The following is a 54,761-nucleotide window of genomic DNA, read 5'->3' as shown; positions in this document are numbered from 1 at the left end:
ACCGGGACATCGACGCGCTCATGGAGCGCACGTCGCAGCGTCCGCTGGTCACCGGCATGGTCAGCCCGCGCGAGTGCCTGGTCTTCGGCATCTCGCTCGCGGTCGTCTCCACGCTGCTTTTCGGACTGACCGTCAACTGGCTCTCGGCCTGGCTCTCGCTCGGCGCACTGCTGTTCTACGTGGTCGTCTACACGATGATCCTCAAGCGCCGCACCTCCCAGAACATCGTCTGGGGCGGCATCGCCGGCTGCCTGCCGGTCCTCATCGGCTGGTCCTCGGTGACCAACTCGATGTCGTGGGCGCCGGTCATCCTCTTCATGGTGATGTTCTTCTGGACGCCGCCGCACTACTGGCCGCTGTCCATGAAGGTGAAGGACGACTACGCGCGCGTGGGCGTGCCGATGCTCCCCGTGCTCGCCTCCAACAAGGTGGTCGCGCGGCAGATCGTGGCGTACAGCTGGGTGATGGTCGCCGTGTCGCTGCTGCTGCAGCCGCTGGGCTACACGGGCTGGTTCTACACGATCGTGGCCGTCCTGTGCGGCGCCTTCTGGCTGAAGGAGGCGCACGGCCTGCAGGCCCGCGCCAAGGCCGAGGTCACCGGCGCCAAGCTCAAGGAGATGCGGCTCTTCCACTGGTCGATCACCTACGTGTCGCTGCTCTTCGTGGCGGTCGCGGTGGATCCCTTCCTGCGCTTCTGACCCTCGCACTCCCGTGGAGGCCGTGCGCCGGTGGCCGTGAGGCCGTTCGGCGGCGGCCTCTTCCACGTTCTATTACCGACGGGTAGCATGCGGCTCATGGCAGACACCACGCAGGCGGACGAGCAGCCGGACACGCGCGACGAGCGGCTGGACAAGCGCTCCGAGAAGCAGGCGGCCAGGCTCGCCCGGGAGATGCAGGCCTTCGCCAAGAGCCACGGCGGCAGCGCCGAGGGCCAGCTGGCGCACATCGGCCGCGGCCGTACCCGCGTCGCCCTGGTCGGCGCCAACGGCGAGTGGGGCAACCTCGTGGCGCGCTCGCACGCGGCCGCCCAGAAGGCCGCGGAGCAGGCCGGCATCACCCTCCACGACGACTTCGACGGCGACCTGGCCGCCAAGGTGCGCACCGGCCGCTACGAGTGGTCGCGGATGGCGGGCATCCAGCTGGGCGGACCGTCGAACGACTGACGCCCGGCGCGCTCACGCACGGCAAAGCCCGCCGGCCACGGTCATCGGACCGTGGCCGGCGGGCTTTGCCGTGCGTGCGGGACGGGGCCTCAGGCCGCCGTGGTGGCCTTGGCGGCCTCGACCGGCTCCTGGTCCCCGGCGGGGGCCGGAACGGCCGGCAGCGGGCCGCGCTCGCGCAGCGAGAGGAAGACCCGCAGGACGCAGATCCACACCAGCGTGGAGCCGAACATGTGGATGCCGACGACCAGCTCCGGCAGGTGCAGGAAGTACTGGACGTAGCCGATGACGCCCTGGAAGGCGAGGCAGACGAAGAGCTCCAGGACCATCCGGCGCGGCGCCGCGGGCGCCTTGACCGCACGGAGCGTGAACCACAGGGCGACGCTCAGGCCGACCACGATGTACACGAAGTCCACGTGCAGCTGGGTGATCTCCTGCCAGTCCAGCGGGATGCGGTGCACCTTGCGCGCGTCGCCCGCGTGCGGGCCGGCGCCGGTGACGACCGTGCCGATCAGGGTGAGCGCCGCGGTGGCCAGCACCAGCAGCCAGGAGAGCTGGCGGACCGGCCGAGCGACCAGGTCGCGCGGCTCCGCGTCACCCTCGGAGGCCCGCCGCCACGAGATCACCGCCACCGTGAGCAGCGCCGTCGACACCAGGAAGTGCGCGCTGACGATGTACGGGTTCAGGCCGGTCAGCACGGTGATGCCGCCGACCACGGCGTTGCCCATGACGACCCAGAACTGGGCCCAGCCCAGGCGGGTGAGCGAGCGGCGCCGGGGGTGGCGGGCGCGGGCGGCGATGATGAAGAGGCCGACGACCGCGCACAGTACGTAGGTGAGCAGCCGGTTCCCGAACTCGATCAGGCCGTTGATGCCCATCTCGTGGGTCGGCGTCAGGCTGCCGGGAGTGCACTGGGGCCACGTGGAGCAGCCCAGACCGGACTGGGTCAGCCGGACCGCGCCGCCGGTCACGACGATGACGACGGCCATGACGACCGTGGCCAGCGCGGCGCGTCGCACGAAGGCCGCGGACGGCTGCCAGCGGCGGGCGATCTGCTCTAGGGGGTTCAGCGAATTCGGCACGGCCTCATCGTATGCGGCGGCTTGTGCGGATTTTCACGAGGGGGCCGGGGAGTCGGCTCCCCGGGGGACGCAGCCACGAGGGGGCCGGGGAGTCGGCTCCCCGGGGGGACACAGCCACGAGGGGTGCGAAACGGTGCGCACCTCGTACTCCGCGTGGCCCACTGGTCACTCCCAGCGGAAGAGCTTCGCCGCCGCGCCCAGCCCGAGCACCGTCCACACGGCGAGGATGCCGAGGTCGGCCAGGGGGAGCCCCGCGCCGTGCTGGAGGACGTCGCGCAGCCCGTCCGAGAGCGCCGAGATCGGCAGCAGCTGGAGTACGGACTGCACCGCGCCGGGGAACTTCTCCAGCGGCACGATGACGCCGCCGCCGACCAGCAGGAGCAGGAAGACCAGGTTGGCCGCCGCGAGCGTGGCCTCGGCCTTGAGCGTGCCGGCCATGAGCAGGCCGAGGCCGGAGAACGCCGCCGTACCGAGGACCAGCAGCAGCACGACCCATACGGGGTTGCCGTGCGGGGACCAGCCGAGCGCGAAGGCGACCACGGTGAGCAGCACGATCTGGAGGACCTCCGTGACCAGCACGGAGCAGGTCTTGGCGGTCATCAGCCCCCAGCGGGGCAGCGGGGAGGCGCCGAGCCGCTTGAGCACGCCGTAGCGCCGCTCGAAGCCGGTGGCGATGGCCTGCCCGGTGAAGGCGGTGGACATCACGGCCAGCGCGAGGATGCCGGGCGCCAGGAAGTCCACGGACTTCCCCGATCCGGTGTCGACGATGTCGACGGCGGAGAACAGCACCAGGAGGAGCGTCGGAATGATGACGGTGAGCAGCAGCTGCTCCCCGTTGCGCAGCAGCATCTTCGTTTCGAGGAGGGCCTGCGCGCGGATCATCCGGGGGAGGGGCGCGGCGCCCGGCTTCGGGGTGAAGACACCCTCGGCGGCGGTCGTGCTCATGCGCGCAGCTCCTTGCCGGTCAATTCCAGGAAGACGTCCTCCAGGGTGTGCCGCTCCACCGCTATGCGGTCCGGCATGACGCCGTTCTGTGCGCACCAGGAGGTGACGGTGGCGAGCAGCTGCGGGTCGATCGTGCCGGTGACCCGGTACGCGCCGGGCGTCAGCTCGGCCGCGGCGGACTCCGCCGGCAGCGCCTTGAGGAGCGAGGCGAGGTCCAGGCCGGGGCGGCCGGTGAAGCGCAGCGTGTTCTCCGCGCCGCCCTTGCACAGCGTCTCGGGGCTGCCCTGGGCGATGACCTTGCCCCCGTCGATGATCGCGACGTCGTCGGCGAGCTGCTCGGCCTCGTCCATGAAGTGGGTGGTCAGCACCACGCTGACGCCGTCCGAGCGCAGCTCGCGCACGAGGTCCCACGTGGCGTGCCGGGCCTGCGGGTCCAGGCCCGCGGTCGGCTCGTCGAGGAAGACCAGCTCGGGGCGGCCGACGACGGCCATGGCGAGCGCCAGGCGCTGCTGCTGGCCGCCGGAGAGCCGCCGGTAGTTCGTACGGCCGCAGGAGCCCAGGCCCAGCCGCTCGATCAGGAGGTCGACGTCGACGGGATGGGCGTGCAGCGAGGCGGTGTGCCGCAGCATTTCCTCGGCGTGGGCCCCCGGGTACACGCCCCCGGACTGGAGCATCACGCCGATACGGGGGCGCAGTGCGGCGGCGTCGGCGACGGGGTCCAGGCCCAGGACGCGGACGGTGCCGGCGTCGGCCCGGCGGTAGCCCTCGCAGGTCTCGACGGTGGTGGTCTTTCCGGCGCCGTTCGGGCCGAGGACGGCGGTGATGCCGCCGCGGGCGACGGTGAGGTCGAGGCCGTCCACGGCGGTCTTGGCGCCGTACCGCTTGACCAGGCCCGTGACCTCGACGGCAGGCTCTCGCCCGTGGGTCCGGGGGGCGTCCCCCGGGGAGGTGCTGCGCATGACCGGCAGTCTACGAAGGGGCGCCCCGCCGCTCCCACGGGGGCTCCCGCGTCCCGTCGCGATGCGGCCTTGCACTTAGGCATGCCTAAGTGATAGAGGCCACCACGCGAAGCCTTGGGTGAGGCTTGTCCTGGTCTGAAGAATTACGCAACAATGTCGTTGTGAAATACGCGAGCGAGGATCGACAGGTACCCGCGGCCGGCCCGGCCGCCGGGCCGGTGACCTCAGCCTCTGCGCAGGTCACCCCCCAGGAGGAAGCGCACGGCACGCGCAACCGCGTCGCCCGCTCCATCCTGGACCACGGCCCCTCCACCGCCGCCGAGCTGGCGGTCCGGCTGGAGCTGACCCAGGCCGCCGTACGCCGCCATCTCGACACCCTCGCGGCAGAGGGCGTCGTCGAACCCCGCGAGCAGCGGGTGTACGGCACACGCTCCCGGGGCCGCCCCGCCAAGGCCTTCGCGCTGACGGACTGCGGCCGGGACGCCTTCGACCAGGCGTACGACAGCCTGGCCTCCGACGCCCTGCGCTGGATCGCGCAGGCCGCGGGCGGCGGCGAGCGCGGCGAGGCCGCGGTCGCGGAATTCGCCCGCGCCCGGCTGGAGGCGCAGGCGGAGGAGTACCGCACGGCGGTCGAGGCCGCGCCCCCCGAGGAGCGCACGACGGCCCTGGCGAAGGCGTTGACCGCGGACGGGTACGCTGCTACGGCGCGCAGCGCCCCCCATCTGCAGCAAGGTGAGCAGCTCTGCCAGCACCACTGTCCGGTCGCCCATGTGGCCGAGCAGTTCCCTCAGCTGTGCGAGGCGGAGACCGAGGTCTTCTCGCGCCTGCTCGGGACCCATGTGCAGCGTCTTGCCACCATCGCCCACGGCGACGGGGTCTGCACGACCTTCGTACCGAAGGCGACCGCCCAGGGCGCCCCCAAGGCCCAGGGCCCGCCGCGCACGCCGAAGGCCACCGGCAAGGCCGACCACCGCATCACAAAGACCACCACCGCATCTGCAAGTACGGCCGGGAGGAACCCCGCATGACGCTCCCTACGGAGACTGCTCACCCTGAGCTCGAGGGTCTGGGCAACTACGAATACGGCTGGGCCGACTCCGACGTCGCCGGCGCGTCCGCCAAGCGCGGCCTCTCCGAGGAGGTCGTCCGCGACATCTCGGCGAAGAAGAACGAGCCGGAGTGGATGCTCAAGCTTCGCCTCAAGGGCCTGAAGCTGTTCGACAAGAAGCCCATGCCGAACTGGGGCTCGGACCTCTCGGGCATCGACTTCGACAACATCAAGTACTTCGTCCGCTCCACGGAGCAGCAGGCCGCCAGCTGGGAGGACCTGCCCGAGGACATCAAGAACACGTACGACAAGCTCGGCATCCCGGAGGCGGAGAAGCAGCGCCTCGTCGCCGGTGTCGCCGCGCAGTACGAGTCCGAGGTCGTCTACCACCAGATCCGGGAGGACCTGGAGGAGCAGGGCGTCCTGTTCCTGGACACCGACACCGCGCTCAAGGAGCACCCGGAGCTCTTCAAGGAGTACTTCGGCACGGTGATCCCCGCGGGCGACAACAAGTTCGCCTCGCTGAACACCGCGGTGTGGTCCGGCGGCTCGTTCATCTACGTGCCCCCGGGCGTGCACGTCGACATCCCGCTGCAGGCCTACTTCCGGATCAACACCGAGAACATGGGCCAGTTCGAGCGGACGCTGATCATCGTCGACGAGGACGCCTACGTCCACTACGTCGAGGGCTGCACGGCTCCGATCTACAAGTCGGACTCGCTGCACTCCGCGGTCGTGGAGATCATCGTCAAGAAGGGCGGCCGCTGCCGCTACACGACGATCCAGAACTGGTCGAACAACGTCTACAACCTGGTCACCAAGCGTGCCGTGGCCTACGAGGGCGCGACCATGGAGTGGGTCGACGGCAACCTCGGCTCCAAGGTGACGATGAAGTACCCGGCCGTCTACCTGATGGGCGAGCACGCCAAGGGCGAGACCCTGTCCATCGCCTTCGCGGGCGAGGGCCAGCACCAGGACGCCGGCTCCAAGATGGTCCACATGGCGCCGAACACCTCCTCCAACATCGTCTCCAAGTCGGTGGCGCGAGGCGGCGGCCGGACCTCCTACCGCGGTCTGGTCGAGATCGGCGAGGGCGCCGCGGGCTCCAAGTCCAACGTGCTGTGCGACGCCCTGCTGGTGGACACCATCTCCCGCTCGGACACCTACCCCTACGTGGACGTCCGCGAGGACGACGTGTCCATGGGCCACGAGGCGACCGTCTCCAAGGTCAGCGACGACCAGCTCTTCTACCTGATGGCGCGCGGCCTCTCCGAGGACGAGGCCATGGCGATGATCGTCCGCGGCTTCGTCGAGCCGATCGCCCGCGAGCTGCCCATGGAGTACGCGCTGGAGCTCAACCGGCTGATCGAGCTGCAGATGGAGGGCTCGGTCGGCTGACCGACCGTCCCCGGGGGGCCGGGCTGCCCGGCCCCTTCCGTCCGCAGCAAACTTCTTGACCCAGAAAGTGAGCACTACGACAGCCATGGCTGAGGCTCAGAACATCCCCGCGGGTTACGCCACCACGGGCTCGATCGCGGTGGCCGCCGAGTCCACCGTCGCCACCCGGATGAGCGCCCCGCCGTCCTACGACGTGGCGGACTTCCCCGTGCCGCACGGCCGCGAGGAGGAGTGGCGCTTCACGCCGCTGGAGCGCCTGAAGGGCCTCCACGACGGCACCGCCACCGCCACCGGCGGCGTCTCGGTGGAGATCAACGCGCCGGAGGGCGTGACGGTCGAGACCGCGGACCGGGACGACGCGCGGGTCGGCAAGGCCGGCAAGCCCATCGACCGCGTCGCCGCGCAGGCCTACAGCTCCTTCGAGAAGGCCTCCGTGGTCTCCGTGCCCAAGGAGACCGTGCTCAGCGAGCCCATCCGCATCGCCGTCCACGGCGAGGGCGGGGTCGCCTACGGCCACCAGGTCATCGAGCTGGGAGCCTTCGCCGAGGCCGTCGTCGTCATCGACCACACCGGTGACGCCACCCTCGCCGCCAACGTCGACTACCTCCTCGGCGACGGCGCGAAGCTCACCGTCGTCTCCGTCCAGGACTGGGACGACACCGCGGTCCACGCCGGCCAGCACAACGCCCTGGTCGGCCGGGACGCCTCCTTCAAGTCCGTGGTCGTCACCTTCGGCGGCGACCTGGTCCGGCTGAACCCCCGCGTGACGTACGCCGCCCCCGGCGGCGAGGCCGAGTTCTACGGCCTGTACTTCACCGACAACGGCCAGCACCAGGAGCACCGTCTCTTCGTCGACCACGAGGCGGCCAACTGCCGCTCCAACGTCGTCTACAAGGGCGCCCTCCAGGGCGAGGACGCGCACGCCGTCTGGATCGGTGACGTGCTCATCCGCGCCGCGGCGACCGGCACGGACACCTACGAGCTCAACCGCAACCTCGTCCTCACCGACGGCGCGCGGGTGGACTCGGTGCCGAACCTGGAGATCGAGACCGGCGAGATCGTCGGCGCCGGCCACGCCTCGGCGACCGGCCGCTTCGACGACGAGCAGCTGTTCTACCTGATGGCGCGCGGCATCCCGGCCGAGGAGGCCCGCCGTCTGGTGGTCCGCGGCTTCTTCGCCGAGCTGGTCCAGCAGATCGGCCTGCCGGACGTCGAGGAGCGCCTCATCGCCAAGATCGATGAAGAGCTGGAGGCGTCCGTAGCATGACCGCCACCTTCGTACGAGCCTGTGGGCTGAGCGAGCTCGAAGACGACACGCCCAAGCGGGTCGAGCTCGACGGCACCCCTGTCTCGGTCGTCCGTACCGAGGGCGAGGTGTTCGCGATCAACGACATCTGCTCGCACGCGAACGTCTCCCTCTCGGAGGGCGAGGTGGAGGACTGCTCCATCGAATGCTGGCTGCACGGCTCCAGCTTCGACCTCCGCACCGGCAAGCCGTCCGGCCTTCCCGCGACGCAGCCCGTCCCCGTATACCCCGTAAAGATCGAAGGGGACGACGTGCTCGTCTCCGTCACCCAGGAGTCCTGAGTTCCCCATGGCAACGCTTGAGATTCACGACCTGCACGTCTCCGTCGAGGCCGAGAACGGCCCGCGCGAGATCCTGAAGGGCGTCGACCTGACCGTGAAGCAGGGCGAGACGCACGCCATCATGGGCCCCAACGGCTCCGGCAAGTCCACCCTCGCGTACTCGCTCGCGGGTCACCCCAAGTACACGATCACCGGCGGCACCGTCACCCTCGACGGCGAGGACGTCCTGGAGATGTCCGTCGACGAGCGCGCCCGTGCCGGCGTCTTCCTCGCCATGCAGTACCCGGTCGAGGTCCCCGGTGTCTCCGTCTCCAACTTCCTGCGCACCTCCGCCACCGCGATCCGCGGTGAGGCTCCCAAGCTGCGGACGTGGGTCAAGGAGGTCAAGGAGGCCATGGAGCGCCTCAACATGGACCCGGCGTTCGCCGAGCGCAACGTCAACGAGGGCTTCTCCGGCGGTGAGAAGAAGCGCCACGAGATCCTCCAGCTGGAGCTGCTCAAGCCGAAGATCGCGATCCTCGACGAGACCGACTCCGGCCTGGACGTCGACGCGCTGCGCATCGTCTCCGAGGGCGTCAACCGGGTCCGTGAGGGCGGTGAGGTCGGCACCCTGCTGATCACCCACTACACGCGGATCCTCCGCTACATCAAGCCCGACCACGTCCACGTGTTCGCCAACGGCCGGATCGCCGAGTCCGGTGGCCCGGAGCTGGCGGACAAGCTGGAGGCCGAGGGCTACGAGGCGTACGTGAAGGGTGGCGCAACCGCGTGACACAGCTGCCGGGCCTCCTCGACACAGAGGCGATCCGTAAGGACTTCCCCATCCTGGGGCGCGAGCTCCATGACGGGAAGAAGCTCGTCTACCTGGACAGCGCTGCGACCTCGCAGACGCCCAGCCAGGTCATCGACGTGCTGAGCGAGTACTACGAACGCTACAACGCCAATGTCCACCGCGGCGTGCACGTGCTCGCCGAGGAGGCCACGGCGCTGTACGAAGGCGCTCGCGACAAGGTCGCCGAGTTCATCAACGCACCGAGCCGCGACGAGGTGATCTTCACCAAGAACGCCTCGGAGTCGCTCAACCTCGTCGCGAACATGCTGGGCTGGGCCGACGAGCCCTACCGCGTGGACCACGAGACCGAGATCGTCATCACGGAGATGGAGCACCACTCCAACATCGTGCCGTGGCAGCTGCTCTCGCAGCGCACGGGCGCGAAGCTGAAGTGGTTCGGGCTGACCGAGGACGGCCGGCTGGACCTCTCCAACATCGACGAGATCATCACGGAGAAGACCAAGGTCGTCTCCCTGACCCTGGTCTCCAACCTCATGGGCACGGTCAACCCGGTCGAGACGATCGTCCGGAAGGCCCAGGAGGTCGGCGCGCTGGTCTGCTTCGACGCCTCGCAGGCCGCGCCGCACATGCCGCTGGACGTCCAGGCGCTCCAGGCCGACTTCGTGGCCTTCACCGGCCACAAGATGTGCGGCCCGACCGGCATCGGCGTGCTGTGGGGCCGTCAGGAGCTGCTGGAGGACCTGCCGCCGTTCCTCGGTGGCGGCGAGATGATCGAGACCGTCTCGATGAACTCCTCCACCTACGCCCCGGCGCCGCACAAGTTCGAGGCCGGTACGCCCCCGATCGCCCAGGCCGTCGGCCTCGGCGCGGCGGTGGACTACCTCAACTCCATCGGCATGGAGAACATCGCCGCGCACGAGCACGCGCTGACCGAGTACGCGGTCAAGCGGCTGCTGGAGGTCCCGGACCTGCGGATCATCGGCCCGACCACGGCCGAGGACCGGGGCGCGGCGATCTCCTTCACGCTCGGTGACATCCACCCGCACGACGTGGGGCAGGTGCTGGACGAGCAGGGCATCGCGGTCCGGGTGGGCCACCACTGTGCCCGTCCGGTCTGCCTGCGGTACGGAATTCCTGCGACGACACGAGCGTCGTTCTATCTGTACTCCACCCCGGCCGAGGTCGACGCTCTGGTCGACGGCCTGGAGCACGTCCGTAATTTCTTCGGATGAGGACGAGGACTGACTGACCCGTGAAGCTGGATTCCATGTACCAGGACGTCATCCTGGACCACTACAAGCACCCGCACGGCCGGGGCTTGCGGGACGGCGACGCCGAGGTGCATCACGTCAACCCGACCTGCGGCGACGAGATCACCCTGCGCGTCCGGCTGGACGGCGCGACCATTGAGGACGTGTCCTACGAAGGCCAGGGCTGCTCCATCAGCCAGGCCTCCGCTTCCGTCCTCAATGAACTCCTGGTCGGCAAGGAGCTCGGCGAGGCGCAGAAGATCCAGGAGACCTTCCTGGAGCTGATGCAGTCCAAGGGCCAGCTGGAGCCCGACGACGCCATGGAGGAGGTGCTGGAGGACGCCGTGGCGTTCGCCGGCGTCTCGAAGTACCCCGCCCGCGTCAAGTGCGCCCTCCTGAGCTGGATGGCGTGGAAGGACGCGACTGCCAAGGCCCTCTCCGAGGAGGCGAAGACCGCATGACCGAGAACGCAAGCGCCGCGGAGGCGCCGGCCGGGGCAGCCGCCCTGAAGCCGGCCACCGAGGAAGAGGTCCGCGAGGCCCTGTACGACGTCGTCGACCCCGAGCTGGGCATCGACGTGGTCAACCTCGGCCTGATCTACGGCATCCACATCGACGACGCCAACATCGCCACCATCGACATGACGCTCACCTCGGCGGCCTGCCCGCTGACCGACGTCATCGAGGACCAGGCGAAGTCCGCCACGGACGGCATCGTCAACGAGCTGAAGATCAACTGGGTCTGGATGCCGCCGTGGGGCCCCGACAAGATCACCGACGACGGCCGCGAGCAGCTGCGCGCGCTGGGGTTCAACGTCTGAGAACCACCGCCGTCAGCGTGTGAATTTGCGTGAAGAGGCCATGCCCGCCAGGCACACTGGCGGGCATGGCCTCTTCTCTGTACCAGATCGCCGTCGACGCCCATGACCTTCCGCGGATGGCCCGTTTCTGGGTGGACGTCCTCGACTGGCAGATCGTCTTCGAGGAGCCCGGCGAGGTGATCATCGGGGCGACGGCGGAGGCGCTGCCGGGCATCGTGTTCCTGCCCGTTCCCGAGGCGAAGGCCGGCAAGAACCGTCTCCACCTCGACCTCACCCCGGACGACCAGGAGGCGGAGGTCGCGCGGATCCTCGCGCTCGGCGCCCGCCGGGTGGACGTCGGGCAGGGCGCGAACGTCACCTGGACCGTGCTCGCCGACCCGGAGGGCAACGAGTTCTGCGTCCTGCGGCCGAAGCGGACGCTGCTGGACTGAACCGGTGCGGACACCTCTTTGTGTACGGTCGTACGCATCGTTGTGTACGCTTGTACGTATGGCCTATGTGACGCTCGGCGCGGCGATACTGGTGGAGGTGCTCGCCACCACCGCGATGAAGTACAGCGAGGGGTTCACGAAGCTGTGGCCCTCGCTCGGCACCGCGGTGGGGTACCTCATCGCCTTCGTGCTGCTCGCGCAGACGCTGAAGACGATGAGCGTGGGCACCACGTACGCGATCTGGTCCGGGGCCGGGACCGCCGTGATCGCCGCCATCGGGATGCTGTTCCTCGGGGAGGCGGCCAACGCGGCACGGCTGATCGGCATCGCCCTGATCATCGGCGGCGTGGTCATGCTGAACCTCGGCGGGGCGGCGCACTGATGCCCCGGCGCTACGACCCCGAGCGGCGGCAGCGGATCATCGACGCGGCGATCCGGGTGGCCGAGGAGCAGGGCATCGGGGCCCTCACCCACCGCGTGGTGGCCCGCGCGGCGGACGTGCCGCTGGGCTCGACCACGTACCACTTCGCGTCCCTGGACGACCTGCTGGTGGCCGCGCTGCGGCAGGTCTGCGGCGAAGCGGGCACCACGGTCGAGGGCTGGACGGAGTACCTGGACCGGGACGCGCCGCTCGCGGACCGCATCGCCGACCTGCTCCGGGCGTACATGGACGACGAGCGGCACGGCCGCGTGCGGATGGAGTACGAGCTCTACCTGGCGGCGCTGCGGCGGCCCGCGCTGAGCCCGGTGGCCGCCGAGTGGCTGGACAGCACGCTGGACGTGCTCGGCCGGTACACCGACCCCGGTACGGCGCGCACGCTCAGCGCTCTGATCGACGGCATGCTCCTGCAGCTGCTGCTCACCGGCCGGCCGTTCGACCGGGAGGCGGTCCGCGCCGAAGTGGCCCGGGTGACCGGCGAGCTGCCCGTGGAGCGTCCTCGCACGTCTGACGGCTGAGACCGGTTCGCCAGGCCGGGGGCGCGCCGGTTAGGTTTTCCGCATGACCGAAGCAGCAGCCTCCTCCCGTACCACCGGCGCCGTCGCCGCCGGACTCGCCACCGTCACCACCGACGGCACCGTCCTGGACACCTGGTTCCCGGCGCCCGAGGTCGTCGCCGAGCCCGGCCCGGCCGGCACCGAGCGGCTGACCGCCGAGCGCGCCGCCGAGCTCCTCGGCGACGCCGCGCCCAAGGCGCTCGGCGCCGACGCCCGCCGCGGCGTGGAGATCGTGGCCGTCCGCACGGTCATCTCCTCCCTGGACGACAAGCCGCTGGACGCGCACGACGTCTACCTGCGCCTGCACCTGCTCAGCCACCGCCTGGTCCGGCCGAACGGCCAGAACCTCGACGGCATCTTCGGCCTGATGGCGAACGTCGCGTGGACCTCGCTCGGCCCGGTGGCCGTGGACAGGCTGGAGACCGTGCGGCTGAACGCCCGCGCCGAGGGCCTGCACCTCGCCGTCTTCGGCGTCGACAAGTTCCCGCGGATGACCGACTACGTCGCCCCGTCCGGCGTCCGCATCGCCGACGCCGACCGGGTCCGCCTGGGCGCGCACCTCGCGGCCGGCACCACCGTCATGCACGAGGGCTTCGTCAACTTCAACGCCGGCACGCTCGGCAACTCCATGGTCGAGGGCCGCATCAGCCAGGGCGTCGTGGTCGGCGACGGCTCCGACATCGGCGGCGGCGCGTCCACCATGGGCACCCTCTCCGGCGGCGGCAAGGAGCGCATCCGCATCGGCGAGCGCAGCCTGGTCGGCGCCGAGGCCGGTGTCGGCATCGCGCTGGGCAACGAGTGCGTGGTCGAGGCGGGTCTCTACATCACCGCCGGTACCCGCGTGACGATGCCCGACGGGCAGATCGTCAAGGCCGCCGAGCTGTCCGGCGCCGACAACATCCTCTTCCGCCGCAACTCCACCACCGGCGTGGTGGAGGCCCGCCCGAACAACGCGGAGTGGGGCGGCCTGAACGACGTGCTGCACCACAACTGAGCCGCACGTCCACGGCACCGCGGAACGGCCCGTGCGCCCCGGATTCCGTCCGGGCGCACGGGCCGTCCGCGTACGGCTGGGACGTGCCGCGCTGCCCCGATAGGGTGACCGTATGCGTGATCTTGTGGCGGGGCTGGGTTACTGGGGCAAGGGGCAGCGCTGGGTCGCGCGGCACGGCCGGTGGTGGGGGTTCGGGCTGCTGCCCGCGCTCGTCGCCCTCGTGCTGTACGCGGTCGCGCTGACCGTCTTCTTCTTCTGGGCGGACGACATCGCGGCCTGGGCGACGCCGTTCGCCGACGGTTGGGGCTCGCCCTGGCAGGGGCTGCTGCGGGGGCTGTTCGTCGCGCTGCTCGTCGCGGGCGGCCTGCTGCTGTCCGTCCTCACCTTCACCGCCGTCACGCTGGTGATCGGCGACCCGTTCTACGAGTCGCTCTCGGAGAAGGTGGAGGAGTCCGAGGGGGAGTGCCCGGAGGGCCCGGACCTGTCGCTGTGGCGGGAGGTGTGGATCGCGGTCAAGGACAGTGTGTACGTCCTGCTGCGCGCCGCCGGTTTCGGACTGCTCTTCTTCGTCCTCGGCTTCGTGCCGGTCATCGGCCAGACCGTGATCCCGGCCATCGGCTTCTGCGTCTCCGGCTTCTTCCTCACCGTCGAGCTGACCTCCGTCGCCCTGCAGCGCCGCGGCGTCCCCGTACGGGAGCGGATGCGCCTGCTGCGCGGCCGCAAGGCGCTCGCCGTCGGCTTCGGCACCCCGCTCGTCCTGCTCTTCCTCGTCCCGTTCATCGCCGTCGTCCTGATGCCGGGCGCGGTCGCGGGCGCGACGCTGCTGGTACGGGATCTGGTGTCGGCGGCCGACGACGCACCGGACGACGGGGCCGCGCCCGCGCCCCCGTACCCCGCGGACCCCGGGCAGCACGCGCCGGTGGACGGCAATCCGTACACCACGAAGTGACGCCGTAGCGCCCGGGGGCGGGCACGATGCGCATCATGCTGGACACCAACGTGTGGTCCTACCTGCGGGACCAGGGAGCGGCCGCGGAGTTCGACGCGTTCGTCCGCTCGCGCGGAGCGACCGTCGTGGTGCCGCCGAGCGTGCTGCTCGAAGTGCTCAGGCTGCCGAAGCCCGACAAGCGCGACCCGATCCTGCGCGCGCTGCTCGGCGGGCCGCGCCGACGGCTGACCAGCGAGGCCGACCTGGAGTCCGCCGAGGTCGTCGCCCAGGAGGACAGCACACTCGCGGACTGGGTCGGCGCGCGCGTCGATCTGCGCGCCGCCTGTGCGGACCCCGCCGATTTCACCGCGTTCTGGCTGTACGAGGCGGAGGCTTCCCGGATGCCGCGCAACTGGCTGCGCTGGGCCGCCGACATCGCCCAGGCGGACATGCGCATCGGGCCGGGCAACCCCTACGACGCCCAGCGCAGCGCCTACCTGCCGGACTGCGACGTCTTCCTGACCGCTGACAAGAACTACGTACGGGTGCTGGACCGGCTCGCCGCACATGCCCCGGTGCCGATAGCGCGGGCGCGGAGGGTCGCCCCCGCCGCGCACTCGGGTGTCGTCGACGCCGTGCGGGCGGCCCTGGAGGAAGGGTGAGGCGTGGCACGGGGCCCGTGCCACGCCCGCCCAGGGTTCACGGCCTGACGCGCAGCACCTGCGGGTCGTGGTCGCTGGCCTGGTCGGCGAACTCGGCGTTGAGGTGGACGATGTCGTAGTCGGCGCGGGTCAGGGCCGGGCTGGTGAGCATGTGGTCCAGGGCCTGGGAGTTGCCGTTGTAGACGTAGCCGTAGCGCTCGGCCTTCGGGAGCCGGTTCACCTGGTCGGTGAGGACGCCGCCCGCGGTGAGCTTCTTGAGCGCCGGGGAGAACTGGTAGTCGTTCAGGTCGCCCGCGACGATCACGGCCGCCTTCGGGTCGGCGGCGAGGACGTCCGTCACAAAGCCGTGCACGGCCTCGGCCTGCGCGGTGCGCTGGGTCTCGGAGGTACGGGCCGGCGGCTGGAAGCGGCTGTCCAGGCCCTGGTCGCCGCCCTTGGAGTTGAAGTGGTTGGCGACCACGAAGACCGGCTTGCCACGGAAGGAGAACTGGCCGGCGAGCGGCTTGCGGCTGTCCTTCCACGCCGCGTTGCCCGGGTCGATGCGGCCGGGGGAGGCGGAGAGGGCGGCGCGGCCGTCCTTCTTCTCGACCTTCACCGGGGTCGTCGCGTCGCCGCCGGGCGTGCTGGTGAACGAGACCCGGTCGGGGTTGTAGAGGAAGGCGACGCGGATGTTGCCGCCCGGCTGGCCGCCGTCCTGGTCGTCGGCCGGGTCGATCTGCGCCCACTTGTACGCCGGGCCGCCCGCCTTCGCGATGGCGTCGGTGAGCTTCTTGAGCGTGGCGCCCGCAGACACCACCCCGTCGTTCGTCGCCCCGTTGTCGTCCTGGACCTCCTCCAGGGCGACGACGTCGGGCGAGGCGAGGTTCTCGACCAGCGCCTCGGCCAGCCGGTCGAACTTGGTCTGCGCGGTCTTCGGCGAGAGGTTCTCGACGTTGTAGGTGGCGACCGACAGCTCATCGGCGGACTGCTTGCGGGTGGTCTCGTGACGCGGCCCGCGGTCGGCGAGCGCGCCGAGATCCGTGGCCTCGATCGTGTAGCCGCCGAAGTTGTCGTAGTCCAGCGGCCCGGCGGTGGTGCCGGTCAGCGCGTCACCGACGTCCGCGACGGGGAAGGGCCGCTCGGCGAACGGGATCAGCGAGGTGACCTTCAGCCGGCCCGCGTTCGGATCGGCGTAGGAGCTGTAGAGCGTGCCGCCGCGTGCGGTGCGCTGGTGCTTGGGCTCGGCGGTCACCCACAGCTCGTTGTACGACGTGGTGGGGCCGACGACCGGCGCGTCGGAGACGGCGACCCGCATGCCCTCCAGCGACTCGTAGCGGTCCAGCGCGTAGGAGCCGGGCCGCAGCTTCAGCGGCTCGATGTCCTTGCCGCCGTGGTCCGGGGCGTATCGATTCGGCACGGACGAAGGGGTCAGCCGGAACGCCGCGGGGAGACGATTCTTCGCCGAGGTCACCGTCCACTTCGCGCCAGTGATCTCGGTGACGGACTGGAGCCCCGCGTCCTTGCCGCCGGGGTAGTACTCGCTGACCGTGCCGGCCACCTCCAGCGCGTCGCCCACGGCGACGTCCGGGGTCTCCTTGCCGGTGAAGACGAAGATCGCCTCGCTGGTGGCGGCATCGCGGTCCGGGCGCGGGTCCTGAAGCCAGAAACCGCGCGCGGAGCCGAAGGACCGTACGGCGGTGACCACGCCCGGCACGCCCGTGACCTGCTTCCCGGCCAGCGGGGATATCCGGGTGGTGCCCTGGATGTCGCGGATCCTGGCGTCGGCGGCCGATGCGGACTGCGGGACCGCGAGCAGCCCTGCGGCGAGGGCGGCGGCGGCCGCCGCGGTGAGCGTGAGCGGCCTGCGGAGCGTATGGCGGGACGGCATGGTGGCCTCCGGGAGCGTGGGGAAACGAGGGAGGAACGACGTATCGGAGGACGGTCCGCTACGCGCGTCAATCTCTTGTGTGCGCACGGAAGTTGTCAAGGCTCGTCCGATGGACCGCGGCGGAAGGGCCGGTGAACCGCCCGGGAAGGTCACGATTCCGTCTACGCTGGGCGGCGCACCAGCAGTAGTCCGCCCGAGGAGCTGAACCGTAGATGTCCGACGAGCGCCCCACCCTTCCCCCGGTGCGGCTGCACCCCGAAGCGGAGCTGGCCAGGGACGCGCTGAGCGCGCCCCTCTTCGCCCGGGCGGCGAAGCTCGCCCGCTGGGCCGAGCGCGAGGTACCGGTCGGCGTCGGCGGTGACCTCCTCGAAGAGCAGCTCGCCGAGGCCGCGGCCCACCTCGGCCTGGCCGTCGACGAGGACGGCACCGGCTACGCCGCCGAGGCCTGGCAGCTGGCCGTGGACACCGGCCTGGTCGAGATCGAGGAGCAGGCCGGCGAGGACGAGGACCTGCCCGACGGTGCACCGGCCGGCACCGCGGCGCCCGGCGAGGAGCTGCGCCTGCTGACCGGCGGCAGCCCGCAGGACGTGCTGGCGATCTGGCTCGGCGGCATGGAGACCGTGCTGGCCGACGCCGCCGCGCCGGACCTCGGCGACCTCGTCGAGCAGATCGCCGAGGGCGGCGAGCTGGACCTGGACTCCATCGACTGGAATCCGGAGGACGAGGCCGAGCTGCTGGACGGCATCCTCGGCAACCTCTACATGCTCTGCGCGCTGGCCGAGGACCCCGAGCAGAGCGTCCCGCTGCCGGCCCTCGCCGCCTCCATGATCGTCCCGGCCGACATGGACGAGCCCACCGACGACATCCTCGAAGAGGTCTCCGAGGCGATGATGCGCCTGGACGACCAGTTCCGGGTCCTGGAGCCGATCGGGCTGGTCGCGTACCAGCCGGTGGACGAGGCGCTCATCGAGGAGCTGGACGAGGAGGGCGAGACCGTCCGGTCCGCCGAGCCGCTGGAGGAGGAGGACGTCAGCCGGTACGGCATGGTCCGCCTCACCCCGCTCGGCATGTACGCGGTCCGGGCGCGGATGCTGGACGCGGGCGTCGAGGCGCCCGCCGTCGGTGACCTCGCCGACAAGGGCGCCGACGTGCTGCTCGCCGCTCTGCCCGGCTACCCGGAGAACCTCGCGCAGGCCGAGTCCGAGCAGTGGCTCGCGGCCCGCGACGCCCTCTCCGCGGCGCGCGACCTGCTGTCCGCCGCGCGCGGCGACGACGAGCGGGCGCCGCAGCGCCGGCTCGCCTGCCAGCAGACGCTGTCGCTGGTCAGCGCGGAGGCCGAGCCCGCGCTGCGCGAGGTGCTCGACGACCGGCAGCTGGGCGGCCTGGCCCGGGTGTGGCTGGCCGAGCACGGCGCGCCCGGCATCCCCGAGCCGTCCCAGGACATGATCTTCTGGCTCACCGTGGACACCCTCGCGGCGCAGCTGGGCACCGCCGACGAGGACACGGCCGAGCTGCGGGACCTGATCGAGGGACTGGTCGGCCAGCACGCGGGCTTCTTCGACGCGGTCTGGCGGGTGGACCACCCGGCGACCGCCGACGTCCTGGAGGCCATGGGCCGGCTCCACCCGGACAAGAAGGCGGCGAAGGAGGCCCGCAAGGCGGCCTTCAAGGCCCGCTCCAAGAAGGACGGCTGACCGGGCCGCTCCATGAAGGACGGTTGACCGGGCTGCTCAATGAAGGACGGCCGGCCCGGGAGCGACCGCCGGCCGGACAGGAGTGGCCGACGCCCGTCGGCGGGAGCGGCCCGTCGCCCGTACGCGCACGTGTACGGGCGGCGGGCCGCTCCCGTGCCACGGCCGGGTGAATCGGTTCCTGGACGTCGTGTCGCGTTCAACTGGAATTCGGGGGCGCACGGGAACGTGTGCGGCAATCGCAGGGGTCCGGAACCGGCCGTCCAGGAGAAGACCATGTCGCTCAGCCGAAGAGACTTCGCCAAGCGCTCCGCCGCCACCGGCGCCGGAGTGGCGCTGACCGGAAGCGTGGGCGTGCTCGCCACCGCGCCCGGCGCCGTCGGGGAGGAGGCCCGGCACACCCCCGCCGGGCAGGCCGGTACGCACCTCGGCTACGGCCCGCTGATCGACGACCCGAAGGGCGTCCTCGCGCTGCCCGCCGGCTTCGGCTACCGGGTGCTCACCCGTACCGGGGTCACCAAGCTGGAGAGCGGTGAGCCCACGCCCTCGAACCACGACGGCACCGCCACCTTCGAAGGCCCGCGCGGCACGACGCTGATCGTCAACAACCACGAGCTGGGCGGCGCGCGCGGCAAGTGGCCGCACCCGGTCCCGCTCGCCGAGGGCCTGGTCTACGACCCGGCGGCGGCCGGCGGCTGCACCGTCGTGGAGATCTCCAAGGACGGCGAGCCCGTCGGTGAGCGGGTCGGCATCGCCGGTACCTCCACCAACTGCGCCGGCGGCAGCACCCCCTGGGGCACCTGGCTGACCTGCGAGGAGACCGAGGACAAGGCCGGCAGCAACGGCATGACCAAGGACCACGGCTACGTGTTCGAGGTCGACCCGCACGACGAGCGGGCCGCCCGCGACCCGAAGCCGGTCAAGGCGCTCGGCCGGTACGCCCACGAAGCCGTCGTCGTCGACCCCAAGCGCGGCCACCTCTACCTCACCGAGGACGCCTCGGGCCCGAACGGCCTGTTCTACCGCTGGACCCCGCCGCAGGGCTTCCGGCACGGGCGCGGCCGGCTGCGCACCCTTGCCGACGACGCCGGCGTGCTCACCGCCTTCAAGTGCTTCGACTCCGGCGGCCGCTTCGTCGACGACCTCTCGCGGGCCACGAAGCCCGGCACGGTCTACGGCGTGGACTGGGTCGAGGTCCCCGACCGGGACGCCCGCTCCACCTCGGTACGCAAGCAGTTCAAGGACGGCGAGGTCACCCGCGCCCGCAAGCTGGAGGGCATGTGGTGGGCGGACGGTGGCGTGTACGTCGTCTCCTCCTACGCCCGCGAGGAGAGTCCGGTGCAGCACGACGGGCAGGTGTGGTTCTACCACCCGGCCCGCCGCACGCTGACCCTGAAGGTCCGCTTCGGCGTCAACCCCGACCCGGACAAGGACGGCGCCTTCGACGGCCCGGACAACATCAGCGTCTCGCCCTACGGCGGGCTGATCATCGCCGAGGACGGCGAGGGCGTGCAGCACCTCTTCGGCGCCACCGAGGACGGCCGCACCTACCCGGTCGCGCGCAACGAGCTGAACATCGGCACCGCCGAGGAGCCGGAGTACAGCGAGTTCACCGGGCCGGTCTTCTCGCCCGACGGCAAGACCCTGTTCGCCAACATCCAGGAGCCGGGCATCCTGCTCGCGATCACCGGCCCCTGGCGGCGGCAGGGCTGAGGGGACGCCGGCGCGCCGCCGGGCCCGGCCGGTTTCAGGGGGAGCCCGGCCGGTCCGCGGTGAGCACGTAGTAGTCCAGCAGCCCCTTCTCGTACGCGGTCAGGAACCGGCGCGGCCACAGGTCGCGCAGCTCGGGCACCTGATCGAGGTACCGGTCGTACGCGGCCCACACCGATTCCCCGATCGCCCGGATCCGCACGTCCGACAGCCCGGCCGCCGCCAGCGCGGCGGCCACCTCGTCCGCCACGTGGGCGAGGTCGAGGCCGTCGGCGTAGGTGGGCAGCAGTCCGGGCAGCGCGCGGGCGGCCTCCTGGCCGGTGGCGAAGAACGTCGTCAGCGCCAGCCGGCCGCCCGCGCGCAGCACTCGCGCGGCCTCGCGCGCGAAGCCCGGCACGTCGGGGAAGTGCTGGGCCGCCTCGACCGAGAACAGGCAGTCCACCGAGGCGTCCGGCAGCGGCATCCGCTGGGCCGCGCCGCGCCGGTAGTCCAGCCGGTCCGGGTGTGCGGCCCGCACGTCGGCGTTCCGCCGCCGGGCCCGTTCGACCTGGTCGGGGTGGACGTCCAGGCCGACGACCGAGCCGAAGCGGTACTCCTCCAGCGCGAGGGCCGAGCCGAGGCCGAGCCCGCAGCCGACCTCGGCGGCGTCCCGCCCCTCGGTACGGCCGAACTCGCGCAGCACCAGCCGGTACAGCGCCTGCTCCGTGGCGATCCGGTCGGCCTCGCTCAGCGGACCGCCGGACGGCGCGTCCGCCCAGTAGCCGAAGTTGATGAACCCGCCGGCGAACGCGGGGACGGTGCTGAGGTCGAACTCCCCGTAGATCTCGTCGACGGGGCCGGGGACGGGGCCGGATGCGGGGCCGGTGCCGGGCGTGGGGGAGTCGGACGGGGGCGGCTGGACGGCGGACATCGGGCTCCTCGCGGCGGGCGGGCGGCGGGCGGCGGGCGACGGATGCGGGGACGCCCGGCGGCCTGCCGTACGTCCGGAATCCTGAGCGGCGGGAAACGTTGTACAGAGGGTGAACTCGACGACTTCGGCCCCACGATTCTCGGTCCTGGACCGGTCCCGCACCAGAGTGGGACGGCCGGAGGCCGAAGCGCTCCAGGAAACGGTGCGCTTCGCCCGGGAGGCGGAGCGGCTCGGCTATCACCGCTTCTGGCTGTCGGAGCACCACAGCGTGCCCGGCGTGGCGGGCTCCGCGCCCACCGTGCTGGCCGCCGCCGTCGCCGCCGCGACCGACCGCATCCGCGTCGGCACGGGCGGGGTGATGCTGCCCAACCACCGGCCGCTGGTCGTCGCCGAGCAGTTCGGCGTGCTCGCCTCGCTCTTCCCCGGCCGCATCGACATGGGCCTGGGCCGCTCGGTCGGCTTCACCGACGGCATCCGGCGGGCGCTGGGGACGGAGAAGGACGCCACCGAGGACTTCGGCGCGCAGCTCGCCGAGCTGACCGGCTATTTCACCGGCACCCAGACCGCCCACCCGCAGGTGCACGCACGGCCCGCCGAGGGCCTGACCGTGCCCGCCTTCGTGCTGGCCACGGGCGCCGGCGCGGAGATCGCGGCGGAGGCCGGGCTGGCACTGGTGATCGGCGACGTCCGCGGCCGGGACGCGCTGCTGCGCGCCATCGACCGCTACCGCACGGGCTTCCGGCCCTCGACGCTGTGGGAGCGCCCGTACGTCGTCGTCTCCGCGACCGTCGCGGTGGCCGCCACCACGGAGGAAGCCCGCCGGCTGCTGCTCCCGGAGGCCTGGGCGATGGCCTACTCCCGGACGCGCGGCGTCTTCCCACCACTGGAACCGGCCGAGGACGTACTCGCCCGGGAAGCGACCATGACGCCCCGGGAGCGGGAGCTGTACGAGGCAGCGCAACGGGGCCATGTGCACGGCACGGAGGCCGAGGTCCGCACGGCCCTCGGCGAACTCTTCACGGCCACCGCCGCGGACGAGCTCCTGGTCACCACGAGCACGCACGACCGCGCCGCGCAGCTGGACTCGTACCGGCGGCTGGCGGGGGTGGCGGGGCTCGACGGCGGGGGGCCTGCGACGGTCGCCTAGTCCGTGACGTAGCTTCCGGCGCCCAGGACCGTGTGGAGGCGGCCCTCCTTGCGAAGCTGGACGATGGCCTTCTGGACCGTGGACTGAGTGATCCGGTACTCAGCAGCCAATGCGACCGTGCCGGGGAACCGTTCGCCGGGAGCCCATTCTCCGGCATCGAGGCGACGGCGGAGGTCAGCGGCCACTTGCGGCCACACCGGAACAGAGCGATCAAGGTCCATACCTATAGCGTGCGCGGAGCCGCGGCAACGAGCTACCGCGTAACCGCGAAACCGCGTAAGCTCGCCGAACGGAAGAGCCCCGGCGGCCGGATCGGACCCGGCCCCGAGGCGTGGCCCTCGCTTCAAGGGAGCGAAGACATGGAGACCCTACGACGACTGCCGTGGACGGAAGAGGGGCGGGCGGTCTACGTCCCGCCAGGAGACGGCTTCGTGAATGACCTGGCGGACGCCATGGAGGGCGAGATGCTGGGGATGGCCAGGGCCGATGCCTCTCGGGGGCGGGCGCTGGCCGACGACCCGGCGGCCTATGGGGTGGAACTGCGCAGGGCGGTCTGGTACCTCGCCCGCGCGGTCGAGGACGCTGCCCTGGTCGCCGACCTCCGGGCGGAGCGGCTGCCCGGCGTGGAGGCGTAGCGACAGGCGGCCGCGCCGGGGCGGTGGGAACGGCCGCCGCCCCGGCGTGTCCGTTACAGCGCCTGCGCGCCCGGCTTGACCATGCCGCGGACCGTGCGGGAGTCGACGTAGTCGCCGAGGGCGGTCATTTCCCATTCGCCGCTGTACTGGCGGATGAGCTTGGCCATCAGGACGCCCGTGCGCTTTTCCGAACCGGTCAGGTCGAAGCGGACCAGTTCCTCGCCGGACTGGGCGTCCAGCAGGCGGCAGTAGGCCTTGGCGACGTCGGTGAACTTCTGGCCGGAGAAGCTGTTCACCGTGAAGACCAGGCCGGTGACCTCCGGGGGGAGGCCGCCGAGGTGGACCGTGATCGCCTCGTCGTCGCCCGCGCCCTCACCGGTGAGGTTGTCCCCGGAGTGCTGGATCGCGCCGTTGAGGATCGCGAGCTTGCCGAAGAAGCAGTTGTCGATCTTCTTGCGGTCCGGGCCGTACGCGATGACCGAGGCGTCCAGGTCGACGCTCTTGCCGCGGAAGGCGGGCTCCCAGCCGAGGCCCATCCGGACGGAGGAGAGCAGCGGTTTGCCGCCCTTGACCAGGGACACGGTCTGGTTCTTCTGGAGGCTGACCCGGCCCTTGTCGAGGTTGATCTTCCCGGCGCCGGGGGCCGGGGCGGACGGGGCCGCGGGCGGCGGCGTGGGCGTGCCCATGGAGCCCGGCGCGCCGGGGACGGAGGTCGGCGGGGCGAGCGGGGCCGGGGAGCCGGTGGGCGGGCCCCACTGGCCGGCGGCCGGCGCGCCCGGCTGCGGCGGCGCGGGCGGCGCGGCGGGCTGCTGCGGCTGCGCGGGGGCCGCTGCGGGCTCCTCGACGGAGACGCCGAAGTCCGTGGCGATGCCGGCCAGGCCGTTGGCGTAGCCCTGGCCGACCGCGCGGACCTTCCAGGCGCCGTTGCGGCGGTAGACCTCGACGACCACGAGGGCGGTCTCGGAGCCCAGCTGGGGCGGGGTGAACGTGGCGATCACACTGCCGTCGTCGGCGCTGCGGACCGTGGCCGTCGGCTCCGTGCCCGCGAAGGTGGCGCCCGGCGCGTCCAGGCTTGCCGTGACGACGATCTTCTCGATGCCGGCCGGCACGGCGGCGGTGTCCACCGTGATGGTGTCGCCGCTGCCGCCCCCGCCCGCGGTGTGGGTCACGCCGGGGCCGCTCGGTTGGTTGTAGAAGACGAAGTCGTCGTCCGAGCGCACCTTGCCGTCGGCGGTCAGCAGGAGGCCCGAGACGTCCAGCCGCACGGGCGCGGTGACGTCCACCGCCACCCGCGCTGCGGAGAGCGGGAGGTTCGAGCCGGGAGTCATAGCGGTCATGTTGTGGGTAACGACCGGCGCCGCTTTACGGTTCCATTACCCGCTCGATCATGTGCGGACCGCCCGCTCGATCATCCGCCGGCCGTTGTGGAAGGGCTCCGGCCGCCCGTCGTCAGTGCCGTTCGCGGGAGTTGCCGAAGAGCAGCCGGTAGATGATCAGCAGGACCAGGGCGCCCGCGATGGAGGCGATCCACATGGACGGCTCGAAGAAGTCCTTCGGTATCGGACGGTCGAGGAGCTTGGTGGAGAGCCAGCCGCCGACGAACGAGCCCACGATGCCGGTCAGCGTCGTGCCGACCAGGCCGCCCGGGTCCCGTCCGGGCAGCAGGATCTTGGCGATGACGCCGGCGATCAGCCCCAGTACGAGCCAGCTGACGATGCCCATGATGGTGTTCCTCGTTCCTGCAAGGGGTTGTTACGTCTTCAAGGACGCGAGGAGGCTGCCCGGAGTTCCGTGCCGTATACCACCATCGGTGCACGTCGGCCGCGTGCCGGCCGGTGTTCAGTACGGCCAGATCGGCGGGTCCGTGCAGAAGGCGCCGCCGAGGTGCGCGTGTTCGGGATTGTCCGGGTCCAGGGGGCCCTGCTCGGCGAGGAGTTCGGCGGCGTACGCCTCGGAGTCGTCCTGCGGCTCGTATCCGAGGGCGCGGGCGCTGCTCAGGTCCCACCACAGCCGGGTGTTGGCGGAGGAGCCGTAGACGACGGTATGGCCGACGTCCTTCGCGGTCACCGCCGCGTGCAGCAGCCGGGCGCAGTCGGCGGGGCTCATCCAGATCGACAGCATGCGCACCGACGTGGGCCGCGGGAAGCAGGAGCCGATGCGTACGGAGACGGTCTCGATGCCGTGCAGGTCCCAGTAGAGCGAGGCCAAGTCCTCCCCGAAGCCCTTGGACAGTCCGTAGAAGGTGTCGGGGCGGCGCGGGGTGTTGAGCGGGATGGCGCCGGAGCCGTCCTCGGGGCGCGGGGTGAAGCCCACGGCGTGGTTGGAGGAGGCGAAGACGATCCGCCGCACGCCTGCCTCGCGGGCCGCTTCGTAGAGGTTGTACGTGCCCTCGATGTTGGCCTGGAGGATCTTCTCGAACGTCGACTCCAGGGAGATGCCGGCCAGGTGGATCACCGCGTCGACGCCCTCCACGGCCTTGCGCAGCGCGTCCCGGTCGGCGAGGTCGGCGACGATCGCGTCCGGCTCGCCCTCGATGGGCAGCCGGTCGAAGAGCCGCAGCCGGTAGCCGTACGAGGGCAGCAGTTCTCGCATCAGGGTGCCGAGGCCGCCGGCGGCGCCGGTCAGCAGAACGGTGCGGGGTGCGGTCATGGCGGTCAACGTAAAGAAGTGTGGTGTCCCGGTCAAGATGGTGGACGCGGAACGGCTCTTGACCCGCCGGACGGGCTGTCTTAGCGTCATCGCGTTCACTCATATGGACACTGGCCACGGATGCGTTTCTGCGGACGTGGTTCTTCGAAGGGAGCCCGATGCGCGCCGCCGCCTTCCTCTACCCCTGGGACGTCGTCGGGGACCCGGCCGCCGCGCGCCGGATCGCCGGGCTCGGGGTCGCGCAGGTCACCCTCGCCGCCGCCTACCACTCCACCCGGGCCCTCACCCCACGCCACCCCCGGCACCGCGTCGTCACCGCCCGGCACTCCGCCGTCCTCTACCCGCCCGCCCCGGAGCGCTGGGCGGGCCGCGCGCTGCGCCCGTATGCGCAGGACTGGCTCCCGGAGTCCGACCCGTACACGGAGGCCGCCCGCGCGCTCACGGACGCGGGCCTGGAGGTGCACTCCTGGGTGGTGCTCGCGCACAACTCCCGGCTGGGCGCCGAGCACCCGGAGTCCGTCGTCCGCAACGCCTACGGGGACGCCTACCCCTGGGCCCCCTGCATCGCCCGTCCCGAGGTGCACGAGTACCTGGTGACGCTGGCCGCCGAGGCCGCCGTGCGGCCGCACACCCGCGGCACCGAACTGGAGTCGTGCGGCTGGTACGGCCTCGCGCACCTGCACGCACACGACAAGATCGGCGGCGCCCCCCTGAGCGGCGCGGCACAGTACCTGATGTCGCTGTGCTTCTGCGGCGAGTGCCGCAACGGGTACGCGGCGCTCGGCGCCGACCCCGAAGGGCTGCGGCGCGCCGTGGTGCGCGCCCTGGAGCCCGTGTGGGCGGGCAGCGGCGGCGCGGGGGCGGGGGATCGCGAGGGGGAGTGGGCCGAGGTCGTCGAAGCGCTGGGGGAGGAGTACGCGCGCACCGTCGCCGACTGGCGGAACCGGGCCGCCGGGGAACTGCGGCGCGCGGCCGTGGCCGCCGTACGGGCCGCCGCCGGGCCGGACTTCCGCGTCCTGCTGCACGCCGATCCGGCCCCGCACCGCTGCGGCGCGAACGTGGGTGTCGCCCCCCGGCAGGTCTTCTCCTACGCGGACGGCGTGGTCGTGCCGTGCACGGGGGACGCGGCGGGGCGGGCCGCCGCGCTGGCGCCGTTCGAGGGGCGCGGCGTACGGGCGGCGAACTTCACCGTGGTGCGGGGGATGGGCGGCAGTCCGGAGACGCTCGCCGCCGACGCCGCCCACGCGGCCGCGTCCGGCGCCGACGAACTGCGGCTGTACCACGCGGGGCTGGCCTCGGACGCGGACCTGACTGTGGTGCGTACGGCCCTCACGGAGCTGAGCGGATCCCGTACCTGACGGGGGACCTGCCGAGCCGCCGCGGGAAGCGCCGCGCCGCTGACGTCCGAAGGCACCACGTCACCGGCCTCTGGAGGCGCTGCGCTGTCGGCGTCTTGAAGTGCCGCGCACGGGTCTTCGAAGGCGTCGCGCCGCCGCCCTCAGAAGTGCCGCGCCGCCCCCGGAAGTGCCGCGGCACCGGGCACCGAAGGTGCCGCGCCGTCGCCGCCTAGAGGCGCCGCGTCGCCAGAGTCAGGCGGTCCCGCGCGTCGAAGAGCGCGTCCTTGATCATCTGCTCGTGCGCGGGGGTGAGCCGGGCGACCGGCACGGAGCAGCTGATGGCGTCGCGGGCCGGCGTGCGGTACGGGATCGCCACGCCGAAGCAGCGCAGCCCGAGGGTGTTCTCCTCGCGGTCGACCGCGTACCCCTGCTCCCGCACCGTGTGCAGCTCCTCGATCAGCCGCTCGCGGTCGGTGTTGGTGTGCTCGGTGAGCGGGGGCAGCGTCTCGGGGAGCATCTTGCGGACCTGCTCGTCGGAGTAGGTCGCGAGCAGCGCCTTGCCCAGCGACGTGGAGTGCGCGGGCAGCCGGCGGCCGACCCGGGTGAACGGGCGGAGGTAGTGCTGCGACTGACGGGTGGCCAGGTAGACGACGTTGGTGCCGTCCAGGCGGGCGAGGTGGATGGTCTCGGTGGTGTCGTCCGAGAGCCGGTCCAGCGTCGGCCGGGCGGCGGCCACGACCTCGTCGCCGTCGATGTAGGACGTGCCGACGAGCAGGGCGCGCACCCCGATGCCGTACCGCGTGCCGGTGGCGTCCGTCTCCACCCAGCCGAGGTCGACGAGCGTGCGCAGCAGCATGTAGAGGCTGGATTTGGGGTAGCCCACGGCCTCCTGGACGGAGGCGAGGCTGTGCATCCCGGGACGGCCCGCGAAGTACTCCAGCAGTTCGACCGTCCGCACTGCGGACTTGACCTGTGATCCCCCGGTCTCGGCAGCCGCCATCGCCCTTGACCCCTCAGTTCGGACAGTCATAGAGTCGCCGGTGTTCACACTCCGGGACGGAGTTCAGTATATCGAACAGGCCCCGGTGTGCAGCAAGTACTCGGCCCGGGAGGAATGCACGGTGGCAGCACCAGTCTGGAGCGTCGACCCCCGCAGCGGGAAGCAGCGCGAAGAGGTTGCGGCCGAGGCCACAGCCGAGGAAGTGGACGCGACCGTACGCGCCGCGCACGAGGCACGCGGCTCCCTCGCCGACCGGACCGTGCGTGCCGCCTTCCTGCGCCGCGCTGCCGACCTGCTGGACCAGGCGGGCGAGTCGGTCATCGAGGCAGCCGACGCGGAGACCGCGCTCGGCCCCGGCCGGCTCACCGGTGAACTGGCCCGCACCACCTACCAGTTGCGCGCCTTCGCGGACATCGTGGACGAGGGTGCCTTCCTGGACGTGCACATCGACCACGCGGACCCGCAGCTCGCCCCGCCCCGCCCCGACCTGCGGCGCTACAAGATCCCGCTCGGTGTGGTCGCCGTCTACTCGGCCTCCAACTTCCCGCTCGCCTTCTCGGTGCCCGGCGGCGACACCGCCAGCGCCCTGGCCGCGGGCTGCCCGGTCGTCGTCAAGGCCCACCCCGACCACCCCGCCACCTCCGAGCTGTGCGCGGCCCTGCTGCGCCGCGCCGCCACCGAGTCCGGCCTGCCCGAGGCCGTGGTCGGCCTGGTGCACGGCTTCGACGCGGGCGTCGAGCTGGTCCGCCACCCGCTGGTCTCCGCCGCCGGCTTCACCGGCTCCGTGCGCGGCGGCCGCGCGCTGTACGACGCGGCGGCGGCCCGTCCGCGGCCGATCCCCTTCCACGGCGAGCTGGGCAGCCTCAACCCCGTCGTGGTCACCCGGGACGCCGCGGAGGAGCGCCCCGAGCAGATCGGCGCCGGCCTGGCCGGCGCGATGACGCTGGGCGTCGGGCAGTTCTGCGTCAAGCCCGGCCTGGTGCTGGTGCCCGAGGGCGCGGCCGGCGACGGGCTCGTCAAGGAGCTGACCGCCAAGGTCAGCGACACCGAGGCGGGCGTGCTGCTGGACCACCGGATGCGGGACGCCTTCGTCGCGGGCGTGCAGAGCCGCGCCGCCCTCCCCGACGTGGAGGCCCCGGTGACGCCCGGCGCGGGCGGCGAGCACACCGTGTCCGCCGGCTTCCTCACCCTCCCCGCGGCCCGGCTGGCCGCCGAGGGCCCGCACGACCTGCTCCTGGAGGAGTGCTTCGGCCCGGTGACCGTCGTCGCGCGGTACGCCGACGAGGCCGAGGCGACCGCCGTCCTCGGCCGGCTGCCCGGCAACCTCACCGCCACCCTGCAGCTCTCCGGCGCCGAGGGCGCGGGCGAGGGCCGGGGCGGCGAGCTGCTCGCCGAGGTCACCGCGCTCGCGGGCCGTGTCGTGGTCAACGGCTGGCCCACCGGCGTCGCCGTGGCCCCCGCCCAGCACCACGGCGGCCCGTACCCGGCGACCACGTCCACCTCCACCTCCGTGGGCGGCACGGCCATCGAGCGCTGGCTGCGCCCGGTGGCCTACCAGGACACCCCGCCCGCGCTGCTGCCGCCCGAGCTGCGCGAGGAGAACCCGCTGGGGCTGCCGCGCCGGGTCGACGGCGTGCGCGAGGCGTGACGGCCGTGCCCCACGCCGCGAGCGGCCCGGACCTCACCGTCCGGGCCGCCGTGCCGGGGGACCTGGAAGCGATCGTCGCGCTGCACGGCCGGGCCCGCGCGTCCTACTACCGGGGGCGGCTGCCCGACGCGCTCCTGGACGACCCGGCGGAGCAGGCCCGATGGCGCGAGGCATGGGCCACGGCCGTCGAGCGGCCGGACGGCACCGTGCTGTGCGCGGAACGCTCCGGTACGACCGTGGGTGTCGCGTCCTTCCGCCGCGAGGAGGGGGCGCGGCCGGACGCCGTCGTGCTGCACCAGCTGCACGTCGACCCCGCCCACTGGCGCAGCGGCGTCGGCACCGCGCTGCACGACGCCTGCGTCACCGCCTGGCGCACCGCGGGCCACGCCACCGCCCGTCTCCAGGTGTACTGGCACAACCGCCGGGCGCGGGACTTCTACGCCCGGCACGGCTGGCTGCCGGACGACACCCGCCGCCCCGCCCCCGACGCCACGCACCTCGGCCTGCTGCTCACGCTGGCTCCCGGCGCGCGATGAGCTGCACCCGCCGTACGGAATGACCGTGCAGCGCGCCGACAACGGCGGTGCGCTCCTCGGCCACGGCGAAGCCGTGCATCCGCAGCAGCCGCCGCAGCTGCTCCGGCTCGTGGTGCCGGACCACCGCGCCGTCCTCCGTGCGGAACACCCCGTACGCCCCGAACTCGTCCTCGTACGCGGCGTACCGGGCCCGGGAGCGCGGATCGGTCTGCAGCGGCACGTCGCTGAGATGAAGCAGCCCGCCGGGGCGCACCACGCGTGCCAGCTCCCCGAGGACCGCCCGCTGCTCCGCGTCCTCCGGCAGGCCGGTGAGCACTCCGAAGAGCAGCGCCGCCGCGTAGCGGCCCGCTTCGAAGGGCAGCGGCAGCCGGGGACAGTGCGTGAGCCGCAGCCCGGGGTGCTCCCGCCGCCCGCGCTCGACCAGCGTCCGCGCCCCGTCCACGCCCTCGGCCGCGTACCCCAGCCGCACCAGCTCCGCTACCCGCCCGCCGCGGCCGCAGCCGTGGTCCAGGACCCGTGCGCCCGGCGCCAGCTGCGCGCGAAGGACCGCGGGGTCGAAGGGGTGGCTGTCGGCGGTGGCGGTCCCGGCTGTCTCCCATGAGCCGAGACGTTCCTGCGGCGTCCTCATGTGCGGACCGTACCGGGGCGTGGCGGCGCTGACGGCCGGCTGCACGGCAAGTGCGTCGGCGGGCGTGCGAGAACAGCGGAAAACCGCCCATGGTTGGGTAAAAGTGATTCCTCGCGCCGCTCCGCGACCGCCCCTCGGGCAGCGTCCGGAAGGCCCCCAAGGCGTCCTTGGGGGGCGTCCAAGGCGAGGCGGGATGGACGGCCGGACCACGGGCGATCACAGTGGGCGGATGGAGCGACTGGCCGGCGCGGAGTTCGCGCCCGAGACGACGTACCTGAACACGCCGGGCAGCGGCCTGCTGCCCGCCAGGACCATCGACGCACTGCGGGACGAGGCCGGGGCGTCCGCCTCGTACGGCTCGATGGGCCGGGACTACTTCGGCCCGGCCGCCGCCGCCCGGGCCTCCTTCGCCCGGCTGGTGGGCACCGCACCGGACCGGGTCGCCATCGGCAGCTCGGTCGCCGTGTCCGCCGCACTGATCGCCGCCGCACTGCCCGACGGCGCCGAAGTACTGCTCCCCGAGGGCGACTTCAGCTCGCTGGTCAATCCCTTCGCCGTGCGCGCCGGGCTGCGCCTGCGCACCGCACCGCTGGAGCGGCTGGCCGACGCGGTACGGCCGGGCACCGCGCTGGTCGGCTGCAGCGCGGTGCAGGCGCTGGACGGCCGGATCGCCGACCTCGCGGCCGTCCGGGAGGCGGCCCGTACGCACGGTGCCCGCACCCTGCTGGACATGACGCAGGGCGCGGGCTGGCTGCCGCTGGATGCCGGGCAGTTCGACTACGCCGTGTGCGGCGCGTACAAGTGGCTGCTGTGCCCGCGCGGCACCTCGTTCCTGGTGGTGGCCGAGGACGCGCCGCAGCCGCCCGCCTTCCACGCGGGCTGGGTGGCCGGCGCCGACCCGGGCGAGGCCAACTACGGCCCGGTCGAGCGCCTGGCCGAGGACGCCCGCCGGTACGACGAGCCGCACGGCCACCTCGTCCACGTCGGTGCGCAGCACTCCCTCGCGCTCCTCGAAGAGGTCGGGGTGGCCGCGACGCACGCCCACGACACCGCGCTGGCCGAGCGGTACCGCGCCGGGCTCGCCGAACTGGGATACGCGCCGCTGCCCGCGCCCGGGTCGGCGATCGTCACCGTCCCCGGCCTGGCCGAGGCGCACGGACCGCTGGCCCGGGAAGGGGTCCTGGTGGCCGTCCGGGCCGGGAAGCTGCGGGCCGGGTTCCACCTGTACAACACGGCGGACGACGTCGACCGGCTGCTGGCACTCCTCAAGCGGCTGGATCTGCCCCGGAGCTGACACGGTGCCGGGCGGGCGGGAATGCCGTGGCGGCGGTGGGTGTTGGGCCCGGTGACCCACCGGCCCTCGTGAAAGGGAACTCTTGACCACTGCTTTCGACCCCGTCGACCTGGCCGGGCTGCCGCTCGCCAACCGTCTCGTCATGGCACCGATGACGCGCAACCGCGCCACCGCCGACGGCGTCCCCACCCCGTCCATGGTCCGCTACTACACGCAGCGTGCCTCGGCCGGCCTGATCATCACCGAGGCCACCCAGCCGAACGTGGTGGGCCGCGGCTACCCGCTCACCCCCGGGCTGCACACCCCCGAGCAGATCGAGGGCTGGCGCGAGGTCACCGACTCCGTGCACGCCGCGGGCGGCACGATCTTCGCGCAGCTGTGGCACGGCGGCCGGATCGGCCACCCCACCGTGCTGCCGGACGGCCTGATACCGGTCGCGCCCTCGGCCGTCGCCGCCGAACAGCAGGTCTTCACCGAGGACGGCATGAAGGACTGCGTCGTCCCGCGCGAACTGTCCGACGACGAGATCCGCGAGACGATCGCGGACTTCGCGACCGCGGCGCGCAACGCCATCGAGGCCGGCTTCGACGGCGTGGAGATCCACGGCGCCAACGGCTACCTGATCCACCAGTTCCTCTCGCCCGCGAGCAACCTGCGCACCGACGAGTGGGGCGGCTCGGACGAGGCCCGCGCCCGGTTCGCCGTCGAGGTCGTCCGGGCCGTCGCGGCGGAGATCGGCGCCCGCCGCACCGCCCTGCGCATCTCGCCCGGCAACCCCTTCAACGGCATGAACGCGCCCGAGCCGGAGGCCACCTACACCGCGCTGGTCGAGGCGGTCGCCCCGCTCGGCCTGGCCTACCTGCACGCCTGCGACGTGCGGGACGCCGAGCTGCTGGCCCGGCTGCGGAAGCGCTTCGGCGGCACGTTCGTGCTGAACCCCGCCACCGACGGCGGTTCCGCCGGCCCCGAGGCGCTGTCCCTGATCGAGGAGGGCGAGGCCGACCTGCTGGCGTACGGCCGGCTCTTCCTCGCCAACCCCGACCTGCCCGCGCGCCTCGCGGCCGGCGGCCCGTTCAACGAGCCGGTACGCGAGAGCTTCTACGGCGGCGACGACAGCGGCTACGTGGACTACCCGGCGCTGACCGGCTGACCTCCCCGTGAGACCCCGGGCGGGTGGCCGCGCCCTACGGTCATCCGCCCGGCCCCGCGCCGACCGGTGCTCAGACCTCGCCGCGCACCATGCGCAGCAGCCGGTCCAGGACCGCGCCGTCGCTGACGGTCAGCCCGTCGTGCTCCCACTCGTTGGTCACCCACGCCCGCAGGCCGCGGACGCGCTCCGCGGTACGCAGCGAGTGCCCGGCGTCCACGTACATGTCGTCCGCGTACACCGCCGCCACGACCGGGACCTCGCACGCAGCCAGCCGCTCCGCGTCGTAGAGGTCGGGCCAGTCGGTGCGCTCGGCCAGCGCGTGGGCGGTCTCCTTCAGCGGCCGCAGCGTGGGGTCGGTGTCGAAGAGCCAGGGGAAGATCGTCTCGCCCGTGAAGTGCAGCGGGCCGCCGTCCGCCAGCGCCCGGTCCACGTCGAACTGCGGGAACTCGCCGCGCACCGCCTCGGCCGCCCAGCCCGTGCCCTTCGCGTCCACCGACCGCTGGCCGTAGATCGACTCGTGCAGCACGGCGAACATCGGGGCCTCGGCGAACGACAGCCGCGCCCGCACCCGCTCCAGGAACGCGTCCGACAGCTCGGGCCCGGACACCCCGGTCACCCACGCCTCGTCCAGGAGGTCGTGCAGCACGTACGAGCCGCCGCCGGCGCCCAGCAGCATCCCGAGCCCCTGGAACGCCTCGGCGGTCAGCAGCCCGCCGCCCGGCAGCCGCACCTCCCGCTCCCGCAGGTGCGCGGCGATCCGCAGGACCGACTCCACGTCCTGCGGATAACGGGCGTAATGGGCCGCGTTCTTGCGCGCGATACGGGGATACGCCGCCCGGTAGACCTCCCGGGCGCTCACGTCCAGGCCCGGCAGGCCGCCGGTGACGAACGCCTCGCGCAGCCCTTCGGGGGCGCGGCTGAGGTAGTGCACCGTGCAGAAGCCGCCGAAGCTCTGCCCCAGCACGCTCCACCGCTCCTCGCCGATCAGATGGCGGCGGAACAGCTCGGCGTCCCGGACGATCGAGTCGGCGCGGAAGTGGGCGAGACAGCCGGCCTGTTCCTGCGGCGAGCCGCGGCGCGCGAGGGTCTGCCGGGTCGCGGGCGTGGAACGCCCCGTGCCCCGCTGGTCCAGGAGCAGCACGCGGTAGTCGCGCAGCGCGCGGCTCAGCCAGGAGTCGCGGGCGAGCGGCCGGGGCGTCGCGAGCCCCGGGCCGCCGCGCAGATACAGCAGCCACGGCAGCCGCTCCCGCTCCCGCCCCGCGGCCACCGCCTCCCGTGCGAACACCTCGATCCGCTCGCCGTCGGGCGCCGCGTGGTCCAGCGGGACCCGCAGGACGTGATCGGTCAGGACGACCCCCGGGCGGCGGTCGACGGCCATGGCTCTCCCTCGGTTCGAGTCGTTCGGGTGTGTCCGCTTGTTCCCTGCCGGGGCGGTGCCACGTCAGGCTAGCCTCCGGGGCGCGCCGGGCAATTCGGCCGGGCGGACGGCTACCGCGCGGCGGCGCGGGCGGCTAGGAATGGCAGCACGACCTCACGAGGTGGTGCCGGTGGACCGGAGACCTGCAAGTACATCACCGCCGCGCGACGAGGACCTGCACCGGCGACTGGTGTACGGCGACGAGTCCGCCCTCGGGGAGGTGTACGACGCCTTCGGCGGGCTGGCGCACGCCGTGGCCCGCCGCGTCACGCGCAGCACGAACGCCGCGGAGGAGGTCGTCCAGGAGATCCTCACCCAGCTGTGGGCCCGCCCCTACACGTTCGACCCGGCACGCGGCTCGCTGCGGGCCTGGCTCAGCATGCGGGCCCACCGGCGGGCCGTGGACCGGATGTGCGAGACCGAGGAGCGGGCCCTGCCCGCCGGCGCCGCGCTGCTGCCGCACACCGCGCTCGCCGAACTCCCGCTGGCCCAGCGCCAGGTGCTGCACCTGGCGTACTTCGCCGGGCGCACCTACCGCCAGGCCGCGGTGGAACTGGGCATTCCCGAAGGCACCGCCAAGACCAGGCTCCGCGTGGCGCTGCGCAGCCTCGCCGACCGGCTGGCCGACCCGCCGGATCCGGCCGTCGAGAAGGGCACCTGATGGGCTGGGACCCCGCGGAGGAGCACCCCGAGATCGCCGAGCTGCTCGCCGCCTGGGCACTGGACGCCGTGATGTCCGGCGACGCGGAACGCATCCGCGCGCACGTCGAGGACTGCGCGGAGTGCGCTGAGGAGCTGGTGCGGCTGCGGGAGGCGGTGCACCGGCTGGACGGGCCGCCCGCCGCGCCGGCCAAGGGCGCCCGCCGGGGCGCCGACAAGGTCGGCCGCGGGCGGCTGATGGCGGCGGCCCGGGCCGCCCGCACCGGGCACGACGCGCCGGCCGCCCACGCCGCCCCGTACGCCGCGGCGGTGGCGAGCCTGGAGGCGCTGCTGCGCGAGCTGGACGGCGATCCGGCGCGCTGGGGCACGCCGGTGGTGCACGACTGGGACGTCCAGGGCACGGTCGCGCACCTGATCGCGGCGGACGAGCCGCTGGCCGAGCGGCTGGGGATGCTGCCGGTGACGCGGGCCGAGGCGGGCGGCACCGGGGACGCGGCGCCGTGGGAGGTGCGCTGGGCGGCGCGTACGGAGGAGGTGGTGGCGTACGAGCACACCCGGCCGCCGGCCGAGACGGCCGAGGCGTGGCGGACCCAGGCGCACGGCCTGCTGGACCTGCCGGAGGCCCGGGAGGAGGAGCCGGCCGCGCTGCCCACGGCGCTGATGGGGAAGCGGCTGCCGGTCGCCGACCACTACGTGATCAGGGCGTTCGAGACGTGGATCCACACCCGGGACATCGGGCGTGCGCTGGGGCTGACCGTGCCTCCGCCGCCGCCCGTGCACCTGCGGCGGCTGGTGGCGCTCGCGGTGCGGATCGTGGACCTGGCGCTGGGGGACGGCACCCGGCCCGTGCTGCTGGGGGTGGAGGGCGCGGCGGGCGGCGACTGGGTACTGGGCCCGGCCGCCGAGCCGGTCGCCGCCGAGCTGGTGCTGGACGCGGTCGACCTCTGCCTGCTGGTGGGCGGCCGGCTCACCCCGCAGGAGGTGAGCCGGGGCCAGGCAGGCGACGCGGCCGCCGCTCAGCACGTGCTGGCGACGGCCGCGTCACTGGCCTGGTTGTGAGCCGGGGACCCCTGGGCGGAACCCAAGACCCCCCGGCCCGGAACCGGGCTCCTGCTCACGAGGGAGCGGACACCACGGGGTCGTGCCTCACTTGACCGGGGTGAAGTCCCGGGCGCCGATGTACTCCGGGCGCCGCACCGGGGCCGCGAACGGCTCCACGGCGGTGTTCTCCACGCTGTTGAAGACGATGAAGACGTTGCTGCGCGGGTACGGCGTGATGTTGTCGCCGGAACCGTGCATGGCGTTGCAGTCGAACCAGGTCGCCGAGCCTGCCTTGCCGGTGAACAGCTTGATGCCGTACTGGTCGGCCAGCTTGGCCAGCGCCTCGTCCGAGGGCGTGCCCGCGTCCTGCATCTGCAGCGACTTCTTGTAGTTGTCCACGGGCGTCTCGCCCGAGCACCCCAGGAAGTACTTGTGCGACCCCGGCATGATCATGAGGCCGCCGTTGGTGTCGTAGTTCTCGGTCAGCGCGATCGAGACGGACACCGTGCGCATGTTCGCCAGGCCGTCCTCGGCGTGCCAGGTCTCGAAGTCCGAGTGCCAGTAGAAACCGGACGCACCGAAGCCCGGCTTCACGTTGATCCGCGACTGGTGGACGTAGACGTCCGAGCCGAGGATCTGACGGGCGCGCCCTACCACGCGCGGGTCGGCGACCAGCTTGGCGAACACCTCGCTGATCTTGTGCACCTCGAATACGGTCCGGACCTTGTCCGACTTCGCCTCGACGATCGAGCGGGGGTCGGCCTTGACCTCCGGGGCATGAGTGAGCCGGTCCAGTTCGGTCCGGTACACCGCGACCTCGTCCGCCGTGAGGAGTTCCTCGTCAGCGAAGAAGCCGTCGCGTTCGAAGTCGCTCAGCTCGGACGGCTGGAACGGGCCTGCCGTGCCGGGCTGCGACCACACCACCGGGTCCTGCCGCGGAGTGATGACCTCGGTCTTCCCGCGGGTCGGGTACAGGTCGGCGGTGCGCTCGGGTGCGGTGGTCATGGTGTTGCCTTCCTCTCCTCTCGTACGTGCCTTCCTCAACTGCCGGACGGGGCAGCGGGCCTGATTCCAGCGGCGTCAGCTCGCCTCGGGCTCGGTGAGCAGCGGGTACACGCCGTTCTCGTCGTGGTCCTCGCGACCGGTGACCGGCGGATTGAAGACGCACACGCAACGGAAGTCCGTCTTCGGCCGCAGGGTGTGCTTCTCGTGGCCGTTGAGCAGGTACATCGTGCCGGGCTCGATCCAGTGCTTCTCGCCGGTCTCCCGGTTCTCCAGCTCTGCTTCGCCCTCTACGCACAGTACGGCCTCGATGTGGTTCGCGTACCACATGTCGGTCTCGGTGCCCGCGTAAAGGATGGTCTCGTGCAGCGAGAAACCGACGCGCTCCTTGGCGAGCACGATGCGCTTGCTCTCCCAGGTCCCCGAAGCGGACTTGACGTGGCGGTCGGTGCCCTCGATGTCCTTGAACGAGCGAACGATCACGTGGTTTGTGCCTTTCTGTTCTGCGAGTGGTCTGGTCCGAAAGAAGGGGGCCGGCCTCGCCGGCCGGCCCCCTTTGCGCCTCTCAGGCGCAGTCTCGGACCGCGCGGGCGAGGATGCGGAGACCCTCGTCCAGTTCCTCGGGGGTGGTGGTGAGCGCCGGCAGCAGCTTGACGACCTCGCTCTCCGGTCCCGAAGTCTCGATGAGCAGGCCCAGTTCGAAGGCCCGCTTGGAGATCTTGTTCGCCAGGGTCTTGTCGGCGAACTCCATGCCCCAGACCATGCCGCGGCCGCGGTAGTCCACACCGGCCCGCGGGTGCTCCTCGGCGATGGCTCGCAGGTGGGACTCGATGATCTCACCGCGGGCGATGGTCTGCTTCTCCATCTGGCCGTCGGCCCAGTAGGTGTCCAGGGTGGCGGCGGCGGTCACGAAGGCCGGGTTGTTGCCGCGGAAGGTGCCGTTGTGCTCGCCCGGCTCCCAGACGTCCAGCTCCGGCTTGAACATCGTGAGCGCCAGCGGCAGGCCGTAGCCGCTGATGGACTTGGAGACGGTGACGATGTCCGGCACGATGCCCGCCTCCTCGAAGGAGAAGAAGGCACCCGTACGGCCGCAGCCCATCTGGATGTCGTCGACGATGAGCAGCATGTCGCGGCGCTCGCACAGATCGGCCAGGGCGCGCAGCCACTCGGGACGGGCGACGTTGATGCCGCCCTCGCCCTGGACCGTCTCGACGATCACGGCGGCGGGGGTGTTCAGGCCGGAGCCCTGGTCCTCCAGCAGCCGCTCGAACCAGAGGAAGTCCGGGTAGCGGCCGTCGAGGTAGTGGTCGAACGGCATCGGGGTGCCGTGGACCAGCGGGATGCCGGCGCCGGCGCGCTTGAAGGCGTTGCCGGTGACCGCGAGCGAGCCCAGCGACATGCCGTGGAAGGCGTTGGTGAAGGACACGATCGACTCGCGGCCCTTGACCTTGCGGGCGAGCTTCAGCGCGGCCTCGACGGCGTTGGTGCCCGTCGGGCCCGGGAACATGACCTTGTAGGGCAGGTCACGCGGGCGCAGGATGACGTTCTGGAAGGACTCCAGGAACGCCCGCTTGGCCGTGGTGGACATGTCCAGGCCGTGGGTGACGCCGTCCCGCTCGATGTAGTCGATCAGGGCCCGTTTGAGTACCGGGTTGTTGTGGCCGTAGTTCAGCGACCCGGCGCCGGCGAAGAAGTCGAGGTAGGCGTGGCCGTCCTCGTCGTACATGCGGCTGCCCTGCGCCCGGTCGAAGACGGTGGGCCAGCCGCGGCAGTAGCTCCGCACCTCGGATTCGACGGTCTCGAAGACGCTCAGGTCCGGCTGGGTGATGGTCACAGCATGCTCCTGGGAGATGTGGGGTGTGACAGGGAGTGGGAAGTCTTGGGGCGTGCTCAGCGCTGAGCAGGCGGGGCGAGGGGACCGATGCGGTGCAGCACCTCGGGCTCGTGGCCCTCCTCGGGGAACAGCCCGGCGTCGAAGAGGACCTCGCGCTCCACGGAGGCCTTGTGGCGCTCGGCGAAGGAGGCGAACAGCCGGTTCGACGCGGCGTTGTCCGGTGAGATCGTGGTCTCGAGGCGAGTGACGCCCTGCTCCTGCGCGACACGGCCGGCGAGGCCGTCCAGGAGAGCTGCGGCCAGTCCGCGGCCCCGGTGCGCGTCGTCGACGGCGACCTGCCAGACGACGAGGGTCTCGGGGCGGGCGGGCCGGATGTAGCCGGTGATGAAGGCGGCCGGCTCGCCCTCCGCGTCGCGGGCGACGACGGAGGTGGCGGCGAAGTCACGACACCACAGCAGGTAGCTGTAGGACGAGTTGAGGTCCAGCGTTCCGGAGTCCCGGGCTATGCGCCAGATGGCCGCCCCGTCCTCCACTCGCGGGGCATCGAGCTTGAAGCCCTCCGGCATTTCTCTGAATTCGCTTCGGGCACGTGCAAGGTCTGCTTGTGCGGCGGTCATGGGAATTAAATTTACCGAGGGAAATTGGAAAATGCATCGCGGGTTGGGGTTACGGAGGCGGGGGGTTCTATGTTATCGCGCGGGGGCGCACGGGCGCACGACAGACCTCTGGGATGTCTTGGTTTGCCCGGAAAATACGGGGCAAAGCGACCCGCTTGTGTGGTCGGTCACATGTGCGTAACGGCCGCGAGATCCGTCCGAATTACGGGCCTTGCGGGTCACCTGAATCGACGCGTTTGAGCTGCGGAAAAGCGGGCAGAAGAATACGGGAAGCTGCGCACCAGAAGAATTGGAAATTCTCCGGTAACAGGTGTACAGCAAGGAAAGCCCGGAGCGCCATGGGGTTTCCGGGATTCCTCCGCCGGGGCCGCCCCGTCCAGGCGACCGGGCCCGGCTCGTACAGTGCGTGCATGACCGATAGCGCGGTGCTGCACATCAAGGGGAGGGTCCTGGCCGGGCCCGACGACGTACGCGAGGACCTCTGGGTCGTCGGCGGGCGCGTCACTTTCACCCGACCGGCCGGATCGCGGGAGATCGACACCATCGAGGGATGGGCGCTGCCGGGCCTGGTCGACGCCCACTGCCACGTGGGCCTGGACGCGCACGGCGCGGTCGACGAGGCGACCAGCGAGAAGCAGGCGCTCACCGACCGTGAGGCGGGCACGCTGCTCATCCGGGACGCCGGTTCGCCCGCGGACACCCGGTGGATCGACGACCGGGAGGACCTGCCGCGGATCATCCGCGCCGGGCGCCACATCGCACGCACCCGCCGCTACATCCGCAACTACGCGCACGAGATCGAGCCCGAGGACCTGGTGGCGTACGTCGCCCAGGAGGCGCGGCGGGGCGACGGCTGGGTCAAGCTCGTCGGCGACTGGATCGACCGCGAGACCGGCGACCTGTCGTCCTGCTGGCCGCCCGGCGCGGTGGCCGCCGCCATCGCCGAGGCGCACCGGCTGGGGGCGCGCGTCACGGCCCACTGCTTTGCCGAGGAGTCCCTCGCGCCTCTCGTGGAGGCCGGCATCGACTGCATCGAGCACGCGACGGGCCTCACCGAGGAGACCATTCCGCTCTTCGCCGAGCGCGGCGTCGCGATCGTGCCCACGCTCGTGAACATCGCGACCTTCCCGCAGCTGGCGGCCGGCGGTGAGCAGAAGTACCCGCGCTGGGCCGACCACATGCGACGGCTGCACGAGCGCCGCTACGACACCGTACGGGCGGCGTACGACGCCGGGGTGCCGGTGTACGTCGGTACGGACGCCGGCGGGGCGCTCGCGCACGGTCTCGTCGCCCAGGAGGTGGGAGAGCTGGTCAAGGCCGGTATCCCGGCCCTGGACGCGGTGTCGGCTGCCGCCTGGGGCGCGCGGGAGTGGCTGGGCCGCCCCGGGCTCGTGGAGGGCGCTGCGGCCGACCTGGTGGTGTATGACGTGGATCCGCGGGAAGACGTACGGGCGCTCGGCTCGCCGCGGCGGGTGGTTCTGCGGGGGCGGGTGGTCGGGTAGGTCCCGCCGTCGAGGCGCGGGGCTGTGGTCTCCCTGCGGCGCCGTTGTGGCCGGTCGCGCAGTTCCCCGCGCCCCTGTGGAGCGGCGCTGCGCGCCTGCTCCAGGGGGCGTCGCGTCACGCGCCGCTCTTGCGGGCGCCGCGGGCCATCCAGGCCGCGACCACCGCGCCCGAGATGTTGTGCCAGACCGAGAAGACCGCTGCCGGGAGGGCCGCCGCGGGGCTGAAGTGGGCCGTGGCCAGGGAGGCCGCCAGGCCGGAGTTCTGCATGCCGACCTCGAAGGCCATCGCGCGGCTCGCCGGGCGGCCCAGCCTGGCCAGCGAGCCCGCCCCGTAGCCCAGCGCCAGGCCCAGCCCGTTGTGCAGCACCACGGCGAGCAGCACCAGCGCGGCCGCGTCCTTGATCTGGGCCGCGCTGCCCGCCACCACGACCAGCACGATCACCGCGATGGTCAGCGCCGACAGCCAGGGCAGCGTCCGGAGCAGCCGGTCGACGAAGCGTCCGGCGACCAGCCGGACCAGCAGACCGGCGAAGACCGGCAGCAGCACGGTCTTGAGGATGTCGGTCACCATCACCCCGGCGTCCACGTGCATGAACTGTCCGGCGAGCAGGTACGTCAGCGGCGGCGTCACGAACGGCGCGACCACGGTGGAGACCGTGGCCACCGACACCGACAGGGCGACGTCGCCGCGCGCCAGGTAGGTCACGACGTTGGAGGCCGTGCCGCTCGGGGCGCAGCCCACCAGGATCACGCCGGCCGCCAGCGCGGGCGGCAGGTCCAGCACGGTGGCCACCAGCCAGCCCAGCCCCGGCATGATCACGTAGTGCGCCACCAGGCCCAGGCCGACCGCCCACGGTCGCTTGGCGACCGCGGCGAAGTCCGGGACGGTGAGCGTGAGGCCCATGGAGAACATCACGACGCCGAGCAGCCACGGCACGGCCGGGGCCCAGCCGGTGAAGTGGGACGGCCAGCACAGGCCGATCAGCCCGGCGACGATGACGAGCAGCGGGAAGAGCGTGACGGCACGGCGCGCCGCCCGGTCGGACGCGGGGAGGTCGCCGGTCTCCGCGGGAGGGGCTGCCGCCGGCTTCTGGTTCGTCTGGTGCGTCTGCTCGTTCGTCACGGCCGCACCTTACGGCGCCCTTACGTGTAGCAGGCAACGGGGTTCCGGATGGTGGACGCGCCACCGGATTCCCGGCCCTTCGCGAGTCGGGTGCGGCGCGCCGAAGGGGCCTACGCCCGCTCTCGGACCACCTTTGCCAGGGCCGTCACGAAGCGGTCGGTGGTGTCCCGGTCCCGGACCGCCAGCCGCAGCCAGTCGTCGCCCAGCCCCGGGAAGGTGTCACCGCGCCGGACCGCGAAGCCCAGCTGCCGCAGCCGCTCCCGTACGGCCGCCGCGTCCGCCAGCCGGATCAGCACGAACGGCCCGGCGGCCGGCTCCGCCACCGTGACCGCCGGGAACCCGCCCAGCCGCGCGATCAGGTACGCACGGTCGGCGGCGATGTCCGCGGCCGCCGCCTCCGCCTCCGCGAGCGCCTCCGGCCCGCAGCATGCCTCAGCGGCGGTCAGCGCGGGCGAGGAGACCGGCCACAGCGGCTGGGCCCGCTCCAGCGCGGCGATGATCTCCGGTCCGGCCAGTACGTAGCCGACCCGCAGCCCGGCCAGCCCCCAGGTCTTGGTCAGGCTGCGCAGCACCACCAGGCCCGGCAGGTCCGTACGGGAGGCGAGGGACTCCGCCTCGCCCGGCACCGCGTCCATGAACGCCTCGTCCACCACCAGCGTGCGGCCGGGCCTGGCCAGCGCCGCGACGGCCCCTGCGGGGTGCAGCACGGACGTGGGGTTGGTCGGATTGCCGATCACGACCAGGTCCGCTTCGTCCGGCACCGCCGCCGGATCGAGCCGGAAGCCGTCCCGCTCGGCGAGCAGCACCCGGCCCACCTCGTGCCCGGCGTCCCGCAGCGCCGCCTCCGGCTCGGTGAACTGCGGGTGCACCACGACCGGCCGCTCGGCCCGTACGGCCCGCGCGAGCAGCACGAACGCCTCCGCCGCACCGGCCGTGAGCAGCACCCGGGAGGCCGGCAGCCCGTGCCGCGCCGCGACCGCCGCGCGCGCGGCCCGGCCGTCCGGATAGGCGGCCAGCCCGTCCAGCGAGGCGGCGATGCGGGCCTTGAGCCAGGCCGGCGGGGTGCCGGTACGGACGTTGACGGCGAGGTCGGTCAGGTCCGCCGCGCCGCGGATCTCGGCGTCCCCGTGGTGGCGCAGGTCGGGAGGGGTGGTCACGGCGTCGTCTCCTCGTGCGTGCGTACGTACGTGTGCGAGCGGGCCGGGGGCGCGGCGGCCCGGCGGGCGACCGCGCAGGTGGCGCGGGAAGTGCCACCGTCCGCAGGCGCGGCCTTCCGCTTGGGGACGGCCAGCGTGGCACCGGGGCCCGCCGCGGCCAGCGCGGCGGCCTCCGCGACGGCCGGCGTCCCCGTGGCGGCCCGCACCGCGTCGGACGGGTGCGGCACCGGTACGGCCGCCAGCACCTCGGCCGGGAACGCCCGCAGCGGCGCCCCCAGCAGCGCCGCCGCGGCCCGCAGCCCCGGCTCCCCGGCCCTGGCGTCCACGGTGGCCAGCGCGCACACGGCGGCGGGGGACAGCCCGGCCGCCGCGAGCACGTCCGTGATCAGCGCCGTCACCTCCGCCGCCGGTACACCGGGCCGCGCGCCGACCCCCACCACCAGGTCCGGCGCCCGCCCGGCGCCACCGGCCCCGTCGGTCATGAGGAGTCCTTTCGACGGGTGCGGGCAAAGGGGAGGACAGCGGAACAGGACATGCGGGACCGGCCGGGGATCAGTAAGCAGGGGACACGGGTACCGGCAGCGGTGCCGGTACGGAACCGTCGGCGAGAGGGGCGGCACAGTGCCAGTGGTCATCGCGGTCGGCGCGTTCCTGATGACCCTCATCGGGGGCTGGGTCGCCCACCGGGTCACCGACCGCCGCCACCTCATCCTCGGCCTCGCCGGCGGACTGATGCTCGGCGTCGTCGGCCTCGACCTGCTGCCGGAGGCCCTCGAAGCGGCCGATGTGCAGCTCCTCGGGGTGCCCGCCGCGCTGCTCTGCTTCGTACTCGGCTTCCTGGCGGCGCACGCAGCGGAACGCCTGCTGGCCGTACGGAAGGCCGCGCGCGGGATGGGCCGGTTCAATACTGCAGCGCGAAGCGCTTCCGACGAAGGGCGGTGGCGGGAGACGGGTGGGCGCGTGCCGCAGGTGGGGCTGACGGCCGCGGCCGCCATGGTCGTGCACAGCCTGATGGACGGCTTCGCGATCGGCGCGGCCTACCAGGTCGGCAGCGAGATGGCGGTGGCCGTCGCGGTCGCCGTGATCGCCCACGACTTCGCCGACGGCTTCAACACGTACACCATCGCCAGCCTCTACGGGAACGCCCGGCGAAAGGCCCTGCTGCTGCTCTGCGCGGACGCGCTGGCCCCCATGGTGGGCGCCGCGGCGACCCTCCTGGTCACCCTGCCGGAGCAACCGCTCGGCTTCTACCTGGGTTTCTTCGGCGGCGTCCTGCTGTACCTCGCGACCTCCGACATCCTGCCCGAGGCCCACCACGACCACCCCGCCCTGTCGACGCTGGCCTGCACGGCCGCGGGCGTGGGCTTCATGTGGCTGGTGGTCGGAGTGTCGGGCTGAGGCCCGGCAGCCGGACGCCGCCGCGGTCATCAGGCGCTCGCCGCCCATACCGCGGCGCTCGCCGCGAACCGGTGCGCGAGCGACGGCTCGGCCGCCCAGTGCACATGCAGGTACGAGGCGTGCACACCGTCCCGGACGAAGCCCTCGGTACGCCGCTCGGGGCGCACGAAACCCCACGCCGGGCTCTCGCCCGTGCCCGGCTCCAGCACCGTGCGGTGGAACTCGTGGCCACGCACCCGCGTCCCGGCCGCCGCCAGCGCGCTGTCGCCGACCGCCACGGCCTCCCGGTAGCCCAGCGTCAGCCGCTCCGACATCCGCCCGTCCGCCGGCAGCACGCCGCACATCGGCTTCCCGTCCAGCGACCGGGACAGGTACAGCAGGCCCGCGCACTCCGCGGCGACCGGCGCGCCCGCCGCCGCCAGCCGGGCGACCGCCGCGCGCAGCGGCTCGTTCGCCGACAGCTCCGGCGCGTACACCTCGGGGAAGCCGCCGCCGATCACCAGGCCCGCGGTGCCCGTGGGCAGCTTCTCGTCCCGCAGCGGATCAAAGGTGACCACCTCGGCGCCGGCGGCGGTCAGCAGCTCCGCGTGCTCGGCGTAGGAGAACGTGAACGCCGCACCGCCCGCCACCGCGATGACCGGACGGCCCGGGGCGGGCGTCTCCGGGGCCTGCGGCGCCCAGGCGGGCCCGGTCAGCTCCGGCGCGCTGTGCGCCAGCGCCAGCAGGCCCTGAAGATCGCAGCCCGCCCGGATCTGCTCCGCGAGCGCCGCCACCGAGTCCACCGCCTCCGGGGCCCGCTCCGCGACCGGGACCAGGCCCAGGTGCCGGGCGGGCGTATTGACCCGCGGCGCGCGCCGCAGACAGCCCAGCACCGGCACGCCCGCGCCGCCGAGCGCCTCGCGCAGCAGCGCCTCGTGCCGGTCGGAGCCCACCTTGTTGAGGATCACCCCGGCGAGCCGCACCTCCGGGTCCCAGGACGCGAAGCCGTGCACCAGCGCCGCCACCGACCGGGACTGCGAGGACGCGTCCACGACCAGCACGACGGGCGCCCGCAGCAACTTCGCCACCTGCGCCGTCGACCCCAGCTCGCCCATGCCGGACGCGCCGTCGAACATGCCCATGACGCCCTCGACGAGCGCCAGGTCCGCGCCCGCCGCGCCGTGCAGGAACAGCGGCTCGACCCGCTCCGGACCGCACAGGTACGCGTCGAGGTTGCGGCCCGGGCGCCCCGTGGCCAGCGCGTGGTAGCCCGGATCGATGTAGTCCGGACCCACCTTGTGCGGGGACACCGCGAGACCGGCCTCGCGGAACGCCGCCATCAGGCCGGTGGCGACGGTGGTCTTGCCGGCGCCCGAGGAGGGCGCGGCGATCACCAGGCGCGGGATGTTCACCACGTGCTCGTCTCCCCGGTCGCCGCCGGGCACTCGTCTCCGGTCACCACCGGGTACTCACCACTCAATGCCCCGCTGGCCCTTCTGGCCCGCGTCCATCGGGTGCTTGACCTTGGTCATGTCGGTGACCAGGTCGGCGAAGTCCACCAGCTTCTCCGGCGCGTTCCGGCCGGTGATCACCACGTGCTGGGTGCCGGGACGGTTCCGCAGCACCTCGATCACCTCGTCGGTGTCGATCCAGCCCCAGTGCATCGGGTAAGCGAACTCGTCCAGCACGTACAGCCGGTACGTCTCGGCCGCCAGGTCCCGCTTGACCTGCTCCCAGCCCTCGCGCGCCGCCTCCTCACTGGACTCGATGTCGCGCTGGACCCACGACCAGCCCTCGCCCATCTTGTGCCAGGCCACCGTGCCGCCCTCGCCGGTCTCCCCGAGGACGCGCAGCGCACGCTCCTCGCCGACCTTCCACTTGGCGGATTTCACGAACTGGAACACCCCGACCGGCCAGCCCTGGTTCCAGGCCCGCAGCGCCAGGCCGAACGCGGCGGTGGACTTGCCCTTGCCGGTGCCGGTGTGGACGAAGACGAGCGGGCGATTGCGGCGCTGACGGGTGGTGAGGCCGTCGTTCGGTACGACGGTCGGCTGTCCCTGCGGCATCAGGCGGCCCTCCGGTGGGTGGTGTCGGTGACGTTGCGTACGAGCGCGGAGACGCTGTCCGCGCGCAGTTCGTCGAGGGTGACGGCGGTGCCCTGCAGATCGCGGGCCAGCTCCCCGGCCAGACCGAGGCGGACGGGGCCCGCCTCGCAGTCCACGACCACCGAGGCGACGCCCTCGGAGGCCAGCAGCCGTGCGGCCTTCGAAGCGCGCGGCCGCGGCTCCACACCGCCGGTCGCCCGGCCGTCGGTGACCACGACCACCAGCGGGCGGCGCGAGGCGTCCCGCATGCGCTCCACCCGCAGCACCTCATGGGCCTTCAGCAGGCCCGCGGCCAGCGGCGTCCGGCCGCCGGTCGGCAGCTGCTCCAGCCGGGCCGCGCCCGCCTCCACGGAGGACGTGGGCGGCAGCGCGAGCGCGGCGTCCGCGCCCCGGAAGGTGATCATCCCGACCTTGTCGCGCCGCTGGTACGCGTCCAGCAGCAGCGACAGCACCGCGCCCTTGACCGCCGTCATCCGCTTCCGGGCGGCCATCGAACCGGAGGCGTCCACGACGAACAGCACGAGGTTGCCCTCGCGGCCCTCGCGCACCGCCTCCCGCAGATCGTCCCGGCGGACGACGAGCCCGGTACCGCTGCGCCCGCGCCGCTTCTGGTGCGGCGCCGCGGCCTGCACGGTAGCGGCCAGGTGCAGCTTGCCCAGCGCGCCCTGCGGACGGCGGGACCCGGTGGTGCGGCCGTGTGCGGTACGGGCCCGGGAGCGCCGGCCGTCGGCGCCCTCGCCGAGCCCCGGCACGTCCAGCCGCTTGGTCTTGAACGGCTCGGTGGCGCCGACGGCCGCCTTCTCCGGAGCCGCGCCGCCCTCGGAGGGCTCCGGAGACGCCTCGCCCTGCGGCTGCGCGGGCTGCTCCTCACGACCGCCCTCGGGGCGCTGGTCCGGTACGGACGGCTGCTCGGGGCCCGCGTCCGCACCCGACGGCTGCGGCGCGTCGTCCGGGCCGTCCTGCGGCGGCTGTCCGCCGCCCCCGTCGGGACCTCCGCCGTCCGGCCCGTCGTCCGGGCCCTCCGGCTCGGGGTCCGGCTCGTCGTCGTCCTGCGGGCCGTACTCCTCCAGCGTCCGGTCGAGCTTGTCCTCGTCGAGGCCGGGGGCGTCGAAGGGGTTGCGGCGGCGCCGGTGCGGCAGCGCGAGGAGCGCGGCCTGCCGCACGTCCTCCTCGGCGACCTCGCCCCGGCCCGCCCAGGCGGCGAGCGCCGTCGCGGTGCGGGCCATCACGATGTCGGCGCGCATGCCGTCCACCTCGAACGCCGCGCAGGTCGCCGAGATCTGGCGGAGCGCGGCGTCGCCGAGCGCAACGCCCGGGAGCAGCGCGCGGGCCGTGGCGATCCGCTGCCGCAGCGCCTCCTCCTCGGCGGCCCAGCGCGCCGCGAAGCCGGCCGGGTCGGCGTCGTACGCCAGCCGCCGCCGGACCACCTCGACCCGCTGGTCGGGCTCGCGGGAGGCGGCGACCTCCACGGTCAGACCGAAGCGGTCCAGCAACTGCGGCCGCAGCTCGCCCTCTTCGGGGTTCATCGTGCCGACCAGCAGGAAGCGCGCCGCGTGCCGCACGGAGACACCCTCGCGCTCGACGTACGAAGAGCCCATGGCGGCGGCGTCCAGCAACAAGTCCACGAGGTGGTCGTGAAGCAAGTTGACCTCGTCGACGTACAGCACGCCCCGGTGCGCGTCGGCCAGCAGGCCCGGCTCGAAGGCCTTCACGCCCTCCGACAGTGCACGCTCGATGTCCAGCGCGCCGACGAGACGGTCTTCGGAGGCGCCGACCGGCAGCTCGACCATCCGCGTGGGGCGGTCGACGCCGGCGCCCGCCTGGTCGTGCGGCCCGTCAGGACAGTCGGGATCCGGAGCGGCCGGGGCGCAGGAGAAGCGGCAGCCGGGCACGACGTCGACGTGCGGCATCAGCGAGGCGAGCGCCCTGACGGCGGTGCTCTTGGCGGTGCCCTTCTCGCCGCGGACGAGCACGCCGCCCACCGCCGGTGAGACGGCGTTCAGCAGGAGCGCCAGCCGCAAGTCGTCCATGCCGACGATCGCGGTGAACGGGTACGGGGTGGTCACGTGCTGATCACTCCTTCGAGTGGCTTGCGATTGCTGCTGGCCGAACTGCGGGCGCTGTGGGAGATCGTTGAGCCCTGTCCCCCGCCTGAGCGGGGATGTTCCACTCCTGCACGAGCACGTGATCGAGCTCCTGCTGTGGTCCCCGCCACCGCGGGGTTCTCGCCGGGGGCGCTCACGGCGCCCCCGGCGGGACGAACGGCAGGCCCGGGGGCACCCCGTTCTCGATCAGGCGCAGCAGCGCCTCCGTGTCGGCGTGTTCCTCGATCAGGTCGCCCAGCGCGTCGAGCTGTTCCTCGCGCAGCGCGTCGAAGCAGGTGTCCGGCGCGGGCACGAACGCGCGCCCCGCGTCCGCCGCGACCCGGCGCAGGAACGCGCGCCGGAAGCCGTCGCTCTCCAGGGAGCCGTGCCAGTGCGTGCCCCATACGGAGCCGACGCGGCAGCCGTCCAGGAACGGCTCGTCGCCCTCCCGGACGCCGGCGACGCCGTGGTGGATCTCGTACCCCGCCACCGGCTCGCCCAGCGCCTCGCCCTCGGGCCTGGCCAGGGTCTTCTCCGCCGCGAACCGCACGCGTACGGGCAGCAGTCCGAGCCCGTCGACCGCGCCGGCCCGCGACTCCACCTCGTCCTCGATGTGCTCGGCGAGCATCTGGAAGCCGCCGCAGATGCCCAGCACCGGGCGGCCCTCGGCGGCCCGGCGCGCGACCGCGTCCGCGAGCCCGCGCTCGCGCAGCCACTGCAGCGCCCGTACGGTCCCGCGGGTGCCGGGCAGCACTACGAGGTCGGCGTCGGCCAGCTCCTCGGGGCGGTCCACGAAGCGCACCACGACGCCCGGTTCGGCGGCGAGCGCGTCCACGTCGGTGAAGTTGGACATCAGCGGCACGGCCGCGACGGCGACGCGCAGGATGTCGTCGCCGTGCGGCGCCGCGACCGTGCTCTCGCGCACCGCGCCGCGGAGCGACACCCGCAGGCCGTCCTCCTCGTCGATGCCGAGCCCGTGCCGGAAGGGCAGCACGCCCAGCGTCGGCCGGCCGCTCAGCTTCTTGAGCATGTCCAGCCCCGGTTCCAGCAGCGTCACGTCGCCGCGGAACTTGTTCACCAGGAAGCCCGCGAGGTGCGCCTGGTCGGCCTCGGACAGCAGCGCCGTCGTACCGAAGAAGGACGCGAAGACCCCGCCGCGGTCGATGTCGCCGACGACGACCACGGGGAGGCCCGCGGCGCGCGCGAGCCCCATGTTCACGATGTCGGTCCGGCGCAGGTTGATCTCGGCCGGGCTGCCCGCGCCCTCGCAGATCACCGCGTCGTGCGTACGGCGCAGCTCGGTCAGGCAGTCGGTGACCGTGCCGAGCAGCTTCTCCTGGCGCCCGGAGTGGTAGCCTCGCGCGCTCAGCTCGCCGACCGGCCTGCCCAGCAGCACGACCTGGCTGCTGCGGTCGCTGCCGGGCTTGAGCAGCACCGGGTTCATCAGCGCGGTCGGCTCGACCCGGGCCGCCGCGGCCTGCATGGCCTGCGCCCGCCCGATCTCCGCGCCCTCGCGCGTCACATACGAATTGAGCGACATGTTCTGGGCCTTGAAGGGCGCCACCTTGACGCCCTTGCGCGCCAGCCAGCGGCAGATGCCCGCCGTCACCACGCTCTTGCCCGCGTCCGACGTCGTCCCCGCGACCAGCAGTCCGCCGCCGGGCCTTTCCCGCGCTCCGCTCACCGCGGCCTCCTCGTCCCTCGCGCCGCGCGCACCGCGCCCACGGCGATCCGCGCCCCGACCGTCGTCGCCAGCGCCAGCGCGCTCACCCGGCGCGACAGGCGCACCGCACGCGCGATGTCGGCCCCCTCGACCGCGCGGGCACCGCCGTTGAGCACCGGGCGGTGCTCGACCCGTCCCGCGTACGCCAGCGTGCCGCCCAGCCGTACGCCCAGCGCCCCGGCGAACGACGCCTCCACGGGGCCCGCGTTGGGGCTCGGGTGCCGCTTGCCGTCGGCCCGCCGGCTGCGCCACGCGCCGCGCGGATCGGGCCCGGCGGCGGTGGCCAGCAGGGCGGTCAGCCGCGCCCCGGGCCAGCCCGCCACGTCGTCCAGCCGGGCCGAGGCCCAGCCGTACCGGCGGTAGCGGTCGGACTTGTGCCCCACCATCGCGTCCAGCGTGTTCACCGCGCGGAAGGCGACCAGGCCCGGCACACCGCCGACGGCGCCCCAGACCAGCGCGCCCACGACCGCGTCGGAGGTGTTCTCGGCGACGGACTCCACGACGGCGCGGGCCATCTGCGGCCCGTCCAGCGCCTGCGGGTCGCGGCCGCACAGGTGCGGCAGCCGCTCGCGCGCCACGTCGAGATCGCCGGCTTCCAGCGCGCCGCCGATGGCGCGCGCCTCGCGGCCCAGCGTCGTACCGCCCAGCACGGCCCAGGTGGCGGCGGCGGTCAGCGCGATGCGGGCGGGGGCGCAGCGGCGTACGGAACGGGAGAGCAGGGCGGCGCCCAGCGCTGCCCCACCGGCGCACAGCGCGGTGTGCGCCGCGCCGTATCCGCGGTGGTCGCGCCACAGCCCGCGCTCCACGGCGGCCGCTGCCCGCCCGAAGGCGGCCACCGGGTGACCGCGGCGCGGATCGCCCACGGCCAGGTCGCCGAGAAAGCCCAGAGCCGCGCCGCACGCATAGGTGGCGTGTTCGGCACGCATCGTCGGATCAGCCCGCCGTCGTGCCTCGGCGGGACGGCCGGCCGCGGTCGCGTGCCGGGCGTACGGCGGAGGGCAGGGGTCTCGGCTCGGAGCCCGGCATGGCGTGTGTCCTCACTCAGGGTCCGCGCCCTGGCTCGACGTGACCGGCGACGAGAGTCTCCTGGCTCCCGGATCGACGCTTCCCCCGGCCTTCCAGCCCGTGCCTGTGGCGGGCCGTGGCTTCTTCTGGAGGAGCGCTCCCCGGTGACAGTGGCGGGACCGCGCCGGATTCTCACCGGACTTCCTCATCTGTCGCCGAATGGCACCGGGCAGTCCACCACGTGCCGCGAAAGCCGTCAACTCACCCTTGACCTGCGACGCAGGCGTATGCCGGTCCGTGTGGCCGACACCACAGGCCGGGGACACGCGAAGGCGCCCGGCGGCCGCGGAGTACGCGGCGCCGGGCGCCTTCGGGTGCGGTGCGGGGGTCAGCCGGCGACGATCAGGAAGATGCCGTAGCCGACGGCCGCGAGGCAGAGCGTGAAGCAGGCGTACCCGCCGGCGCGGGCGACGGCCGAGGAGCCGCCGGCGGCGACCGCGGTGGCGCCCGTCCCGCCCTCCTGCGGGGCCTTGCGGGACGTCCCCACGATGCCCAGGGTGAACAGGCCCACCATGCCGACGGTCACCACGAGCGTGGTGCCGAAGACCTGGCCGAGTGCAGCCCAGTCGATGTTCATGGCGTCGGTTCCTTAACGCGAGCGGCCGGCGGTCAGCGGACGGCCGTGGTGGCGGGGGAGCGCTTGGCGGACTGCGCCGGGATGCCGTCGATGGTGCCGGCTCCGGCCGTGGTCGCGCCCGCGGGCGGCGGGGAGACGGTCTGGAGCGCGGTGGTGACGACACCGGCCGGCTCGACGGGCTCCACGTCGTTGACGTTGCTGTGGTCCACCGGCTTGCGGCGGGAGGCGGCCCAGATGGCACCGCAGATCGCGAGGCCCAGCACGGCGACGGTGGTGACGCCCCAGGTGCCCTGGCCCGCCAGGAAGGCGGCGCCCGCGGCGACCAGGCCGGCGGCCGGCAGGGTCAGGCCCCAGGCGATCACCATGCGGCCCGCGGTGGACCAGCGCACCACGCCGCCCTTCTTGCCCAGGCCCGAGCCCATGACCGAGCCCGAGCAGACCTGGGTGGTGGAGAGCGCGAAGCCGAGGTGCGAGGAGGCCAGGATCGTGACGGCGGCGCCGGTCTGGGCGGCGAAGCCCTGCGGCGGCTGGATGTCGGTGATGCCCTTGCCCATCGTGCGGATGATCCGCCAGCCGCCCAGGTACGTGCCGAGGGCGATGGCGAGGCCGGCCGAGGCGATGACCCACATCGGCGGGTCGGCCTGCGGGGCGAGCGCGCCGCCGGTGATCAGCGCGAGGGTGATGACGCCCATCGTCTTCTGGGCGTCGTTGGTGCCGTGGGCGAGGGAGACCAGGGCGGCCGAGGCGATCTGCCCGGCGCGGTAGCCCTTCGCGGTGTCCTGCTCGGCGCGGTTGCGGGCCAGCCGGTAGGTGAGCCGGGTGGCGAAGGTCGCGGCGAGGCCCGCGACGATCGGCGCGGCCACGGCCGGGATGAGGACCTTCATGACGACGGCGTCCCCGTTGACCCCGCTCATGCCGACGGACACCAGGGTCGCGCCGATCAGGCCGCCGAAGAGGGCGTGCGAGGAGCTGGAGGGGAGACCGGCGAGCCAGGTCAGGAGGTTCCAGACGATGGCACCGACGAGGCCGGCGAAGATCACCTCTGGTCTGATGCCGGCGCCTTCGTCGATGATGCCGCCGGAAATGGTCTTGGCGACCTCCACGGAGAGGAATGCGCCGACGAGATTCAGCACCGCCGACATCGCCACCGCGGTCTTGGGCTTCAGTGCCCCGGTGGAGATGGTGGTGGCCATGGCGTTGGCCGTGTCGTGGAAGCCGTTCGTGAAGTCGAACACCAAGGCCGTGACGATCACGATCCCGATGAGAAGCGTGATGTGTTCCATTCACCCAGGCAATCAGTTCGATGGTCAGTGACGCGAGCGACCGTACGGAGGGTGGGTGAACGGAAGATGAACGACAACGGGCCTGGTGGTGACGCCCCCGCCGTTTTCGTGCGGAGGCGTCTCACCCGTCACTTGTGGTTCATTCCGCGGTGCCTTTGACGTGCTTGGGGCACCGCTCCGGTCTAGCCGCCGGCGAACCTGCGGAGCTGTCCGTAGGAGCCGTTCCAGGCGTTCTGATCGCCGGGCAGCGCGCCCTTGTTCGAGTACTGCCAGATGCTCAGGAAGGACCACCCCTTCGGCAGAGCGCCCGGCTCGCCGTGCCACGATGCCAGCCACAGCGGGTGGCTCTGCGCGAAGGCGCCGCTGCCGCCGGTGCAGGTGTTCCACCAGCGGGTGGTCGTGTAGATCACCGGCCGGCGTCCGGTCTGCCGTTTGATCTCGTCGCTGAAGTCCCAGATCCAGGCGACCATCTTCTTCTTGCTCACGCCGTAGCACTTGTGTTTCTTGCTGTACGGGTTGTGCTCGATGTCCAGGGCCGGCGGCAGCGTCCAGCCGTCCGCCGTCCAGCCGCCGCCGTTGCGCAGGAAGTACCGCGCCTGGGCCGCGCCGGAGGACTGGTTGGGCACCGCGAAGTGGTACGCGCCGCGCAGCAGGCCGGCCCCGCGGGCGCCGTCGTACTGCTGGCCGAAGTAGGGATTGGTGTAGTCGGTCGACTCGCTGGCCTTGACGTAGACGAAGCGCGCGCCCTTCGCGCGGGCCTTGTTCCAGTTGACCTTCTTCTGGTGCGAGGAGACGTCGTGGCCGTGCGGCACGCCGGCCGCCGCAACGGGGCTCGCGGTGGCGAGCCCGGTCAGCGCCGTGCCGGCCAGCGCGGCCAGCGCGAGGGCCGTTGCGGTGGCGACGGAGGCCGGACGGCGCCGCCGGCGCGGCGCGCCGGGT

The 54,761-nt window shown here is 72.8% G+C and carries 56 protein-coding genes and 1 riboswitch (2 of these 57 only partly in view); of the genes, 29 read left to right on the top strand and 27 right to left on the bottom strand.

Annotated elements, in window-relative coordinates:
• Positions 1–698, top strand: partial view of a heme o synthase gene (locus ACZ6WH_RS09870; protein WP_469727341.1) — the 3' portion only. It extends 268 nt beyond the left edge of the window; 698 of the gene's 966 nt are visible here — the last part of the coding sequence; the start codon falls outside the window, past its left edge; its stop codon occupies positions 696–698.
• A 96-nt stretch (positions 699–794) separates the two neighbouring features.
• Positions 795–1,163 (top strand): hypothetical protein, encoded by a 369-nt coding sequence (locus ACZ6WH_RS09865; protein ID WP_432852779.1) that lies wholly within the window; start codon positions 795–797, stop codon positions 1,161–1,163.
• A gap of 89 nt (positions 1,164–1,252) precedes the next feature.
• Here ACZ6WH_RS09865 and ACZ6WH_RS09860 read toward each other — a convergent pair whose 3' ends face one another.
• The 3 genes from ACZ6WH_RS09860 to ACZ6WH_RS09850 all read right to left on the bottom strand — a co-directional run bounded on the left by ACZ6WH_RS09860 (position 1,253) and on the right by ACZ6WH_RS09850 (position 4,146).
• Complete coding sequence (locus tag ACZ6WH_RS09860; protein WP_469727340.1) at positions 1,253–2,242, bottom strand: COX15/CtaA family protein; 990 nt, start codon at positions 2,240–2,242, stop codon at positions 1,253–1,255.
• Positions 2,243–2,407: 165 nt separating this feature from the next.
• Positions 2,408–3,187, bottom strand: coding sequence for an ABC transporter permease (locus tag ACZ6WH_RS09855; RefSeq protein ID WP_432852773.1), 780 nt, complete (start codon positions 3,185–3,187; stop codon positions 2,408–2,410).
• Positions 3,184–4,146, bottom strand: a complete 963-nt coding sequence (locus ACZ6WH_RS09850) for an ABC transporter ATP-binding protein (protein WP_469727338.1) — start codon at positions 4,144–4,146, stop codon at positions 3,184–3,186. The genes ACZ6WH_RS09855 and ACZ6WH_RS09850 overlap by 4 nt, the downstream gene beginning before the upstream one ends.
• A gap of 161 nt (positions 4,147–4,307) precedes the next feature.
• Between ACZ6WH_RS09850 and ACZ6WH_RS09845 the strand changes: the two genes are divergently transcribed.
• The 14 genes from ACZ6WH_RS09845 to ACZ6WH_RS09780 all read left to right on the top strand — a co-directional run bounded on the left by ACZ6WH_RS09845 (position 4,308) and on the right by ACZ6WH_RS09780 (position 15,053).
• A complete protein-coding gene (locus tag ACZ6WH_RS09845; RefSeq protein WP_432852770.1) occupies positions 4,308–5,174 on the top strand; it encodes a helix-turn-helix transcriptional regulator in 867 nt (288 codons plus the stop codon).
• Positions 5,171–6,592: a Fe-S cluster assembly protein SufB gene (sufB, locus tag ACZ6WH_RS09840; RefSeq protein WP_052868335.1), complete on the top strand. Its 1,422-nt coding sequence runs from the start codon at positions 5,171–5,173 to the stop codon at positions 6,590–6,592. The genes ACZ6WH_RS09845 and sufB overlap by 4 nt, the downstream gene beginning before the upstream one ends.
• An 85-nt stretch (positions 6,593–6,677) precedes the next feature.
• Entirely contained in the window at positions 6,678–7,859 is a 1,182-nt protein-coding gene (gene sufD / locus ACZ6WH_RS09835; RefSeq protein ID WP_469727337.1) for a Fe-S cluster assembly protein SufD, read from the top strand.
• Positions 7,856–8,179, top strand: a complete 324-nt coding sequence (locus ACZ6WH_RS09830) for a non-heme iron oxygenase ferredoxin subunit (protein WP_361560226.1) — start codon at positions 7,856–7,858, stop codon at positions 8,177–8,179. The genes sufD and ACZ6WH_RS09830 overlap by 4 nt, the downstream gene beginning before the upstream one ends.
• Before the next feature lie 7 nt (positions 8,180–8,186).
• Positions 8,187–8,951: a Fe-S cluster assembly ATPase SufC gene (gene sufC, locus ACZ6WH_RS09825; RefSeq protein WP_361560223.1), complete on the top strand. Its 765-nt coding sequence runs from the start codon at positions 8,187–8,189 to the stop codon at positions 8,949–8,951.
• Positions 8,948–10,204 carry a cysteine desulfurase gene (locus tag ACZ6WH_RS09820; RefSeq protein ID WP_361560220.1) on the top strand — a complete coding sequence of 419 codons (1,257 nt, stop codon included), beginning with the start codon at positions 8,948–8,950 and terminating at the stop codon, positions 10,202–10,204. Before sufC ends, ACZ6WH_RS09820 begins: the two co-directional genes overlap by 4 nt.
• Positions 10,205–10,224: 20 nt before the next feature.
• Positions 10,225–10,683 (top strand): Fe-S cluster assembly sulfur transfer protein SufU, encoded by a 459-nt coding sequence (gene sufU / locus ACZ6WH_RS09815; RefSeq protein WP_432852763.1) that lies wholly within the window; start codon positions 10,225–10,227, stop codon positions 10,681–10,683.
• A complete protein-coding gene (locus tag ACZ6WH_RS09810; protein WP_361560214.1) occupies positions 10,680–11,042 on the top strand; it encodes a metal-sulfur cluster assembly factor in 363 nt (120 codons plus the stop codon). The genes sufU and ACZ6WH_RS09810 overlap by 4 nt, the downstream gene beginning before the upstream one ends.
• Before the next feature lie 65 nt (positions 11,043–11,107).
• Positions 11,108–11,473 (top strand): VOC family protein, encoded by a 366-nt coding sequence (locus tag ACZ6WH_RS09805; RefSeq protein ID WP_469727335.1) that lies wholly within the window; start codon positions 11,108–11,110, stop codon positions 11,471–11,473.
• Between the two features lie 58 nt (positions 11,474–11,531).
• Positions 11,532–11,855, top strand: coding sequence for a DMT family transporter (locus ACZ6WH_RS09800; protein ID WP_432852756.1), 324 nt, complete (start codon positions 11,532–11,534; stop codon positions 11,853–11,855).
• Positions 11,855–12,430, top strand: a complete 576-nt coding sequence (locus ACZ6WH_RS09795; protein WP_432852753.1) for a TetR/AcrR family transcriptional regulator — start codon at positions 11,855–11,857, stop codon at positions 12,428–12,430. The genes ACZ6WH_RS09800 and ACZ6WH_RS09795 overlap by 1 nt, the downstream gene beginning before the upstream one ends.
• 43 nt (positions 12,431–12,473) lie before the next feature.
• Positions 12,474–13,463, top strand: a complete 990-nt coding sequence (gene dapD, locus ACZ6WH_RS09790) for a 2,3,4,5-tetrahydropyridine-2,6-dicarboxylate N-succinyltransferase (protein ID WP_469727334.1) — start codon at positions 12,474–12,476, stop codon at positions 13,461–13,463.
• Positions 13,464–13,575: 112 nt separating this feature from the next.
• Positions 13,576–14,412: an EI24 domain-containing protein gene (locus tag ACZ6WH_RS09785; protein ID WP_469727333.1), complete on the top strand. Its 837-nt coding sequence runs from the start codon at positions 13,576–13,578 to the stop codon at positions 14,410–14,412.
• 35 nt (positions 14,413–14,447) lie between these two features.
• Positions 14,448–15,053, top strand: coding sequence for a type II toxin-antitoxin system VapC family toxin (locus ACZ6WH_RS09780; RefSeq protein WP_469727331.1), 606 nt, complete (start codon positions 14,448–14,450; stop codon positions 15,051–15,053).
• A 37-nt stretch (positions 15,054–15,090) separates the two neighbouring features.
• On the opposite strand, the gene ACZ6WH_RS09775 is transcribed toward ACZ6WH_RS09780, so the two are convergent.
• On the bottom strand, positions 15,091–16,920 hold the full coding sequence (locus tag ACZ6WH_RS09775) for an endonuclease/exonuclease/phosphatase family protein (protein ID WP_469727330.1): 1,830 nt from the start codon (positions 16,918–16,920) through the stop codon (positions 15,091–15,093).
• A gap of 212 nt (positions 16,921–17,132) precedes the next feature.
• Here ACZ6WH_RS09775 and ACZ6WH_RS09770 point away from each other — a divergent pair, with 212 nt between their 5' ends.
• Both ACZ6WH_RS09770 and ACZ6WH_RS09765 read left to right on the top strand, forming a co-directional pair.
• The gene (locus ACZ6WH_RS09770) at positions 17,133–18,614 is read left to right on the top strand and encodes a hypothetical protein (protein ID WP_469727329.1); all 1,482 of its coding nucleotides are present in this window, start codon (positions 17,133–17,135) and stop codon (positions 18,612–18,614) included.
• 273 nt (positions 18,615–18,887) lie between these two features.
• Positions 18,888–20,324, top strand: a complete 1,437-nt coding sequence (locus ACZ6WH_RS09765; RefSeq protein ID WP_469727328.1) for an alkaline phosphatase PhoX — start codon at positions 18,888–18,890, stop codon at positions 20,322–20,324.
• 34 nt (positions 20,325–20,358) lie between these two features.
• Here the strand turns inward: ACZ6WH_RS09765 and ACZ6WH_RS09760 are convergent, their stop codons facing one another.
• The gene (locus tag ACZ6WH_RS09760; protein WP_469727326.1) at positions 20,359–21,231 is read right to left on the bottom strand and encodes a class I SAM-dependent methyltransferase; all 873 of its coding nucleotides are present in this window, start codon (positions 21,229–21,231) and stop codon (positions 20,359–20,361) included.
• Positions 21,232–21,340: 109 nt separating this feature from the next.
• Between ACZ6WH_RS09760 and ACZ6WH_RS09755 the strand changes: the two genes are divergently transcribed.
• The gene (locus ACZ6WH_RS09755; RefSeq protein ID WP_469727325.1) at positions 21,341–22,378 is read left to right on the top strand and encodes an MsnO8 family LLM class oxidoreductase; all 1,038 of its coding nucleotides are present in this window, start codon (positions 21,341–21,343) and stop codon (positions 22,376–22,378) included.
• Here ACZ6WH_RS09755 and ACZ6WH_RS09750 read toward each other — a convergent pair.
• Positions 22,375–22,599, bottom strand: a complete 225-nt coding sequence (locus tag ACZ6WH_RS09750; protein ID WP_432852729.1) for a GntR family transcriptional regulator — start codon at positions 22,597–22,599, stop codon at positions 22,375–22,377. The genes ACZ6WH_RS09755 and ACZ6WH_RS09750 overlap by 4 nt on opposite strands.
• Before the next feature lie 138 nt (positions 22,600–22,737).
• Between ACZ6WH_RS09750 and ACZ6WH_RS09745 the strand changes: the two genes are divergently transcribed.
• The gene (locus ACZ6WH_RS09745) at positions 22,738–23,013 is read left to right on the top strand and encodes a hypothetical protein (protein ID WP_469727324.1); all 276 of its coding nucleotides are present in this window, start codon (positions 22,738–22,740) and stop codon (positions 23,011–23,013) included.
• 53 nt (positions 23,014–23,066) lie between these two features.
• On the opposite strand, the gene ACZ6WH_RS09740 is transcribed toward ACZ6WH_RS09745, so the two are convergent.
• From ACZ6WH_RS09740 to ACZ6WH_RS09730, 3 genes are all read right to left on the bottom strand, one after another.
• Positions 23,067–24,341, bottom strand: a complete 1,275-nt coding sequence (locus ACZ6WH_RS09740) for a TerD family protein (protein WP_469727323.1) — start codon at positions 24,339–24,341, stop codon at positions 23,067–23,069.
• 121 nt (positions 24,342–24,462) lie between these two features.
• Positions 24,463–24,735 (bottom strand): GlsB/YeaQ/YmgE family stress response membrane protein, encoded by a 273-nt coding sequence (locus ACZ6WH_RS09735; RefSeq protein ID WP_361560175.1) that lies wholly within the window; start codon positions 24,733–24,735, stop codon positions 24,463–24,465.
• 117 nt (positions 24,736–24,852) lie between these two features.
• A complete protein-coding gene (locus ACZ6WH_RS09730) occupies positions 24,853–25,662 on the bottom strand; it encodes an NAD-dependent epimerase/dehydratase family protein (RefSeq protein ID WP_469727321.1) in 810 nt (269 codons plus the stop codon).
• A gap of 158 nt (positions 25,663–25,820) precedes the next feature.
• Between ACZ6WH_RS09730 and ACZ6WH_RS09725 the strand changes: the two genes are divergently transcribed.
• Positions 25,821–27,020, top strand: coding sequence for a hypothetical protein (locus tag ACZ6WH_RS09725; protein WP_469727319.1), 1,200 nt, complete (start codon positions 25,821–25,823; stop codon positions 27,018–27,020).
• 208 nt (positions 27,021–27,228) lie between these two features.
• On the opposite strand, the gene ACZ6WH_RS09720 is transcribed toward ACZ6WH_RS09725, so the two are convergent.
• The gene (locus tag ACZ6WH_RS09720; protein WP_432852713.1) at positions 27,229–27,999 is read right to left on the bottom strand and encodes an IclR family transcriptional regulator; all 771 of its coding nucleotides are present in this window, start codon (positions 27,997–27,999) and stop codon (positions 27,229–27,231) included.
• 121 nt (positions 28,000–28,120) lie between these two features.
• Here ACZ6WH_RS09720 and ACZ6WH_RS09715 point away from each other — a divergent pair, with 121 nt between their 5' ends.
• Positions 28,121–29,647 carry an aldehyde dehydrogenase (NADP(+)) gene (locus ACZ6WH_RS09715; protein ID WP_432852710.1) on the top strand — a complete coding sequence of 509 codons (1,527 nt, stop codon included), beginning with the start codon at positions 28,121–28,123 and terminating at the stop codon, positions 29,645–29,647.
• Between the two features lie 5 nt (positions 29,648–29,652).
• On the top strand, positions 29,653–30,183 hold the full coding sequence (locus ACZ6WH_RS09710; RefSeq protein WP_469727316.1) for a GNAT family N-acetyltransferase: 531 nt from the start codon (positions 29,653–29,655) through the stop codon (positions 30,181–30,183).
• On the opposite strand, the gene ACZ6WH_RS09705 is transcribed toward ACZ6WH_RS09710, so the two are convergent.
• Positions 30,158–30,811, bottom strand: coding sequence for a class I SAM-dependent methyltransferase (locus tag ACZ6WH_RS09705; RefSeq protein ID WP_469727315.1), 654 nt, complete (start codon positions 30,809–30,811; stop codon positions 30,158–30,160). The genes ACZ6WH_RS09710 and ACZ6WH_RS09705 overlap by 26 nt on opposite strands.
• Positions 30,812–31,040: 229 nt before the next feature.
• Between ACZ6WH_RS09705 and ACZ6WH_RS09700 the strand changes: the two genes are divergently transcribed.
• Positions 31,041–32,105 (top strand): aminotransferase class V-fold PLP-dependent enzyme, encoded by a 1,065-nt coding sequence (locus tag ACZ6WH_RS09700; RefSeq protein WP_469727314.1) that lies wholly within the window; start codon positions 31,041–31,043, stop codon positions 32,103–32,105.
• 82 nt (positions 32,106–32,187) lie between these two features.
• Positions 32,188–33,255, top strand: a complete 1,068-nt coding sequence (locus ACZ6WH_RS09695) for an alkene reductase (protein ID WP_469727312.1) — start codon at positions 32,188–32,190, stop codon at positions 33,253–33,255.
• A 70-nt stretch (positions 33,256–33,325) separates the two neighbouring features.
• Here ACZ6WH_RS09695 and ACZ6WH_RS09690 read toward each other — a convergent pair whose 3' ends face one another.
• On the bottom strand, positions 33,326–34,633 hold the full coding sequence (locus ACZ6WH_RS09690; protein ID WP_469727311.1) for an alpha/beta fold hydrolase: 1,308 nt from the start codon (positions 34,631–34,633) through the stop codon (positions 33,326–33,328).
• 139 nt (positions 34,634–34,772) lie between these two features.
• On the opposite strand from ACZ6WH_RS09690, the gene ACZ6WH_RS09685 reads away from it, so the two are divergent.
• The gene (locus ACZ6WH_RS09685; RefSeq protein WP_469727309.1) at positions 34,773–35,333 is read left to right on the top strand and encodes a sigma factor; all 561 of its coding nucleotides are present in this window, start codon (positions 34,773–34,775) and stop codon (positions 35,331–35,333) included.
• Positions 35,333–36,391 carry a maleylpyruvate isomerase family mycothiol-dependent enzyme gene (locus tag ACZ6WH_RS09680; RefSeq protein WP_469727307.1) on the top strand — a complete coding sequence of 353 codons (1,059 nt, stop codon included), beginning with the start codon at positions 35,333–35,335 and terminating at the stop codon, positions 36,389–36,391. The genes ACZ6WH_RS09685 and ACZ6WH_RS09680 overlap by 1 nt, the downstream gene beginning before the upstream one ends.
• Positions 36,392–36,478: 87 nt before the next feature.
• Here the strand turns inward: ACZ6WH_RS09680 and thpD are convergent, their stop codons facing one another.
• The 4 genes from thpD to ectA form a co-directional block, all read right to left on the bottom strand.
• Positions 36,479–37,378, bottom strand: a complete 900-nt coding sequence (gene thpD / locus ACZ6WH_RS09675) for an ectoine hydroxylase (protein WP_469727305.1) — start codon at positions 37,376–37,378, stop codon at positions 36,479–36,481.
• A gap of 75 nt (positions 37,379–37,453) precedes the next feature.
• Complete coding sequence (locus ACZ6WH_RS09670) at positions 37,454–37,858, bottom strand: ectoine synthase (RefSeq protein WP_399707768.1); 405 nt, start codon at positions 37,856–37,858, stop codon at positions 37,454–37,456.
• Between the two features lie 82 nt (positions 37,859–37,940).
• Complete coding sequence (gene ectB / locus ACZ6WH_RS09665) at positions 37,941–39,209, bottom strand: diaminobutyrate--2-oxoglutarate transaminase (RefSeq protein WP_361560136.1); 1,269 nt, start codon at positions 39,207–39,209, stop codon at positions 37,941–37,943.
• Between the two features lie 56 nt (positions 39,210–39,265).
• Entirely contained in the window at positions 39,266–39,826 is a 561-nt protein-coding gene (gene ectA / locus ACZ6WH_RS09660) for a diaminobutyrate acetyltransferase (RefSeq protein WP_432852685.1), read from the bottom strand.
• A gap of 410 nt (positions 39,827–40,236) precedes the next feature.
• Between ectA and ACZ6WH_RS09655 the strand changes: the two genes are divergently transcribed.
• Complete coding sequence (locus ACZ6WH_RS09655; RefSeq protein ID WP_469727302.1) at positions 40,237–41,328, top strand: amidohydrolase family protein; 1,092 nt, start codon at positions 40,237–40,239, stop codon at positions 41,326–41,328.
• Between the two features lie 115 nt (positions 41,329–41,443).
• On the opposite strand, the gene ACZ6WH_RS09650 is transcribed toward ACZ6WH_RS09655, so the two are convergent.
• The 3 genes from ACZ6WH_RS09650 to ACZ6WH_RS09640 all read right to left on the bottom strand — a co-directional run bounded on the left by ACZ6WH_RS09650 (position 41,444) and on the right by ACZ6WH_RS09640 (position 44,090).
• Positions 41,444–42,451 carry a bile acid:sodium symporter family protein gene (locus ACZ6WH_RS09650; protein ID WP_469727301.1) on the bottom strand — a complete coding sequence of 336 codons (1,008 nt, stop codon included), beginning with the start codon at positions 42,449–42,451 and terminating at the stop codon, positions 41,444–41,446.
• A gap of 110 nt (positions 42,452–42,561) precedes the next feature.
• Entirely contained in the window at positions 42,562–43,608 is a 1,047-nt protein-coding gene (gene cobC / locus ACZ6WH_RS09645; protein ID WP_469727299.1) for an Rv2231c family pyridoxal phosphate-dependent protein CobC, read from the bottom strand.
• Entirely contained in the window at positions 43,605–44,090 is a 486-nt protein-coding gene (locus tag ACZ6WH_RS09640; RefSeq protein WP_469727298.1) for a cobalamin biosynthesis protein, read from the bottom strand. Before ACZ6WH_RS09640 ends, cobC begins: the two co-directional genes overlap by 4 nt.
• A gap of 172 nt (positions 44,091–44,262) precedes the next feature.
• Here ACZ6WH_RS09640 and ACZ6WH_RS09635 point away from each other — a divergent pair, with 172 nt between their 5' ends.
• A complete protein-coding gene (locus ACZ6WH_RS09635; protein WP_469727989.1) occupies positions 44,263–45,006 on the top strand; it encodes a ZIP family metal transporter in 744 nt (247 codons plus the stop codon).
• A gap of 29 nt (positions 45,007–45,035) precedes the next feature.
• On the opposite strand, the gene ACZ6WH_RS09630 is transcribed toward ACZ6WH_RS09635, so the two are convergent.
• The 8 genes from ACZ6WH_RS09630 to ACZ6WH_RS09595 all read right to left on the bottom strand — a co-directional run.
• A complete protein-coding gene (locus ACZ6WH_RS09630; protein ID WP_469727297.1) occupies positions 45,036–46,400 on the bottom strand; it encodes a cobyrinate a,c-diamide synthase in 1,365 nt (454 codons plus the stop codon).
• Positions 46,401–46,454: 54 nt separating this feature from the next.
• Positions 46,455–47,051: a cob(I)yrinic acid a,c-diamide adenosyltransferase gene (gene cobO, locus ACZ6WH_RS09625; protein ID WP_361560112.1), complete on the bottom strand. Its 597-nt coding sequence runs from the start codon at positions 47,049–47,051 to the stop codon at positions 46,455–46,457.
• Positions 47,051–49,156: a putative cobaltochelatase gene (locus tag ACZ6WH_RS09620; RefSeq protein WP_469727295.1), complete on the bottom strand. Its 2,106-nt coding sequence runs from the start codon at positions 49,154–49,156 to the stop codon at positions 47,051–47,053. The genes cobO and ACZ6WH_RS09620 overlap by 1 nt, the downstream gene beginning before the upstream one ends.
• A gap of 172 nt (positions 49,157–49,328) precedes the next feature.
• A complete protein-coding gene (locus ACZ6WH_RS09615) occupies positions 49,329–50,858 on the bottom strand; it encodes a cobyric acid synthase (protein ID WP_469727294.1) in 1,530 nt (509 codons plus the stop codon).
• On the bottom strand, positions 50,855–51,823 hold the full coding sequence (locus tag ACZ6WH_RS09610; protein ID WP_469727292.1) for a cobalamin biosynthesis protein: 969 nt from the start codon (positions 51,821–51,823) through the stop codon (positions 50,855–50,857). Before ACZ6WH_RS09610 ends, ACZ6WH_RS09615 begins: the two co-directional genes overlap by 4 nt.
• A 134-nt stretch (positions 51,824–51,957) precedes the next feature.
• Positions 51,958–52,156, bottom strand: a riboswitch (cobalamin riboswitch).
• A gap of 134 nt (positions 52,157–52,290) precedes the next feature.
• Positions 52,291–52,539, bottom strand: coding sequence for a hypothetical protein (locus ACZ6WH_RS09605; protein ID WP_469727290.1), 249 nt, complete (start codon positions 52,537–52,539; stop codon positions 52,291–52,293).
• A gap of 32 nt (positions 52,540–52,571) precedes the next feature.
• Positions 52,572–53,822, bottom strand: a complete 1,251-nt coding sequence (locus tag ACZ6WH_RS09600; protein ID WP_432852657.1) for an inorganic phosphate transporter — start codon at positions 53,820–53,822, stop codon at positions 52,572–52,574.
• Between the two features lie 182 nt (positions 53,823–54,004).
• Positions 54,005–54,761, bottom strand: partial view of a lysozyme gene (locus tag ACZ6WH_RS09595; RefSeq protein WP_469727288.1) — the 3' portion only. It continues 62 nt past the right edge of the window; the window shows 757 of its 819 coding nt (coding positions 63–819); the start codon falls outside the window, past its right edge; it ends in the stop codon at positions 54,005–54,007.

The sequence above is a fragment of the Streptomyces sp. NPDC050806 genome (genome assembly GCF_055586425.1).
Note: the sequence above shows the minus strand (reverse complement) of the source record. Positions and strands in the feature narration are given on the sequence as shown.

Excerpts from the sequence above, each read along its gene's own strand:
- ACZ6WH_RS09865 (WP_432852779.1), top strand. The coding sequence starts at position 795 with ATGGCAGACACCACGCAGGCGGACGAGCAGCCGGACACGCGCGACGAG.
- ACZ6WH_RS09855 (WP_432852773.1), bottom strand. The coding sequence starts at position 3,187 with ATGAGCACGACCGCCGCCGAGGGTGTCTTCACCCCGAAGCCGGGCGCC.
- ACZ6WH_RS09850 (WP_469727338.1), bottom strand. The coding sequence starts at position 4,146 with ATGCGCAGCACCTCCCCGGGGGACGCCCCCCGGACCCACGGGCGAGAG.
- sufB (WP_052868335.1), top strand. The coding sequence starts at position 5,171 with ATGACGCTCCCTACGGAGACTGCTCACCCTGAGCTCGAGGGTCTGGGC.
- sufD (WP_469727337.1), top strand. The coding sequence starts at position 6,678 with ATGGCTGAGGCTCAGAACATCCCCGCGGGTTACGCCACCACGGGCTCG.
- ACZ6WH_RS09830 (WP_361560226.1), top strand. The coding sequence starts at position 7,856 with ATGACCGCCACCTTCGTACGAGCCTGTGGGCTGAGCGAGCTCGAAGAC.
- sufC (WP_361560223.1), top strand. The coding sequence starts at position 8,187 with ATGGCAACGCTTGAGATTCACGACCTGCACGTCTCCGTCGAGGCCGAG.
- ACZ6WH_RS09810 (WP_361560214.1), top strand. The coding sequence starts at position 10,680 with ATGACCGAGAACGCAAGCGCCGCGGAGGCGCCGGCCGGGGCAGCCGCC.
- ACZ6WH_RS09805 (WP_469727335.1), top strand. The coding sequence starts at position 11,108 with ATGGCCTCTTCTCTGTACCAGATCGCCGTCGACGCCCATGACCTTCCG.
- ACZ6WH_RS09800 (WP_432852756.1), top strand. The coding sequence starts at position 11,532 with ATGGCCTATGTGACGCTCGGCGCGGCGATACTGGTGGAGGTGCTCGCC.
- ACZ6WH_RS09795 (WP_432852753.1), top strand. The coding sequence starts at position 11,855 with ATGCCCCGGCGCTACGACCCCGAGCGGCGGCAGCGGATCATCGACGCG.
- dapD (WP_469727334.1), top strand. The coding sequence starts at position 12,474 with ATGACCGAAGCAGCAGCCTCCTCCCGTACCACCGGCGCCGTCGCCGCC.
- ACZ6WH_RS09785 (WP_469727333.1), top strand. The coding sequence starts at position 13,576 with ATGCGTGATCTTGTGGCGGGGCTGGGTTACTGGGGCAAGGGGCAGCGC.
- ACZ6WH_RS09780 (WP_469727331.1), top strand. The coding sequence starts at position 14,448 with ATGCTGGACACCAACGTGTGGTCCTACCTGCGGGACCAGGGAGCGGCC.
- ACZ6WH_RS09775 (WP_469727330.1), bottom strand. The coding sequence starts at position 16,920 with ATGCCGTCCCGCCATACGCTCCGCAGGCCGCTCACGCTCACCGCGGCG.
- ACZ6WH_RS09770 (WP_469727329.1), top strand. The coding sequence starts at position 17,133 with ATGTCCGACGAGCGCCCCACCCTTCCCCCGGTGCGGCTGCACCCCGAA.
- ACZ6WH_RS09765 (WP_469727328.1), top strand. The coding sequence starts at position 18,888 with ATGTCGCTCAGCCGAAGAGACTTCGCCAAGCGCTCCGCCGCCACCGGC.
- ACZ6WH_RS09760 (WP_469727326.1), bottom strand. The coding sequence starts at position 21,231 with ATGTCCGCCGTCCAGCCGCCCCCGTCCGACTCCCCCACGCCCGGCACC.
- ACZ6WH_RS09750 (WP_432852729.1), bottom strand. The coding sequence starts at position 22,599 with ATGGACCTTGATCGCTCTGTTCCGGTGTGGCCGCAAGTGGCCGCTGAC.
- ACZ6WH_RS09745 (WP_469727324.1), top strand. The coding sequence starts at position 22,738 with ATGGAGACCCTACGACGACTGCCGTGGACGGAAGAGGGGCGGGCGGTC.
- ACZ6WH_RS09740 (WP_469727323.1), bottom strand. The coding sequence starts at position 24,341 with ATGACTCCCGGCTCGAACCTCCCGCTCTCCGCAGCGCGGGTGGCGGTG.
- ACZ6WH_RS09735 (WP_361560175.1), bottom strand. The coding sequence starts at position 24,735 with ATGGGCATCGTCAGCTGGCTCGTACTGGGGCTGATCGCCGGCGTCATC.
- ACZ6WH_RS09730 (WP_469727321.1), bottom strand. The coding sequence starts at position 25,662 with ATGACCGCACCCCGCACCGTTCTGCTGACCGGCGCCGCCGGCGGCCTC.
- ACZ6WH_RS09725 (WP_469727319.1), top strand. The coding sequence starts at position 25,821 with ATGCGCGCCGCCGCCTTCCTCTACCCCTGGGACGTCGTCGGGGACCCG.
- ACZ6WH_RS09720 (WP_432852713.1), bottom strand. The coding sequence starts at position 27,999 with ATGGCGGCTGCCGAGACCGGGGGATCACAGGTCAAGTCCGCAGTGCGG.
- ACZ6WH_RS09705 (WP_469727315.1), bottom strand. The coding sequence starts at position 30,811 with ATGAGGACGCCGCAGGAACGTCTCGGCTCATGGGAGACAGCCGGGACC.
- ACZ6WH_RS09700 (WP_469727314.1), top strand. The coding sequence starts at position 31,041 with ATGGAGCGACTGGCCGGCGCGGAGTTCGCGCCCGAGACGACGTACCTG.
- ACZ6WH_RS09690 (WP_469727311.1), bottom strand. The coding sequence starts at position 34,633 with ATGGCCGTCGACCGCCGCCCGGGGGTCGTCCTGACCGATCACGTCCTG.
- ACZ6WH_RS09685 (WP_469727309.1), top strand. The coding sequence starts at position 34,773 with ATGGCAGCACGACCTCACGAGGTGGTGCCGGTGGACCGGAGACCTGCA.
- ACZ6WH_RS09680 (WP_469727307.1), top strand. The coding sequence starts at position 35,333 with ATGGGCTGGGACCCCGCGGAGGAGCACCCCGAGATCGCCGAGCTGCTC.
- thpD (WP_469727305.1), bottom strand. The coding sequence starts at position 37,378 with ATGACCACCGCACCCGAGCGCACCGCCGACCTGTACCCGACCCGCGGG.
- ectA (WP_432852685.1), bottom strand. The coding sequence starts at position 39,826 with ATGACCGCCGCACAAGCAGACCTTGCACGTGCCCGAAGCGAATTCAGA.
- ACZ6WH_RS09655 (WP_469727302.1), top strand. The coding sequence starts at position 40,237 with ATGACCGATAGCGCGGTGCTGCACATCAAGGGGAGGGTCCTGGCCGGG.
- ACZ6WH_RS09640 (WP_469727298.1), bottom strand. The coding sequence starts at position 44,090 with ATGACCGACGGGGCCGGTGGCGCCGGGCGGGCGCCGGACCTGGTGGTG.
- ACZ6WH_RS09635 (WP_469727989.1), top strand. The coding sequence starts at position 44,263 with ATGACCCTCATCGGGGGCTGGGTCGCCCACCGGGTCACCGACCGCCGC.
- cobO (WP_361560112.1), bottom strand. The coding sequence starts at position 47,051 with ATGCCGCAGGGACAGCCGACCGTCGTACCGAACGACGGCCTCACCACC.
- ACZ6WH_RS09610 (WP_469727292.1), bottom strand. The coding sequence starts at position 51,823 with ATGCGTGCCGAACACGCCACCTATGCGTGCGGCGCGGCTCTGGGCTTT.
- ACZ6WH_RS09605 (WP_469727290.1), bottom strand. The coding sequence starts at position 52,539 with ATGAACATCGACTGGGCTGCACTCGGCCAGGTCTTCGGCACCACGCTC.
- ACZ6WH_RS09600 (WP_432852657.1), bottom strand. The coding sequence starts at position 53,822 with ATGGAACACATCACGCTTCTCATCGGGATCGTGATCGTCACGGCCTTG.